53 protein-coding genes and 4 pseudogenes (1 of these 57 only partly in view) are annotated in these 54,621 nt (G+C 73.0%); 37 read left to right on the top strand and 20 right to left on the bottom strand.

The window, feature by feature from the left end; all coding sequences use genetic code 11:
* Window positions 1–937, top strand: partial view of an aminotransferase gene (locus MMR14E_RS01695; protein ID WP_331312540.1) — the 3' portion only. 533 nt of this gene lie to the left of the window's left edge; only the last 937 of its 1,470 coding nucleotides appear in the window; the start codon falls outside the window, past its left edge; it ends in the stop codon at window positions 935–937.
* 135 nt (window positions 938–1,072) lie between these two features.
* Window positions 1,073–1,464: pseudogene (locus MMR14E_RS01690) on the top strand (aspartate aminotransferase family protein); the annotation flags it as partial.
* Between the two features lie 60 nt (window positions 1,465–1,524).
* On the opposite strand, the gene MMR14E_RS01685 reads toward MMR14E_RS01690, so the two are convergent.
* Together MMR14E_RS01685 and MMR14E_RS01680 are read right to left on the bottom strand one after the other, a co-directional pair.
* Window positions 1,525–2,847 (bottom strand): HlyC/CorC family transporter, encoded by a 1,323-nt coding sequence (locus MMR14E_RS01685; RefSeq protein ID WP_331312539.1) that lies wholly within the window; start codon window positions 2,845–2,847, stop codon window positions 1,525–1,527.
* 60 nt (window positions 2,848–2,907) lie between these two features.
* On the bottom strand, window positions 2,908–3,729 hold the full coding sequence (locus MMR14E_RS01680) for a hypothetical protein (protein ID WP_331312538.1): 822 nt from the start codon (window positions 3,727–3,729) through the stop codon (window positions 2,908–2,910).
* 105 nt (window positions 3,730–3,834) lie between these two features.
* Here MMR14E_RS01680 and MMR14E_RS01675 point away from each other — a divergent pair, with 105 nt between their 5' ends.
* From MMR14E_RS01675 to MMR14E_RS01640, 8 genes and pseudogenes are all read left to right on the top strand, one after another.
* Complete coding sequence (locus tag MMR14E_RS01675; RefSeq protein ID WP_331312537.1) at window positions 3,835–4,128, top strand: hypothetical protein; 294 nt, start codon at window positions 3,835–3,837, stop codon at window positions 4,126–4,128.
* Between the two features lie 362 nt (window positions 4,129–4,490).
* Window positions 4,491–4,889 carry a DUF3775 domain-containing protein gene (locus MMR14E_RS01670; protein WP_331312536.1) on the top strand — a complete coding sequence of 133 codons (399 nt, stop codon included), beginning with the start codon at window positions 4,491–4,493 and terminating at the stop codon, window positions 4,887–4,889.
* A 24-nt stretch (window positions 4,890–4,913) separates the two neighbouring features.
* A complete protein-coding gene (locus MMR14E_RS01665; protein ID WP_331312535.1) occupies window positions 4,914–6,209 on the top strand; it encodes an App1 family protein in 1,296 nt (431 codons plus the stop codon).
* A 124-nt stretch (window positions 6,210–6,333) separates the two neighbouring features.
* Window positions 6,334–7,446, top strand: coding sequence for an alpha/beta hydrolase (locus MMR14E_RS01660; protein ID WP_331312534.1), 1,113 nt, complete (start codon window positions 6,334–6,336; stop codon window positions 7,444–7,446).
* Window positions 7,447–7,595: 149 nt separating this feature from the next.
* Window positions 7,596–7,853 (top strand): hypothetical protein, encoded by a 258-nt coding sequence (locus tag MMR14E_RS01655; RefSeq protein WP_020093648.1) that lies wholly within the window; start codon window positions 7,596–7,598, stop codon window positions 7,851–7,853.
* Window positions 7,854–7,908: 55 nt separating this feature from the next.
* A pseudogene (locus tag MMR14E_RS01650) lies at window positions 7,909–8,693 on the top strand (MFS transporter).
* Window positions 8,694–8,758: 65 nt separating this feature from the next.
* Entirely contained in the window at window positions 8,759–10,954 is a 2,196-nt protein-coding gene (locus MMR14E_RS01645) for a primosomal protein N' (protein ID WP_331312532.1), read from the top strand.
* Window positions 10,955–11,131: 177 nt separating this feature from the next.
* On the top strand, window positions 11,132–11,494 hold the full coding sequence (locus MMR14E_RS01640; RefSeq protein WP_331312531.1) for an STAS/SEC14 domain-containing protein: 363 nt from the start codon (window positions 11,132–11,134) through the stop codon (window positions 11,492–11,494).
* A 6-nt stretch (window positions 11,495–11,500) separates the two neighbouring features.
* On the opposite strand, the gene MMR14E_RS01635 is transcribed toward MMR14E_RS01640, so the two are convergent.
* From MMR14E_RS01635 to MMR14E_RS01610, 6 genes are all read right to left on the bottom strand, one after another.
* A complete protein-coding gene (locus tag MMR14E_RS01635; RefSeq protein WP_331312530.1) occupies window positions 11,501–11,890 on the bottom strand; it encodes a hypothetical protein in 390 nt (129 codons plus the stop codon).
* A 508-nt stretch (window positions 11,891–12,398) separates the two neighbouring features.
* A complete protein-coding gene (locus MMR14E_RS01630; protein WP_020093643.1) occupies window positions 12,399–12,605 on the bottom strand; it encodes a Trm112 family protein in 207 nt (68 codons plus the stop codon).
* A gap of 12 nt (window positions 12,606–12,617) precedes the next feature.
* Complete coding sequence (locus MMR14E_RS01625; protein ID WP_331312529.1) at window positions 12,618–13,283, bottom strand: LON peptidase substrate-binding domain-containing protein; 666 nt, start codon at window positions 13,281–13,283, stop codon at window positions 12,618–12,620.
* 49 nt (window positions 13,284–13,332) lie between these two features.
* Window positions 13,333–14,247, bottom strand: coding sequence for a thioredoxin (gene trxA, locus MMR14E_RS01620; RefSeq protein WP_331312528.1), 915 nt, complete (start codon window positions 14,245–14,247; stop codon window positions 13,333–13,335).
* A gap of 82 nt (window positions 14,248–14,329) precedes the next feature.
* Window positions 14,330–14,797: a hypothetical protein gene (locus MMR14E_RS01615; protein ID WP_331312527.1), complete on the bottom strand. Its 468-nt coding sequence runs from the start codon at window positions 14,795–14,797 to the stop codon at window positions 14,330–14,332.
* Between the two features lie 163 nt (window positions 14,798–14,960).
* Window positions 14,961–15,938 carry a glutathione S-transferase family protein gene (locus MMR14E_RS01610; RefSeq protein ID WP_331312526.1) on the bottom strand — a complete coding sequence of 326 codons (978 nt, stop codon included), beginning with the start codon at window positions 15,936–15,938 and terminating at the stop codon, window positions 14,961–14,963.
* Between the two features lie 264 nt (window positions 15,939–16,202).
* Between MMR14E_RS01610 and MMR14E_RS01605 the strand changes: the two genes are divergently transcribed.
* Window positions 16,203–16,427, top strand: a complete 225-nt coding sequence (locus MMR14E_RS01605) for a hypothetical protein (RefSeq protein ID WP_042671783.1) — start codon at window positions 16,203–16,205, stop codon at window positions 16,425–16,427.
* Here the strand turns inward: MMR14E_RS01605 and MMR14E_RS01600 are convergent.
* Entirely contained in the window at window positions 16,421–17,389 is a 969-nt protein-coding gene (locus tag MMR14E_RS01600) for an alginate O-acetyltransferase AlgX-related protein (protein ID WP_331312525.1), read from the bottom strand. The genes MMR14E_RS01605 and MMR14E_RS01600 overlap by 7 nt on opposite strands.
* A 260-nt stretch (window positions 17,390–17,649) precedes the next feature.
* Here MMR14E_RS01600 and MMR14E_RS01595 point away from each other — a divergent pair, with 260 nt between their 5' ends.
* The 5 genes from MMR14E_RS01595 to MMR14E_RS01575 all read left to right on the top strand — a co-directional run bounded on the left by MMR14E_RS01595 (window position 17,650) and on the right by MMR14E_RS01575 (window position 21,862).
* A complete protein-coding gene (locus MMR14E_RS01595; protein ID WP_331312572.1) occupies window positions 17,650–18,672 on the top strand; it encodes an SPL family radical SAM protein in 1,023 nt (340 codons plus the stop codon).
* 25 nt (window positions 18,673–18,697) lie between these two features.
* Entirely contained in the window at window positions 18,698–19,216 is a 519-nt protein-coding gene (locus MMR14E_RS01590; RefSeq protein WP_331312524.1) for a 2'-5' RNA ligase family protein, read from the top strand.
* A 31-nt stretch (window positions 19,217–19,247) separates the two neighbouring features.
* The gene (locus MMR14E_RS01585) at window positions 19,248–20,006 is read left to right on the top strand and encodes a phosphatase PAP2 family protein (protein WP_012317831.1); all 759 of its coding nucleotides are present in this window, start codon (window positions 19,248–19,250) and stop codon (window positions 20,004–20,006) included.
* A gap of 102 nt (window positions 20,007–20,108) precedes the next feature.
* Window positions 20,109–20,477, top strand: coding sequence for a PilZ domain-containing protein (locus MMR14E_RS01580; RefSeq protein WP_331312523.1), 369 nt, complete (start codon window positions 20,109–20,111; stop codon window positions 20,475–20,477).
* Window positions 20,478–20,563: 86 nt separating this feature from the next.
* Window positions 20,564–21,862 (top strand): Gfo/Idh/MocA family oxidoreductase, encoded by a 1,299-nt coding sequence (locus tag MMR14E_RS01575; protein ID WP_331312522.1) that lies wholly within the window; start codon window positions 20,564–20,566, stop codon window positions 21,860–21,862.
* 25 nt (window positions 21,863–21,887) lie between these two features.
* Here the strand turns inward: MMR14E_RS01575 and flgH are convergent, their stop codons facing one another.
* The 4 genes from flgH to flgF are packed head-to-tail and all read right to left on the bottom strand — an operon-like array spanning window position 21,888 to window position 25,379.
* Window positions 21,888–22,637, bottom strand: coding sequence for a flagellar basal body L-ring protein FlgH (gene flgH, locus MMR14E_RS01570; RefSeq protein ID WP_331312521.1), 750 nt, complete (start codon window positions 22,635–22,637; stop codon window positions 21,888–21,890).
* Window positions 22,638–22,673: 36 nt separating this feature from the next.
* Window positions 22,674–23,798 (bottom strand): flagellar basal body P-ring formation chaperone FlgA, encoded by a 1,125-nt coding sequence (gene flgA, locus MMR14E_RS01565; RefSeq protein WP_331312520.1) that lies wholly within the window; start codon window positions 23,796–23,798, stop codon window positions 22,674–22,676.
* Between the two features lie 35 nt (window positions 23,799–23,833).
* The gene (gene flgG, locus MMR14E_RS01560) at window positions 23,834–24,625 is read right to left on the bottom strand and encodes a flagellar basal-body rod protein FlgG (RefSeq protein ID WP_331312519.1); all 792 of its coding nucleotides are present in this window, start codon (window positions 24,623–24,625) and stop codon (window positions 23,834–23,836) included.
* A 13-nt stretch (window positions 24,626–24,638) separates the two neighbouring features.
* The gene (flgF, locus tag MMR14E_RS01555; RefSeq protein WP_331312518.1) at window positions 24,639–25,379 is read right to left on the bottom strand and encodes a flagellar basal-body rod protein FlgF; all 741 of its coding nucleotides are present in this window, start codon (window positions 25,377–25,379) and stop codon (window positions 24,639–24,641) included.
* A 255-nt stretch (window positions 25,380–25,634) separates the two neighbouring features.
* Between flgF and fliL the strand changes: the two genes are divergently transcribed.
* The 7 genes and pseudogenes from fliL to MMR14E_RS01515 form a co-directional block, all read left to right on the top strand.
* Window positions 25,635–26,195 (top strand): flagellar basal body-associated protein FliL, encoded by a 561-nt coding sequence (fliL, locus tag MMR14E_RS01550; RefSeq protein WP_331312517.1) that lies wholly within the window; start codon window positions 25,635–25,637, stop codon window positions 26,193–26,195.
* A gap of 64 nt (window positions 26,196–26,259) precedes the next feature.
* Entirely contained in the window at window positions 26,260–27,477 is a 1,218-nt protein-coding gene (gene fliM, locus MMR14E_RS01545) for a flagellar motor switch protein FliM (RefSeq protein ID WP_331312571.1), read from the top strand.
* Between the two features lie 19 nt (window positions 27,478–27,496).
* Window positions 27,497–27,931, top strand: a complete 435-nt coding sequence (locus MMR14E_RS01540; RefSeq protein WP_331312516.1) for a DUF6468 domain-containing protein — start codon at window positions 27,497–27,499, stop codon at window positions 27,929–27,931.
* 100 nt (window positions 27,932–28,031) lie between these two features.
* Window positions 28,032–29,669 carry an ABC transporter ATP-binding protein gene (locus MMR14E_RS01530; RefSeq protein WP_331312515.1) on the top strand — a complete coding sequence of 546 codons (1,638 nt, stop codon included), beginning with the start codon at window positions 28,032–28,034 and terminating at the stop codon, window positions 29,667–29,669.
* A gap of 2 nt (window positions 29,670–29,671) precedes the next feature.
* Window positions 29,672–30,979 carry a phosphopentomutase gene (locus MMR14E_RS01525; protein ID WP_331312514.1) on the top strand — a complete coding sequence of 436 codons (1,308 nt, stop codon included), beginning with the start codon at window positions 29,672–29,674 and terminating at the stop codon, window positions 30,977–30,979.
* A gap of 12 nt (window positions 30,980–30,991) precedes the next feature.
* The gene (locus MMR14E_RS01520) at window positions 30,992–31,183 is read left to right on the top strand and encodes a DUF1192 domain-containing protein (protein ID WP_012317818.1); all 192 of its coding nucleotides are present in this window, start codon (window positions 30,992–30,994) and stop codon (window positions 31,181–31,183) included.
* A gap of 3 nt (window positions 31,184–31,186) precedes the next feature.
* Window positions 31,187–31,771 (top strand): annotated as a pseudogene (locus MMR14E_RS01515) (leucine-rich repeat domain-containing protein); the annotation flags it as partial.
* Here MMR14E_RS01515 and MMR14E_RS01510 read toward each other — a convergent pair.
* Complete coding sequence (locus MMR14E_RS01510; protein WP_331312513.1) at window positions 31,769–32,368, bottom strand: cysteine hydrolase family protein; 600 nt, start codon at window positions 32,366–32,368, stop codon at window positions 31,769–31,771. The pseudogene MMR14E_RS01515 and the gene MMR14E_RS01510 sit on opposite strands and share 3 nt — an antisense overlap.
* Before the next feature lie 171 nt (window positions 32,369–32,539).
* On the opposite strand from MMR14E_RS01510, the gene MMR14E_RS01505 reads away from it, so the two are divergent.
* The 3 genes from MMR14E_RS01505 (at window position 32,540) to MMR14E_RS01495 (ending at window position 35,927) form a co-directional block, all read left to right on the top strand.
* Window positions 32,540–33,487, top strand: a complete 948-nt coding sequence (locus MMR14E_RS01505; RefSeq protein WP_331312512.1) for a lytic transglycosylase domain-containing protein — start codon at window positions 32,540–32,542, stop codon at window positions 33,485–33,487.
* An 83-nt stretch (window positions 33,488–33,570) separates the two neighbouring features.
* Window positions 33,571–34,473, top strand: a complete 903-nt coding sequence (locus MMR14E_RS01500; RefSeq protein WP_012317814.1) for an alpha/beta hydrolase — start codon at window positions 33,571–33,573, stop codon at window positions 34,471–34,473.
* A 128-nt stretch (window positions 34,474–34,601) separates the two neighbouring features.
* Complete coding sequence (locus MMR14E_RS01495; RefSeq protein ID WP_331312509.1) at window positions 34,602–35,927, top strand: O-antigen ligase; 1,326 nt, start codon at window positions 34,602–34,604, stop codon at window positions 35,925–35,927.
* 361 nt (window positions 35,928–36,288) lie between these two features.
* Here MMR14E_RS01495 and MMR14E_RS01490 read toward each other — a convergent pair whose 3' ends face one another.
* Together MMR14E_RS01490 and MMR14E_RS01485 are read right to left on the bottom strand one after the other, a co-directional pair.
* Entirely contained in the window at window positions 36,289–38,046 is a 1,758-nt protein-coding gene (locus tag MMR14E_RS01490; protein ID WP_419539279.1) for a pyrroloquinoline quinone-dependent dehydrogenase, read from the bottom strand.
* A gap of 59 nt (window positions 38,047–38,105) precedes the next feature.
* A complete protein-coding gene (locus MMR14E_RS01485) occupies window positions 38,106–38,639 on the bottom strand; it encodes an ankyrin repeat domain-containing protein (protein ID WP_331312508.1) in 534 nt (177 codons plus the stop codon).
* Between the two features lie 134 nt (window positions 38,640–38,773).
* Here MMR14E_RS01485 and MMR14E_RS01480 point away from each other — a divergent pair, with 134 nt between their 5' ends.
* Window positions 38,774–38,992, top strand: coding sequence for a hypothetical protein (locus MMR14E_RS01480; protein WP_331312507.1), 219 nt, complete (start codon window positions 38,774–38,776; stop codon window positions 38,990–38,992).
* A gap of 16 nt (window positions 38,993–39,008) precedes the next feature.
* Here MMR14E_RS01480 and uvrB read toward each other — a convergent pair whose 3' ends face one another.
* Window positions 39,009–41,681, bottom strand: a complete 2,673-nt coding sequence (uvrB, locus tag MMR14E_RS01475; RefSeq protein ID WP_331312569.1) for an excinuclease ABC subunit UvrB — start codon at window positions 41,679–41,681, stop codon at window positions 39,009–39,011.
* Between the two features lie 604 nt (window positions 41,682–42,285).
* Between uvrB and MMR14E_RS01470 the strand changes: the two genes are divergently transcribed.
* The 7 genes from MMR14E_RS01470 (at window position 42,286) to MMR14E_RS01440 (ending at window position 48,110) form a co-directional block, all read left to right on the top strand.
* Window positions 42,286–42,903, top strand: coding sequence for a hypothetical protein (locus tag MMR14E_RS01470; RefSeq protein WP_331312506.1), 618 nt, complete (start codon window positions 42,286–42,288; stop codon window positions 42,901–42,903).
* A complete protein-coding gene (locus tag MMR14E_RS01465) occupies window positions 42,890–43,279 on the top strand; it encodes a transcriptional regulator (protein ID WP_331312504.1) in 390 nt (129 codons plus the stop codon). The genes MMR14E_RS01470 and MMR14E_RS01465 overlap by 14 nt, the downstream gene beginning before the upstream one ends.
* A gap of 76 nt (window positions 43,280–43,355) precedes the next feature.
* Window positions 43,356–44,078: a di-trans,poly-cis-decaprenylcistransferase gene (locus MMR14E_RS01460; RefSeq protein ID WP_331312503.1), complete on the top strand. Its 723-nt coding sequence runs from the start codon at window positions 43,356–43,358 to the stop codon at window positions 44,076–44,078.
* A gap of 43 nt (window positions 44,079–44,121) precedes the next feature.
* Window positions 44,122–45,345, top strand: coding sequence for a bifunctional phosphopantothenoylcysteine decarboxylase/phosphopantothenate--cysteine ligase CoaBC (coaBC, locus tag MMR14E_RS01455; RefSeq protein WP_331312501.1), 1,224 nt, complete (start codon window positions 44,122–44,124; stop codon window positions 45,343–45,345).
* Between the two features lie 322 nt (window positions 45,346–45,667).
* The gene (locus tag MMR14E_RS01450) at window positions 45,668–46,084 is read left to right on the top strand and encodes an FKBP-type peptidyl-prolyl cis-trans isomerase (protein ID WP_331312500.1); all 417 of its coding nucleotides are present in this window, start codon (window positions 45,668–45,670) and stop codon (window positions 46,082–46,084) included.
* Window positions 46,085–46,120: 36 nt separating this feature from the next.
* On the top strand, window positions 46,121–47,491 hold the full coding sequence (locus MMR14E_RS01445) for a Wadjet anti-phage system protein JetA family protein (protein ID WP_331312499.1): 1,371 nt from the start codon (window positions 46,121–46,123) through the stop codon (window positions 47,489–47,491).
* Complete coding sequence (locus MMR14E_RS01440) at window positions 47,484–48,110, top strand: DUF4194 domain-containing protein (RefSeq protein WP_331312498.1); 627 nt, start codon at window positions 47,484–47,486, stop codon at window positions 48,108–48,110. The genes MMR14E_RS01445 and MMR14E_RS01440 overlap by 8 nt, the downstream gene beginning before the upstream one ends.
* 169 nt (window positions 48,111–48,279) lie before the next feature.
* Here the strand turns inward: MMR14E_RS01440 and MMR14E_RS01435 are convergent, their stop codons facing one another.
* Window positions 48,280–49,956: a methyl-accepting chemotaxis protein gene (locus MMR14E_RS01435; protein ID WP_331312497.1), complete on the bottom strand. Its 1,677-nt coding sequence runs from the start codon at window positions 49,954–49,956 to the stop codon at window positions 48,280–48,282.
* A gap of 175 nt (window positions 49,957–50,131) precedes the next feature.
* Between MMR14E_RS01435 and MMR14E_RS01430 the strand changes: the two are divergent.
* Window positions 50,132–50,305: pseudogene (locus MMR14E_RS01430) on the top strand (ATP-binding protein); the annotation flags it as partial.
* Between the two features lie 782 nt (window positions 50,306–51,087).
* Here the strand turns inward: MMR14E_RS01430 and MMR14E_RS01425 are convergent.
* A complete protein-coding gene (locus tag MMR14E_RS01425; RefSeq protein ID WP_331312568.1) occupies window positions 51,088–51,693 on the bottom strand; it encodes a methyl-accepting chemotaxis protein in 606 nt (201 codons plus the stop codon).
* On the opposite strand from MMR14E_RS01425, the gene MMR14E_RS01420 reads away from it, so the two are divergent.
* Window positions 51,590–52,675 (top strand): SbcC/MukB-like Walker B domain-containing protein, encoded by a 1,086-nt coding sequence (locus tag MMR14E_RS01420; RefSeq protein WP_331312567.1) that lies wholly within the window; start codon window positions 51,590–51,592, stop codon window positions 52,673–52,675. The two genes, MMR14E_RS01425 and MMR14E_RS01420, sit on opposite strands and share 104 nt — an antisense overlap.
* Before the next feature lie 70 nt (window positions 52,676–52,745).
* On the opposite strand, the gene MMR14E_RS01415 is transcribed toward MMR14E_RS01420, so the two are convergent.
* Window positions 52,746–52,961 carry a hypothetical protein gene (locus MMR14E_RS01415; protein ID WP_012317798.1) on the bottom strand — a complete coding sequence of 72 codons (216 nt, stop codon included), beginning with the start codon at window positions 52,959–52,961 and terminating at the stop codon, window positions 52,746–52,748.
* Window positions 52,962–53,377: 416 nt separating this feature from the next.
* Here MMR14E_RS01415 and MMR14E_RS01410 point away from each other — a divergent pair, with 416 nt between their 5' ends.
* Entirely contained in the window at window positions 53,378–54,508 is a 1,131-nt protein-coding gene (locus tag MMR14E_RS01410) for a S1C family serine protease (protein ID WP_331312496.1), read from the top strand.
* The last annotated feature ends 113 nt before the right edge of the window (window positions 54,509–54,621 follow it).

The raw sequence follows: 54,621 nt of genomic DNA, 5'->3' as shown, positions 1-54,621 counted from the left end.
CTCGCCCGCGCACCACTACCGGGGCGCCGAGCCGGGCGAGAGCGAGGAGGCCTACTCGGCGCGCCTCGCCGCCGAGCTGGAGGAGACGATCCTGCGCGAGGGCCCGGACACGGTGGCGGCCTTCATCGCCGAGCCGGTGATGGGCGCGGGCGGCGCGATCGTGCCGCCGCGGGGGTACTTCGCCGCCATCCAGGCGGTGCTGGCGAAGTACGACGTCCGCTTCATCGCCGACGAGGTGATCTGCGGCTTCGGCCGGCTCGGCACGTGGTTCGGCAGCGAGGCGGTGGGCGCCCGGCCCGATTCGATCTCCTTCGCCAAGGCCCTGACCTCGGCCTACATGCCGCTCGGCGGCGTGAGCATCGACGCGCCGCTCTACGAGGCGCTGATCGGCCAGAGCGAGAAGATCGGCACGTTCGGCCACGGCACCACCTATTCCGGGCATCCGGTGGCCGCCGCGGTGGCGCTGAAGGCGATCGAGATCTACCGCCGCGACCGGGTGATCGAGGGGGCGGCCGAGAAGGCGCCGCAGTTCCAGCGCCGGCTGGCGGCCCTGGCCGGGCACGACATCGTGGGCGAGGCCGGCGGGCTCGGGCTGATCGGCGGCCTGGAGATCGTCGCCGACAAGACCACCAAGCGTCAGTACGACCCGAAGAAGGGCGTGGCCGCCCGCTGCGTCGCCTTCGCGCAGGGCGAGGGGCTGATCGTGCGGGCGCTCGCCGGGGACCGCGTCGCCGTCTGCCCGCCGCTGATCATCGCGCCGGACGAGATCGACGCCCTGTTCGACCGGCTCGGCCGGGCGCTGGACCGGACCCGCGACTGGATCCGCGCCGAGTACGCTCTTGCGGTCTACGCCCTCAGGAAGCTGTTCCGGCCCCATCTGCGCGATGGCCGGATCGGACGCGCCCGCATCCGCCGCGCATTCCGCGGGATGTTCTGACGCGGACCCCAGATCGGCAGCCGTCCGGACAGGCTTGCATGCCCGCTTTGGCCCGCGAGGGCCGCCCCTGCGGGCACAATCAAGGGGGACCACCCGATGAGCGAGACGATCGACAAGACGGACACGACGTCGTTTCACTATTCCGGGCATCCGGTGGCCGCCGCGGTGGCGCTGAAGGCGATCGAGATCTACCGCCGCGACCGGGTGATCGAGGGGGCGGCCGAGAAGGCGCCGCAGTTCCAGCGCCGGCCGGCGGGCTCGGGCTGATCGGCGGCCTGGAGATCGTCGCCGACAAGACCACCAAGCGTCAGTACGACCCGAAGAAGGGCGTGGCCGCCCGCTGCGTCGCCTTCGCGCAGGGCGAGGGGCTGATCGTGCGGGCGCTCGCCGGGGACCGCGTCGCCGTCTGCCCGCCGCTGATCATCGCGCCGGACGAGATCGACGCCCTGTTCGACCGGCTCGGCCGGGCGCTGGACCGGACCCGCGACTGGATCCGCGCCGAGGGGCTGGAGGCGATGCCGGGCTGAGGACCTCCGCGCGCGGCGCGGGCGGGGGCAGACCCCGCCCGCGCCGGTCGCCCGCCGCCGTCACACCGCGTCGCGCTGCGCGTCCGGCAGCGCGGCGGCCTGGATCCCCGCCGCGGTCAGCGGCGTGATGCGCAGCGTGGTGATGCGGTTCTTGGCCTTCCGCAGCACCTGGAAGCGGAAGCCGTGGAAGTTGAAGGCCGTCCCCTGGTCCGGGATGGTCCGGGCCTCGTGGATGACGAGGCCGGCGATGGTGGTCGCCTCCTCGTCGGGCAGGTTCCAGTCCATGGCCCGGTTCAGGTCGCGGATCGGCACGCCGCCGTCCACGTTCACCGACCCGTCCCCCTGCGGCCGCACGCCCGAGACCGTGACGTCGTGCTCGTCGGCGATCTCGCCGACGATCTCCTCGAGGATGTCCTCCAGCGTCACCAGCCCCATCACCTCGCCGTACTCGTCGACCACCAGGGCGAAGTGGGTCTTCTTGGTCAGGAAGGCCTTGAGCTGGGCGCGCAGCGACGTCGTGCCCGGCACGAACCACGTCTCGAGCGCCAGCGCCTCGACCTTGAGCCCGGAGGCGTCGCCTCCGGCGGCATCGAGCGCCCGCAGCAGGTCCTTGGCGTGGAGCACGCCGACGATGTTCTCGGGCGTGCCGCGCCACAGCGGCATGCGGGTGTAGGGCGAGGACAGCACCGCGCGGACGATGTCCTCGGAGGGCTGGTCGGCGTCGATCGCCCGCATCTTGGTGCGGTGGACCATCACGTCGGAGACCGACAGGTCCGAGAGGTCGAGCAGGCCGCCCAGCATGTCGCGCTCGGCCTTGGCGACGCCGCCCTCGCGGTGCATCAGCGCCACCTGCCCGCGCAACTCCTCGGCGGCGGTGAGGATCGACTGGTGCTCGCCGATGGTGACGCCGAACGGCTTCAGCATCACCCGCACCACCTGCTCGATGGCGAGTGCCAGCGGGCCCATGAGCGCCACCGCGAAGGCCACGGGCCGTGCGGTGAGCAGCGCCGCCTTGTCGGGCTTCGAGATCGCCAGCGTCTTCGGCAGCACCTCGGCGAAGACGATGACCAGCACCGACATGCCGACGGTCGCGTAGATCACGCCGCTCTTGCCGAACAGCGCGGTGAGCACGCTGGTGGTGAAGGCCGAGGCGCCGATCGCCACGATGTTGTAGCCGATCAGCATCGCGCCGATGAAGCGCTCGCGGATCGCCAGGATGCGATTGACGATCGCGGCGCGCGGGTCGCCCGCCTGCTCGAGGGCGTGCATCCGGGCCCGCGAGGCGGCCGTGAAGGCGGTCTCCGCGCCCGCGAAGAAGGCCGAGAGCAGCAACGAGATCGCCACGATGCTCGCGGCGAACCACAGGTCGATATGGGTTTCCATCGGGTCCGTCAGGCACGCCTCGAGCGGCTTGTCGGCCGCCCATATAGCGCCTCCCGCGACTTATTGCGCGCCGATCTGGCGCACCGTCCACGTCGCCCAGTAGACGGGTCGCCCGTAGAGGCTCGACGTGTCGCGCCCGGAGGCGGTCGGGGCCAGCCGGTCGAGCCAGGTCAGGAAGCCCGCCTTGTTCGGGTAGATCGCCGGCGTGTCGAGGTTGCCCTCGGCGTCGGTCATCCAGAAATGCGCGCTCCGGTCGTACCGGCCGCTGCCGTCGCCCCCCGAGCGCAGCCCCAGATAGGCGGCGGAGCGGCCCGCCTCCACCGGATCGGCGTAGAGCTTGAGGGCGCCGATCCCGTCGAGGTTCAGGTCGGCCGTGTACTGCAGGCAGATATCCGCCACCGGGCCGCCGGGGGCATTGGCCGGCCGCTGGCACGTGTAGGAGACCGCCCAGCGCTGCATGCCCTTGGCCCGGGCCACCCGCACCAGGGTTCCGGGCGGGAGCGGTCCGGCGATCTTGCGCGCCGTCGACCAGACCTTCGGCCCCGACAGGTCCTGCGCGGTGCGGAGGAACAGCCCGGTGCGGCGCTTCTCGGGGGCGAGGCCGCAATCCTCGGGCAGCACGTCGGTGTAGATGTAGTGATAGGTGCGGTCGACGACGCTGATCGAGCCGGCCAGTCCGTGGGTCTCGAAGGCCGGCGCCGTGCAGGCCGACGTGACCGGCTTGCCCGCCTCGTCGATCACCGCGGCCGGGACGGGCGGATCGCTGCGCCGGCCGCGGCCCGCGCCGGCCTCGAACGGCGTCCAGGCCAGCCCGTAGCCGTCGGCGGTGCGGGTCCGGATCTCGAAGGTCTGGAAGTCGAGGGTGCGCGCCTCGATCTGCACGCGGCGCCGGACGTCGGCCGGACCCGTCGCGGGCGCGTCCTGCTCCGCCTGCCGGCGCCGACCGGCAGGTCGACCCAGAACCGGTCGGCCGAGGGCGGCAGCGTCGTGACCAGGGCCTCGACGGTGCGGCCGGTGCGCAGGGCGCCGCCGTCGCGGCTGTCCGTGGCGCGCCGCTCCGGGCAGGGCTCGTCCCGGCGGGACGCCACCGGGGTCTGGCCCTGGAACACGGCCTGGAGTGGGCCGGGCGCCTCGGAGCGGGCGAGCCGCAGGATCTGCACGCCGCGCACGAAGGCGCAGGGCGCCGGCGCGATCAGGACGCCCTCGGCCTCCGAGCCCTCGCGGCAGATCTCGAGCGCGCCGCCCCCGGTCAGGAAGCAGCTCGGCGCGCTGCCCTCGTAGCCCGCGGGCCGGGCCTCGGCGGAGCGCGTCCCGACGAGCGCGGATCCGGCCAGGGCCCAGAGCGCCGCGATGGCCGCGCGGCGCCGGGCCGAGCACCGGGACGCGGCGTCGCGTGCAGGGGGAATGACGGTATCGGCAGGCGATGTCGTGGCAGTCTTTGCAGAAATCACGTCTATCGCCGATGTCGACCCGGATGTCGAAAAAGTCTCGCAGCCTCTAACTCACGGTCGCTGAGCCGGAAAGTGGCGCGGACCACGCAACCCGCCTTCGGTGGGGACGGGGCGAACCCGGGGCCCGCTCGCCCGTTGTCGCGGCTTGAGGGCCCCGCTGGCCCGACCCTTTCAGCGCCCGGAGATCAGCGCATGGACATCGCCGTCGAAACCGTCACCGACATCGTCACGCGGCTGCGCGCCATCGAGGTGAAGGAGGGCGACACCGACCCGGATTCGGGCTCGAACCCGATCGACGACGGCGCCACCGACGTCCTGGTCTCCGGCACCGACGACGCCACGGAATCCGAGGTCCGGGGCCTGATCGCCGGGCTCGACGACGATTCCCGGGCCGAGCTGCTCGCCCTCCTCTACGTCGGGCGCGGCGACATGGAGCCGGAGGAGTGGAGCGAGGCTGTCCGCTTCGCCCGCGAGCGCGAGGCCGCCGGCGAGGGCGCCGCGCGGGAACTGCTGGGCTCTCCCGACGCCGGCGACCTCCTGGAGGAAGGCCTCGACGCGATGGGGCTCAGCCCCGAACTGCCGCAGGCCTGAGCGCCCGGACGGGGGCCGGTCGCCATGGCCTCGCGCGCGCGCAGGGGTGCCACGAAGGCGCTGCGGGTCCTCACGCGGCCGGTCCGCCGCGCGCAGGGCCATGGCGGCAAGGGCCGCGGCGGGCTCGTGGTCGAGCCCTACCGCGGCTACGGGTCACGGGACGAGGTGTTCCTGATCGGCCGCGTCTTCCGGCAGTCGCCCGGGATTCCCGGCGAGGATCCCGAATCCCTGCGGGCGCAGTGGCGCGACCTGCGCCGCCGCATCGCCCGGCGGACGATCGCCGGCGCGGCCGTCACCGCCCGGTTCGGCGACGACACCGTGCGGGTCGAGACCGACCGGGACGGCTATTTCCGCGTGCACCTTCACCCGCGCACGCCCCCGGCCGAGACGGGTGACTGGCACGCGGTCGATCTCCTCCTCGACGCCGATCCGCCGATCCCCGCCGAGGGCGCGGTGTTCATCCCGCCCGACCGCTGCCGCTGCGTCGTTGTCAGCGACATCGACGACACGGTCATGCGCACCGGCGTCGCCAACAAGCTCAAGATGCTCTGGCGCCTGTTCGTGGAGGATGCCGAGAGCCGGGTCGCCTTCCCGGGCGTCACCGCACTCTACCGCGCCCTCCACGCGGGCGTCGGCGGCGACGAGGGCAACCCGATGCTCTACGTCTCCCGCGCCCCCTGGGGCCTCTACGAGATGCTGTCGGAGTTCTTCCAGCGCCACGGCATCCCGGCGGGGCCGGTGCTGTTCCTGCGGGAATGGGGCCTGTCCTGGACCCACCCGCTGCCGCGCCGGGCCACCGACCACAAGCAGGCGCTGATCCGGCACATGCTCGCGCTCTACGGCGACCTGCCCTTCGTGCTGATCGGCGACAGCGGTCAGCACGACCCGGAGGTCTACGCGCAGATCGTCGAGGAGAATCCCGGGCGGGTGCTGGCGGTCTACATCCGCAACGTGTCCCGCGGCGCCGCGCGGGTCGAGGAGATCGTCCGGCTCGCCGGCGCCGTCGCCCGGGCCGGATCGAGCCTCGTGCTCGCCGCCGACAGCGTCGCCATGGCCGAGCACGCGGCCGCCATCGGGCTGATCGCCCCCGGGGCGGTGGCCGGCGTGGCGGACGAGCACGCGGCGGCGGCCGAGACCGGGCCGCGTCGCGAGACCGCCCGGATCACGCCGGAGCCGTCGGGCGTCGCCGACTCGGCCGCGGACCCGATCGGGCCGGAGGCGATCTCGGAGGCGCTCTCGGGCGACGGCGCCGTGCCGGCGTCTCCGGCTCGACNGGTCGAGCCGGAGACGCCGGCCGCGCTCCCGCGGCTCGGCGCGTGACCGCGCGGCCGCGATCGTCAGCCGAGCGGCTGGCGCGGCCTGCCGACTCCGATAGGTGTCGGCCGAGCGCGGCCGGCACCCGCCGAGGCGGGTCGCGGAACGGGCTGCCGCGAGAGGAATTGAGATGCGCCTGAGCCTGTCCGCGCTGCTGATGATCGCCTGGGGCACCCAGGCCGCCCTCGGGCAGGCCGCGCCCGCGGAGCGGGCCGTGCCGCGCTTCGCCCAGCTGGAGGCCGAGATGGGCGCGGCCAACGCCGCCCCGGGGCCGCGGACGGTGCCGGCCAAGGTCGTGCCGGTCCCCGACACGACGAGCCCGCAATTCCGCACCGCGGTGGCGGCGCCCTACCGGGTGCCGGCCTGGAACGCGAACCCGCCGGACGCCGCGGCCTGGAAGGCGCTGGTCGACAAGCTCGCCGCCGCCGGAGCCGCCACCCTTCCGGCGCTCCGCGAGAAGCTCGGCGTCACCAGCGAGGCCGCGGTGATCGGCGGCGTGAAGGTCTTCGTGATCCAGCCCCGGCACATCCCCGAGGCCAACCGCGACCGGCTGCTCCTGCATATCCACGGGGGCGGCTACGTCTACAATCCCGGCGAGGCCGGAACGCTGGAGGCGATCCTGATGGCCGGCCTCGGCGGCTACAAGGTCATCTCGGTGGATTACAGGATGCCGCCGGAGGCGCCCTACCCCGCCGCCATGGACGACGCGACCGCCGTGTGGCGGGCCATGCTGTCCATGCAGAAGCCGCGGAACATGGCGGTGTTCGGCACCTCCACGGGCGGCGGCATGACCCTGGCCCTGATGCTCCGCGCCAAGGCCGAGGGGCTGGCGCTGCCCGCGGCGATCGGCCTCGGGACGCCCTGGTCGGACATGACCGAGACCGGCGACAGCTACAGGACCAACGAGTGGCTCGACAACGTGCTCGTCAGCTACTCGGGCTACCTGACGCCGGCCGCCAAGCTCTACGCCGCCGGCCGCGACCTGAAGGACCCGCAGCTCTCGCCGATCTACGGCGACTTCGCCGGCCTGCCGCCCGCGATCCTGGTCACTGGCACCCGCGACCTGTTCCTGTCGAACACGGTGCGCACCCACCGGAAGCTGCGCGCCGCCGGGATCGAGGCGTCGCTGCAGGTGTTCGAGGGCATGTCCCACGCCCAGTACCTGTTCACGCCGGACTCGCCCGAGACCCGGGAGGTCTTCGGAGAGATGGCGCACTTCTTCGACGATCATCTGGGTCGCTGAGGCGCGACGGCGCGGGCTCGCGCGGAGCTCGTGCTCACGAAATGGTGCAATGCAGCATCTCGGTTGAGAGGGTTCACATCCGGCCCGCGATGCCTAGGTTCGGCCCCTCGCAGCCGGTCCACGCTCCTCGAGCCTCCTGGAGGCCATCCGTGCAAACTTACACCCTCGCCATCGCCGACGGCGTCCTGTTCGCCTGCCTGCCCGACGAGGCCGACATCTCGGCCGCGATCACCGACGCGACCGCGACCAATTACGGGTTCGGCCTCAGCCTCGACATCGTCCGCGGGGCGACCCTGACCGACGCGGCCCGTCCCGAGGACGAGGTCGTGTGGCAGGAAGGGCCGGACAGCGAGCTGCTCGACGCGCAGGGGCGGCGCTACCGCTACGCCGTGCGACGGCCCTGCTGACGAGAGCCCGGCGCGGACCTGACACCGGGACGCCCGCCGGTGCTACGCTCCGCCGATGGAGCGGCGGGCGACAGGGGCGGGACGGTGGGGCGGGCTCGCCCGGTTCCTCGTCCTCTACGCGGCGCTCTACGGCGCCTACGGGGTGCTGTCGCCGGTCCTGCCGGGCGTCCTCGCCGCGCGCGGCCTGACGCCCGGCGAGATCGGCCTCCTCCTCGCCGCCGCGGGCGCCCTGCGTCTCGCGGTCGGGCCCCTGGCGAGACCGGGGCGCCGTGGCACGGCTTCGCCGCCCTGGTGGCCCTGCCGCGCTTCCGCCGCACGGTGCTGGTCGCCGCCCTGGTGTTCGGCGCGCACGCGATGCACGACGGCTTCGCCATCATCCTGTGGCGGTCCGCCGGGATCGCGGCGACCACCGCCGGCCTGCTCTGGTCGGTCTCGGTGGCCGCGGAGGTCCTGGTCTTCCTGCTGGTCGGACCGCCCCTGCTGGCGCGGATCGGCCCGGCGGCCGGCGTCGCGGTGGCGGCCTGCGCGGGCGCCCTGCGCTGGGCGGTGCTGGCATCCACGACCGCGCTTCCCTGGCTCGCCGCCGCCGAGTCCCTGCACGGGCTGAGCTTCGCCCTCCTGCACCTCGCCTGCCTGGGGCTCATCGAGGCGTCGACGCCGGCCGATCTCCGGACGACCGCGCTGGCGCTCTACGGGACGCTGGGCCTCGGCCTGTCGGGGGTCGCCGCGACGCTGGCCTCCGGGGCGCTCTACGGGGCGTTCGGCGCATCGGCGTTCTGGGCGATGGCGGCGCTGAGCCTCGCGGCCCTGCCGCTCGTGCCGGCGCTGCGGGATCGCTGAAGCGGCGGGTTCTTTTCCCGTGCCTATGGTACGGACCCGGAACGGACCCGCCCGAAAAGCCCCGCATGCCCGCCGTCGCCGAGATCCTGATCCCGCTCGCCCTCGATACGCCCTACAGCTACGTGGCGCCGGCCGGGCTCGACCTCGCCCCGGGCGACGTGGTGCAGGTGCCCCTCGGCCCGCGCGAGATCGTCGGGGTGGTCTGGGGCGTCACCGAGACGCCCGGCGGCTCGAACCTGCGGCCGGTGACCGGCCGCCTGCCCTACCCGCCCCTGTCGGAGCCGCTGCGCAGCCTCGTCGACTGGATCGCCCGCTACACGCTGGCGCCGAAGGGCTCGGCGCTCGCCATGGTCCTGCGGCTGCCCGACGAGGCGGCCGCCGGCGAGACCGCCCGCGTCGCCGTGCGCCTCACCGACAAGCCCCCGTCCCGGCCGACCCCGGCCCGCACCAAGGTTCTCGCCGCGGCGGCCGACGGCGCCCTGCGCGGCAAGAGCGCGCTCGCCAAGGAGGCCGGCGTCTCGCTCTCGGTGGTCGACGNCGACGGGCTGATCGACGACGGCGTCCTCGAGACCGTCGCGGTCGAGCCGGAGCCGGTCGCGCCGCGGCCCGACCCGGACTTCCCGCGGGCGCCGCTCTCGCCCGCCCAGGCCGAGGCGGTGGCGGCCCTCGTCGCGCCCTTCCCGTGGGACCGGGCGCAGCCGCGGGAATCCGACGATCTCCGCCCGGTCCTGCTGGAGGGCGTCACCGGCTCGGGCAAGACGGAGGTCTATTTCGAGGCGGTGGCGGCCTGCGTCCGGGCCGGGCGGCAGGCCCTGATCCTGATGCCCGAGATCGCCCTGACGGCGCAGTTCCTCGAGCGGTTCGCCGCCCGGTTCGGGGTCCGGCCGGCGGCGTGGCATTCCGGGATCGGCGGCAAGCGGCGCGAGCGCCTGCGCGCCGCCGTGGCCGAGGGCGAGGCGCTCGTGGTGGTCGGCGCGCGCTCGGCCCTGTTCCTGCCCTTCGCGCGGCTCGGCCTGATCGTGGTCGATGAGGAGCACGAGACGGCCTACAAGCAGGAGGACGGCGTCCATTACCACGCCCGCGACATGGCGGTGGTGCGCGGGCGCCTCGAGGGCTGCCCGGTCGTCCTGACCTCGGCGACGCCCGCGATCGAGACCCGCGTCAACGCCGCCAGGGGACGCTACCGGCACGTCCTGCTCCCCGAGCGCTTCGGCGGCCGGCGCCTGCCCGACATCGCCGCCATCGACATGCGCCTCGACCAGCCCGAGCGCGGCCGCTTCCTGAGCCCGCCGCTGGTCAACGCCGTGAAGGCCACCCTGGAGCGCGGCGAGCAGGCGCTGCTGTTCCTCAACCGCCGGGGCTATGCGCCGCTGACCCTCTGCCGCGCCTGCGGACACCGCTACCAGTGCAAGAACTGCTCGACCTGGCTCGTGGAGCACCGGTTCCGTCGGGCGCTGGTCTGCCACCAGTGCGGCTACGCCGAGCGCCGGCCGGAAGCCTGCACCGAGTGCGGGACGTTCGACAACCTCACCGCGTGCGGGCCCGGCGTCGAGCGGATCGCCGAGGAGGCGGCCGAGATGTTCCCGGACCGGCGCATCGTCGTCCTGTCGAGCGATTTCCCCGGCGGCGCCGAGCGCCTGCGCCAGGAACTCGAGGCGGTGGCGGCCGGCGAATGCGACGTGGTGATCGGCACGCAGCTCGTGGCCAAGGGTCACAACTTCCCGTTCCTGACCCTGGTCGGCGTCCTCGACGCCGATATCGGCTTGACCTCGGGCGACCCGCGGGCGGCGGAGCGCACCTTCCAGCTGCTCCAGCAGGTCACCGGACGCGCCGGACGCGGCGAGAAGCCCGGGCGCGCCCTGGTCCAGACCTACCAGCCGGACCACCCGGTGATCGCGGCGCTCCTCTCGGGCGACGCCGAGCGCTTCTACGCGGAGGAGATCCAGGCCCGCGAGGCGGCGGGCCTGCCGCCGTTCGGGCGGCTCGCGGCCCTGATCGTCTCGGCGAGCGAGCGCGAGGTCGCGGAGGCGCACGGGCAGGCGCTGGCCCGCGCGGCGGAGCCGCCGGAGGGCGTGATGGTGCTCGGGCCCGCCGAGGCGCCCCTCGCCCTGGTGCGCGGCCGCTACCGGTTCCGGCTGCTCGTGAAGACCGAGCGCAACGTCGATCTCCAGGCCTACCTGCGCGCCTGGATCGCCCGCGGCCCGAAGGTGCGGGGCAATGTCCGGGTCGCCATCGATGTCGACCCGCAGAGCTTTTTGTAGGAGACTTCGCGGCCCTCCCGGTCTCGCGAACGCCGGTTCGCCGTCGGGAGGCACGTCAGAGCGAGGGTCCGGAGCCATACCGGTTCGTCCCGCGATCGGGTATGGCTCAGGTCACGGGCGGCGGACCCTGGTCGGAGACCGGCTACGGGACGCGTGCGGTTCCCGGAGGAGCGATCAGTGCTGACCTATACCAAGACGCCGGATTCGAATGTCGCCGAGATCGTGGTCGACGGGAAGATCACCGACGAGGAGATGAACGCGGCGATGACCGCGATGAAGGCCGACCTCGACAAGGGCGGCAAGATCAAGCTGCTCGAGGATATCCGCGCCTTCGAGGGCATGGAGCCGGCGGCCTTCTTCAAGGACCCGCGCTTCGGCATCTCGATGATGAAGAGCATCAGCCACGTCGCCCTGGTGACGGACGCGCCCTGGCTGAAGGCGCTGGCCGAGACCTTCAACTTCGTGTCGCCGACCCAGATCAAGGTGTTCGAGCGCGCCCGCATCGACGAGGCGCGCAACTGGCTCGCCGCGGCGGCCTGAGCGACCTCAGTCGGCCTGCGCGGTGCGGGTGTCGCTGCGCCGCGCGGTCCAGTGGCCGGAGCACAGGGACGAGACCTTCCAGGTGCCGGCGCCGCTGCCGGCCTGGAGCCGGCCGGTGCCGGTGCCGCTCGCCGTCCCGTTGCTGACGGTGATGCCGACGCTGCCGTCGGGCCGCACGTGGCCGTTGACCTGCGCCCCGGCGCTGCCGGAAATGAGCTGCACCTGCCCCTCGCGGATCGCGAGCGCGTAGGTGTAGCGGGCGCTGCACAGGCCGCTCTCCGTCACCAGCTCCACCGACCACCGACCGTTATGCGTGCTCGGCCCCGCGCTGGCGGGCAGGCACATCGGGAGGAGAAGGCCGGCGGCGAGGGCCGCGACCGCGGTCAGCTTGGTCATGCGATGCAATCTTTCAGCGAAGCGGACACCGCCGGAAGCGGCGTGCACGGTCAGAATCATCGATCGAGGATGACTCGACGCTGAACGATGGAAGCGGCAAGAGTATGGCCGCCTCCCGCCTGTTCAAGATAGATTACGGTCGAGAGTCCCCCGGCCAATAGTCAAGCTCGTTGCGGACGATGCTGTGGACTGATCTGCTGACCAGGGCATCGAAGTCTCGACGCTGCGCGGAGAAGTCGGGTCGGGGCTGCAGGCTGACCGGGACGCGAACGCGGACGCCGAGGATCGCCGGACGCGCCGGGGCGGCCCCCGAGACTGTCGCGACCCCTGCCGCGTCGGGAGAGACGCGGGTGGCTCGGGTCGGCTGCCGAGGACCTGCCACCGGACCGTCGGGGCGGCGCCGGATTCCGGTCCGCCGGCGAGGTGCCGGCGGGATGCCAGAGCGCCCGCATCTGACGTCATGATAAGCCGCCCCGCCGCGCGGGACGGCCGGAGCGATTCGTGACGCTCAGTCGGTGAGTGGCCGGGCTTCCTCGGGCAGCATGATCGGGATCCCGTCGCGGATCGGGTAGGCGAGCTTCGCAGAGCGGCTGATCAGCTCCTGCCGGGCCGAATCGTATTCCAGGGTGCCCTTGGTCAGCGGGCAGACCAGGATCTCCAGGAGCTTCGGGTCGACGCGGGTCGCCTCGACGGGGGCGGTGAGATCGTTGGACATCGGTGGGGCAACCTATTGCATCGGCGACTCGGGACTCGAGCCGCGAACCAGTTCCATCTGCGTGACCGCGATCAGGATCTCGGCCCGGGTCTTCAGGTCGGGAGCTTCCAGCATCGCCTGCTTCTCGCGCACGCCGAACGGGCTCATCATGCACAGGGCGTTGACCAGCGCCTCGTCGGGCGCCTCGTCGATCCCGGCCCAGTCCACCTTGAGGTCGTTCGACTCCACGAAATCGCGCAGCGCCTTGAGGACGCCCTCGCGGTCGACCTGCTCCTCGCCCGCCCGCGGCTCGAAGTCCACCGCGAACGCGTCGTAGGAGACGTGGCAGCGGCGATAGGGGCCGATCGAGGCCAGCTCGCTCTCGACCCGGAACCGGGTGACGCCGGTGAGCGAGATCAGGTACCGGCCGTCGCCGGTCTCGGCGTACTGGGTGACCCGGCCCGCGCAGCCGACGCGGTAGAGCTTCGGATTCGATCCGCCGGACCCTTCCGGGTCGGGCTGGATCATCCCGATGATCCGGTCCGTCCGCATGGCATCGTCGACCATCGCGAGGTAGCGCGGCTCGAAGATGTTCAGCGGCATCTGCCCCCGCGGCAGCAGCAGCGCGCCGGAGAGCGGGAAGACCGGGATCACGGCCGGGCAGTCCGCGGGGCCCTTGTAGCTCGCATGGGTGCTCATGGCGCCTCCCAGAGGGGCCGATCGGTGGGCCGTGACGCGGGCCGGTGCCTCACGAGAACAGAAGTGCCGAGAGCTTGCGCCGGCCGCGAATCGTATCGGGGTCCATGACGCCCCAGGCCTCGAAGAACTGCAGCAGCTGCTTGCGCGCGCCGTCCTCGTTCCAGTCCTTGTCGCGCTTGCGCAACTCGATCAGGTGATCGACCGCCTGGCCGCGCTCGCCCCGGGCGGCGAGCCCGAGCGCGAGATCGAACCGCGCCTGATGGGCATCCGGGTTGGCCTCGACCTCCCGCTGCAGGCCCGCCAGATCGCCCAGCGACGCGGCCTGCTCGGCGAGTTCGAGGGCGGCGCGGATGCCGACGAGCGCCGGGTCGCCGGCCTTCGCCTCCGGGACCATCGCCAGCACGCGCTTGGCGTTCTCGATCTCGCCCGCGTCCAGCTGCATCTTGGCGAGGCCGGCCAGCGCGGTGACGTTGTCGGGCTGCTGCTCCAGCACGGCCGCGTAGATCTCGGCGGCGCCGGCGAGGTCGCCTTCCTGGATCAGGGCGGCCGCGTCGGCGAGGGCCGCCTCCAGCGGGTCCTGCTGCGGGCCGGCCACGCGCGCGATCAGCTCCTTGATCTGGCTCTCCGGGACCGCGCCCATGAAGCCGTCGACCGGCTGGCCCTTCTGGAAGACGATGACCGCCGGGATCGACTGGATGCCGAGCTGACCGGCGATCGAGGGATGCTCGTCGATGTTCATCTTCGCCAGGACGACCGCGCCCGCGGCCTCCCGGACGACCTTCTCCAGGACCGGCGTGAGCTGCTTGCAGGGCCCGCACCAGGGCGCCCAGAAGTCGACCAGGACCGGCCGGTTCATCGACTCGGCGATGACATCCTGACGGAAGCTCGCGGTGGTCGTGTCCTTGATGAGGGAGCCGGTGTCGCCGGCCTGGGCACCGCCCGCGGCGAGGGTGTCGTTGAGCATCGGTCTGGCTTCGGAACCTTTTTCGTGGAGCCCCTTAAATGGGGCTTCTGCCCCGGTCTGACCAGCCCAGAGGCCGGGATCCTCAGCGCGGCGGCGCGGCGGCCGGCGCGCCCGCCGCCGCCTTGGCGGCGGTCACGAACGTGCCGGCGAAGGGACGCCCGTCGGCGGTGCTGGCCTCGCAGGTGATCGCGGTGCGCCCGGGTTCCGGGGTCGAGAAGCGGCAGGCGCCGATCGCGAGGATCGGGGCGCCGTCCTTGCCCGTGGTGACGACGTTGATCGGCTGCAGCGGATCGGTCTCCTCGGTGGCCTCCTGCTGGGCGCCGTTGCCGCTGAAGCTGAGGGTCTGACCGTCGGAGGTCGTGAAGTCGAAGCTCGTGCGGTTGCGGCTCACCGCGTTCGTCAGGACGCTGCTGCAGGTTCCGCTCAGGTCCTGCGTGCCGATGACGAGCTTCTCGCAGGTCCCGTCCAGCCGCAGCGCCGCCTGGGCGCGGGCCGCGGAGGGCAGGCTGACGAGGGCGCAGAGCAGCGCGAGGCGCAGGCTTTTGGTCATGGCGTGTCGGGCTTCCTCCGGTTGAGAGCCGAACTAGGCGCGCCGCGAACGCCGTCGAGGGTCGCGGCCCGAGAACGGCGCGCCGGCGGGGCGGGTGTTTCCGGGAAGCGCGGGCGCTCCGCCGCCCGGCGGGCGCAGCGGGGATGGTGGGCGGAGCGGCCCGCTAGCCCGCGAACCGCAGGGCCCGGTCGTTCGGCGCGGCGAAGTCGAGCTCCGGCCCGAGGGGCACGATCCCCGTCGGATTGATGGTCGGATGGCTCTCGTAATAGTGCCGCTTGATATGCGTGAGGTTCACGGTCGGCGCGACGCCGGGCAGGGCGTAGAGGTCGCGCAGGTAGTTCGACAGGTTCGGATAGTCTGCGACCCGGCGCTTGTTGCACTTGAAGTGCCCGACATAGACCGCGTCGAACCGCACCAGCGTCGTGAACAGCCGGATGTCGGCCTCGGTCAGCCGGTCCCCGCAGAGGTAGCGGCTCCGGTCGAGGCGCGCCTCCAGGGCGTCGAGTTCCGCGAACAGGTCCTCGAAGGCCTGGGCGTAGGCCTCCTGCTTCGTCGCGAAGCCCGCCTTGTAGACGCCGTTGTTCACCCGGTCGTAGACGCGGGCGTTCACGACGTCGATCTCGGCGCTCAGGTCCCGCGGGTAGAGGTCGGGGCCGGTGCCCCCGAAGGCGTCGTTCAGCATCCGCAGGATCTCGGCGGACTCGTTCGACACGATGGTGGCGCGCTCCCGGTCCCAGAGGATCGGGACGGTGACCCGGCCGCTGTAGGACGGGTCCGCCGCCAGGTAGACCTCGTAGAGGCGCCGGGCGCCGTGGATCGGGTCCGGCGTCGCGCCCGGCGTGTCGCCGAAGACCCAGCCCTCCGCGCCCATGTGCGGGTCGACCACCGACACGGAGATCGCCTCCTCCAGACCCTTCAGGGCGCGGCCGATCAGCGTGCGGTGCGCCCAGGGGCAGGCCAGGGACACGTAGAGGTGGTAGCGTCCCGGCGCGCCGCGGAAGCCGCCGACGCCGGAGGGGCCGGGCGACCCGTCGGCGGTGACCCAGTTGCGGAACGCCGAGGCCTTGCGCTCGAAGCGGCCGCCCGTCGCGGCGGTGTCGTACCACTGGTCGCGCCAGATGCCGTCCACGAGGAGGCCCATCGTCGTCTCCGCTTGCCTGAGCGATCCCACCGAGATGGGCCTCGCGCCGCCGGTGTGAAGACGCGCGCGGAACGCGCCTCGCCGACCCGGGGTCGCGCCGTCCCCGGACCGGTTCCCGCGCGCCCGCGAACGTCACGCAAGGCAGGCTTGCGCCCGCCCGTCTGTTGCGGTGCAGCAAACTCGGCCATCACTCGCGTCACCCACCCGTCGCCGTGCGCGTGTCGCAGCTGCCCGACCCGGTGGGAGATCGATGGAGGTGAAGTGATGTCGTTCGCGCTGGTGCCCGTCGCCGAGGCGGCCCTGTTCACGTTCGGGTGCCTGGTGATCCACGCCCTCCGGCGCCACGCCGACGTGGTCACCGCGACGCTCGCGTGCCTCGCGACGCTCCTCGTCCTGATGATCGGCATCGCCTGCGCGCCGGAATCCTTCGCGAAGTACCAGGCGGCGAGCGTCGCCGACTTCGCCCGCCTGGATCAGGCGATCTACTGAGGCGTCGCCCCGCGGCCGACGGCGTCGAGGCCGCCGGCCCGGAGCTTCGCGAGGCGGCCGCCGGTCCCGCGCTGGCCGGCGACGGCCACGTCGAAATCGTCCTTCGGGAGCTTGGCGAGGAAGCGCTCGGCGAGCTCGAACAGCAGGATGTCGGCGCGGACGCGCTCGATATAGGCCCAGTCGAGGCTCGACGACCAGACGAAGTGCACCTCGCTGAAGCTCTCGGCGAGGAGACCCGTCAGCAGGAACGGGTCGAAATGGGCGCAGGAATCGCCGAACAGGACGAGCCGGCGCGGATCGGCCGCCGGTGACGCGTTCCGGTAGACGACATGCGCGCCGACATGCACCTCCCGGTCGCGTCCCTCCGCCTCGTAGGCGGCGAGCAGCGGCCCGGTCTCCACCCGCGTCGCGTCGCGCTGCAGCATGAACCGCTCGAGGCGCTCGCGCGGCCGCTCGGGCAGCTTCTCGCCGAGATCCATGAGCTGGTCCGAGACGATGCCCGGTCGCGCGCCGATATCGGCCGGCGGGACCGCCCCGAGCGCCCGCATGATCGCGCGGTAGGCCAGCAGGCAGCCCTGCGCCGTCCAGTGGGTGTCGGTGCGCAGGTAGAGCGGCACCGGCCCGTTCCGGGCTGCGCGGAGCGGCGCCAGGAGATCGAGATAGGCCGGGTCCCGGGCGAGGCTCCGGGCCAGCCGCCGGGTCGAGGCCTTGCCGGGCGCGTAGCGCAGGCCGTCGGTCTTGTCGTCGTAGACCGACAGCTTCTCGGGCACGACCACGTGGAGGCAGCGGATGCCGAGGCTCTCCGCTCGCCGCGCGCGGGCCTTGATCAGGCGTGTCCAGCCGCGCAGCAGCAGCCAGTGCCGCAGGCCGCCGCGATACCGGTCCATGACCCGGTTGGTCCCCCCGGTGAGGAATAACCAGCCGTCGCGGCCGACATGTACGCTCTCCCTGCCTGCAGCCATGACGGTGCTTTAGCCGCACCGCGACCGGCCGACTAGGCCGGACCCGGTACCGGGGCCGCGCGTTCGACAGGCATGCCGTCCTCGCCCGCCCCGGCCGTCCAGACCCGCGATCGCCCCGAGCGCCCGGACCCCGGAAGCGCAGGTGCGCGGCGTGCCGGGTGCGCCGGAGCGCGAGCTGTCCCGCGAGGCGCTTGGCAGCATCTGGCACTTCACCGGCCNCCCGCCCGGCGCGCCTGTGGCGCCCGCGCCGCGTGCTGGTGATGCCGGCCGCCCTGGAGCATGCGCACGGTCAGGCCATGCTGGCCCGCGCCGAGGCGCTGGGCCTGCCGGTCGAGCGGCTGCCGTCAAATCGCCTGCCGAGCCCGCGGGAGCCGAATCCCCGCCGGGCCTACGCGGCCGCCAAGGCGACCCTCGCGCTCACGGTGGCGCCGCCGACCAAGCTGCGGCTGCAGCCGATCCCGCCCTCGGCCGACTGGCGCTTCGACCTCGCCGAGGGTTGCCCGGCCCACTGCCAGTACTGCTACCTCGCGGGCTCGCTGTCCGGGCCGCCGGTGACCCGCGCCTACGCCAATCTCGGGGCGATCCTCGGCAACCTCGCGGACTACGCGGGGCGCGGCGCGGTGACGTCGGCCTCCGCCGACCGGGCGCAGGAGGGGACCACCTTCGAGGCGTCCTGCTACACCGATCCCCTCGGCATCGAGCACCTCACCGGCTCGCTCTCGGCGGCGATCCGGCATTTCGGCGCCTGGGACGCGCCGGTGCAGCTGCGCTTCACCACCAAGTTCGCGGCGGTCGGACCGCTGCTCGACCTGCCGCACAACCGGCGCACGCGCATCCGCTTCTCGGTCAATCCGCGGGCGGCCGCGCATTACGAGGGCGGCACCGATCCCCTCGACGCGCGGCTCGCCGCCCTGGCGGCGGCGGCGCGGGCCGGCTACCCGGTCGGCCTGACCGTCGCGCCGATCCTGCCCGTCCCGGGCTGGGAGGAGGCCTATGCCGGCCTGATCCGCGCCGCCGGCGACGCGCTGGCCGGCGTGCCCGATCTCGACCTCACCGCCGAACTCATCACTCACCGGTTCACGCCGGCCTCGAAGGCGGTGCTGCGCGGGTGGTATCCCGGCTCGGACCTGCCGCTGGACGAGGCGGAGCGCGTGGAGAAGCGCACCAAGTTCGGCTCGGTGAAGCACGTCTTCCCGAAGCCCCTCATGCAGGCGATGCGCGCCCATCTCACCGCGTGCCTCGCCCGCGACCTGCCGGCGGCGCGCGTCCTGTACTGGACCTGAGCCCCCGGGGCGCCATCTGGCCCCGATGACCGACGCGGACCCCCTGATCCTGACGCTCGCCTTCGACGAACCGACTTTCGCGCGGTTCGACGGCGAGCGGCGCCGCCACTTCCCCGAAGCCCTGAACCGCATCCCGGCGCACGCGACGCTGTTCCACCATCTGCCCGGCGACCGGGAGCGGGGCGTGATCGAGGCGATCACCGCCCTCGCCCGCACGGTGCCGCCGCCGGAGGTCGCCGTGACCGGCCTGCGCTTCACCGGCCGCGGCGTCGCCTACGCGCTCGACTCCGACGCGCTGGCGCGCTTCCGGGCCCGTCTGGCTCGTGAATTCGACGCCCACCTCACCGCCCAGGACCGGCAGGGCTGGCGCCCGCACGTCACGGTGCAGAACAAGGTGTCGCCGGACCGGGCCCGGGCGCTGCACGCCGACCTGTCGGCGGGGTTCGCGCCGTTCCGCTTCACCGCGCCCGCGACCCTGCTCTGGCGCTACCGCGGCGGCCCCTGGGACGCCGTCGCCCGCCTGCCCTTCGGAGAGAATGCCTGATGGATGTCGACGCGCGCCGGGGGACCGCGGCATGAGGGCGCCGGGCAACCTGCGGCAGAACCGACTGATCGAGCCCGCCCTGGCGGTGTGGCTGCGGCTGCGCCTGAACGAGGTCGGTCCCCTCGTCGCCCTGCTCTGCCTGAGCATCCTCGGCTACGGGTTCTTCTACCTCGCCCACGAGGTCGGCGAGGGCTCCACCGCGGCCCTCGACCGGCGGATCCTGCTGGCCCTGCGCAACCCCGCCGATCTCGCCGACCCGATCGGGCCGCCCTGGCTCGAGGAGTCGATGCGCGACATCACCGGGCTCGGCAGCGTCTTCACGGTGCTGTTCCTGACCTGCGCGGTGGCGGCCTATCTCGGCGTGTCCGGGCGCCGGCGCATCGGCCTCTACGTCCTCGCCGCGGTGGGCAGCGGCGAACTGGTCTCGACGGTGCTGAAGATCTTCTACCACCGGCCGCGGCCGGACCTCGTGCCCCACGGCATGGAGGTGTTCACGGCGAGCTTCCCGAGCGGCCACGCCACCATGTCGGCGATCGCCTACCTGACCCTGGCGACCCTCATCGCCCGGGTCGAGCGCAACCGCCGCGCCAAGGCGCTGGTCCTGGCGCTCGGGGTGAGCGTGACGCTGCTGGTCGGCATCAGCCGCATCTATCTCGGCGTGCACTGGCCGAGCGACGTCCTGGCCGGATGGTGCATCGGCGCGGCCTGGGCCTCCCTGTGCTGGTTCGTCGCCCTGCAGTTGCAGCGCCGCGGCGAGGTCGAGGCGCCCGACCCGCCGCCGCCCGCCTGAGCGCGGCGTTAAGGTAAACGGGTGGTTAAAGTGGACGGGCGGGGTCCGTCCGGGCCGGATGCCGGTTGTCCCCGCAACCGAAACCATGAGGATCGCGCGATCGTGGTCGAGCGCCGCCGCACTGCCCGACGCCGCGTCTGCCTGGGTGGGCGGCTGCGCGTCGCGGCCTTCCTGCCGGAGATCGACTGCACGGTCCGCGACGTGTCCCTCGACGGGGCGCGGATCCGGCTGCCCGCGGAGGCCGTGCTCCCCGATCGCGTCGAGCTGTCCATCCCCTGCCGCCGCGAGACCCGCCGCGCCTACGTGGCCTGGCGCGCGGGCGAGTCGGTCGGCCTCGGCTTCGCCGAGACCCGCGCCGCGACGGAGCCCGAGGCGGTCGCCCGCCGGCTCGCCGCCAGCGAGGCGGAGGTGGCGCGTCTGCGCGCCGCGCTTCTCGACGGAAACAGCCCGGATCCGGGTCGCGTTCACTGAGGGCGCGGCTCCGCCACCCGGCGGCTCCGGCGCAAACGGCGGCGCCCCGGACGCCGCGTTCCCGATCCGGCGACACGGCGAGGCCCATGGCGGACGACACCCGGCTCTCACGACGCACTCTCCTCGCGGCCGGAGGCGCCCTGGCCGGCGCCGCAGTGGGCGGCGGCGCGCAGGCCGCCCCGCCGGCGCCCGCTGTCCCGGCCGATACCGGCGCCGTGCAGGGCGGGAAGATCATGTTCCCGAACTGGCGCGGGCCCGGCGACAGGCCGCCCGCCCCGACCCCGGCGCCGCAGCCGCCGGGCCAGCGCGTCGGCTACTGCGTCGTCGGCCTCGGGCGCCTGAGCCTCGACGAGATCCTCCCCGCGTTCGGCGAGAGCAAGCGCGCCCGCCTCGCCGCCGTGATGTCGGGCTCGCCCGACAAGGCGAAGCTCGTGGCGCGGCAGTACGGGCTGCCGGACGACGCCGTCTACGGCTACGACGCGTGGGATCGCCTGAAGGCCAACCCCGACGTCCAGGCGGTCTACATCGTCACACCGAACGGCGTGCACCGGGACAACGTCGTGGCGGCCGCCGCGGCCGGCAAGCAGGTGCTCTGCGAGAAGCCGATGGCGGTGACCTCGGACGAGTGCCGCGAGATGATCGCGGCCTGCGCGAAGGCGGGCGTCAAGCTGATGATCGCCTACCGGTGCCAGTACGAGCCCTACAACCGGGCCGTGATCAAGCTCGCCCGCTCGGGCGAGTTCGGCCGGCCCCGGCTGATCCAGGCCTTCAACGGCCAGACCACCGGGCTGCCGGAGCAGTGGCGCCTGCGGAAGGCGCTGGCGGGCGGCGGCTCGCTGCCGGATATCGGGCTCTACTGCCTGAACACCGCCCGCGCGGTTCTCGGCGAGGAGCCGAACCTGATCCAGGCCCAGATCCACGCGCCGCCGGACGATCCCAAGTACCGCGAGGTCGAGGAGACGGCGAGCTTCACCCTTCACTTCCCGTCCGGCGTGATCGCCCAGTGCCTGTCGAGCTACGGGGTCTACGAGGCGCGGAGCCTGACCCTGCACACCGGGACCGCGTCGGTCGATCTCCAGAACGCCTTCGCCTACCAGGGCCAGCGTCTCTATATCGGCCACCGCGACGGCAGGAACGCCGCCCGGGACGAGAAGGTCCTGAGCCCGAAGAACCAGTTCGCCCTGGAGCTGGATCATTTCGCGCGGTGCATCCAGGAGAACCTGCGGCCCCGCACGCCGGGCGAGGAGGGACTGCAGGATCAGGTCCTGATGGAGGCGATCTACGAGGCCGCCCGGACCGGCGCACCGGTCAAGGTCGGGCCGCCCCCCGGCGCCGGTTCGGGCCTCGACGTGACGCGCGGGCCGGAGCCGGAGGAGCCGGCTTGAGGGGCCTCGGACGGGAAGAGGCGCCTCAGAACGGCAGCAGGATGTCGACGATCTGCTGGCCGTAGCGCGGCTGCTGCACGTCGGTGATCTGGCCCCGGCCGCCGTAGGCGATGCGGGCCTGGGCGATCTTGGCCGAGTCGATGGTGTTGTCGGATTCGATGTCCTCCGGCCGCACCACGCCGGCGACGATCATCTCACGCACCTCGAAGTTGACCCGGATCTCCTGCTTGCCCTCGACCACGAGGTTGCCGTTGGGCAGGACCTGGGTCACCACCGCGGCGACGTTCGTCGTCACCGACTCGGTGCGCTGGACCGAGCCGGCCCCGTCATTGGCGGTGGCCGAGGTGGCGGCGAGCAGCGCGGTGCTGCCCACCCCGAAGGATTTGCCGACCGCGTTGTTCTCCAGGCCGAGGGCGTTGGGCAGGCCGAAGCTCTCGGTGTTGGCGCGTGAGCGCTTGGTCTCGTTGCTGATGTTCGCCTGATCGGTGACCTTGACCTTCACGGTCAGGATGTCGCCGAGCTTGGCTGCGCGCTGGTCCTTGAAGAAGGCGCGGGAGCCCGTGCGCCACAGCGAGTTGGGCGCGTACGAGACCGGCTGCACGTCCGGCATCGGCATCCGCACCGGCTTGTAGCCCGGCTGCGCGGTCGGGTCCTCGATCGCCGACAGCGCCGGGGTCGCGCCGACCTGCGAGAGGCGGTCGGCGGTGTTGCAGGCCCCGAGCGCGCCGGCGATCAGGGCGGCGGCGAGCGGGTTCAGGACAGTGCGACGGGCCATCGGGCAATCACTCTTCGACGCGTGCAGGGCGGGCGGTCAGCGCAGGGAGGCGGTCGCCTGGACGGAGGCGGCGCCGGCGGCCTGCTGAGCCGCGGGGCTGGGGCTCACCGAGACCCGGCCGGGGCCGATCACGGTGGCCTGCAGGATCTTCTTGGAGGCGACGTTGACGACGTTGACGACGGCGCCCATGCGGCCGGAATCGTTCGACAGGCCGCGCATCGACAGGCTGATGCTCGGCGTCTCGTACACGATGGTCACGTTCTCGCCGCGCGCGACCAGCTCGGGCGGGGCCGTGTCGGTGACCCGCAGCACCGTGCCGGCCGTCAGCGTGTTCTGGGCGACCTCGCCGAGAATCGCGGTCGCGCTCCCCTGCGCGTCGGGGGCGACGGACTCGCGCGGGCGCCGCTCCAGGGCGACGTCGCCCTCCCTGACCGGCTCGCCGCGATTGAGGTTCCGGGTGAGCACCGCCACCTCGCGCAGCTCGATGACCACACCGGAGACGCGCAGGGAGGCCTGCCGCTCGCCGAGGCTGACGAGGCCCGCGACGCGGCGCGTCCGCGGATCGTAGGTCACGTCCAGGGCCGCGGCCTGCCCTTCGAGGTCCACCGGGGCCAGCAGGGTCGGGCCGTCGCCGTCGAAGCGGACCGCGATGCTGGGGGCGTGGAGCCCGTAGCCGGTCTCGAGGCCGCGCTTGAGCGCCGCCTCGATCTCCGGCGGGCCGAGGCGGCGGGCGGCGCGCTGCACGGCGATCTGCAGCCGCCCGCCGGTTTCCAGGCCGTTCAGGCCCAGGGCGGCGGCCGCGTCCAGGATGCGCCGGGTCTGGATCGTCCCGGTGGCGCCGAGGGCGGGCGCGCCCAGGAGCTCGGGGGCGCCCTCGACGAGATCGGCCAGCGTCAGGACGTCGCCGCGGGCGGTGACGTCGCCGCGCAGCCGCAGGCCCTCCGCCCGCGCCATGGCGGGGATGGCCAGGGCGCCGAGGAGCGCGAAAGTCAGGAAGGCCAGCACCGCGCGCAGGATGACGGCGCCGCCGAGGGGCATCACCCGCGGCGGCACGCGCCGCACGATCGGGCTGATGTCGTCCCCGTCCCCCGCGGCGACGCGGGGCAGGTCGAGGGTCCCGAAGTCGGGATCGAGCGGGTCGGGGTGCATGCCGGCATACATGGTCAGGGGCCTGAAGCGGGGTGCGGGTCGCGCGGTTAGCTGCGGAACATCTGCGTGGTGGTGGAGAGCATCTGGTCGGCGGCGGTGACGACCTTCGAGTTCATCTCGTAGGCGCGCTGCGCGGCGATGAGGGACGAGATCTCCGTGACGGCGTTCACGTTCGCCTCCTCCAGGTAGCTCTGCTGGAGGTTGCCGAAGCCGTCGGCCCCCGGCAGGCCGCTGATCGCCTGTCCGGAGGCGGCGGTCTCGACGAACAGGTTGTCGCCGATCGACTCGAGGCCGACCTTGTTGACGAAGCGCGAGAGCTGGAACTGGCCCAGCGCCTGCGGCGCCGTCTGACCCGGGATGTTCGCCTGCACGGCGCCCGTGGCGCTGATCGTCACGGACGTCGCGTTCTGCGGCACCGTGATCGCCGGATCGAGCAGGTAGCCGTCGCGGGTGACGAGCTGGCCCTGGGCCGAGAGGTCGAAGGAGCCGTCGCGGGAATAGGCGGTGCGGCCGTCCGGCAGCGTCACCCGGAAGAACCCCTCGCCGCGGATCGCGACGTCGTAGTCCTTCTCGGTCGAGGAGAGCGTGCCCTGCGACATCACGCGGGCCGTCGAGGTGGTCTTCACGCCCGAGCCGAGGCTGAGGCCGGCCGGGAGCTGGGTGTTCTGCTGCGAAGTCGAGGTACCGGCCCGGCGCAGGTTCTGGTAGAGCAGATCCTGGAAGTGCACCTGCTGGCGCTTGTAGCCGGTGGTGCGCAGGTTCGCGATGTTGTTGGAGATGACCTGGACGTTGAGTTCCTGGGCCGCCATGCCGGTGGCGGCGGAGTAGAGGGCGCGCATCGGTCAGGCCTCCTCAGGCGACGTCGGCGAGGCGGCGGATCGCCGTGCCCCGCAGGTCGTCGAGGCGCGAGATCATGCTCGACACCATGGCGTAGGACCGGTTCACGTCCATGAGCCGGGTCATCTCGATGACCGGGCGGACATTGGAGCGCTCCAGCGATTCGGGTTCGAGACGCCCGTCGATCCCGGCGGGGCGCGCGGGCTCCGGCGAGGCGTAGAGGTTGGTCCCCTCGTTGGTCAGCCGCTGCGGGTTGGCGAAGGTGACGAGCTTGATCCGCCCGCGGATCCCGAGATTGGTCGAGACGGTGCCGTCGGGGCCGATGGCGAGGCCGGTCTCCTGCGGGTTGATGCTGATCGGCCCGCCCTCGCCCACGACCTTGTAGCCGTCGCTGGTGACGAGCGTGCCCTGCGCGTCGAGCTCGAAGGCGCCGTTGCGCGTGTAGCGCTCGCCCTGGGGCGACTGCACGGCGATGAAGGCCGAGCCCTTGACCGCCACGTTGAGCGGGTTGCCGGTCTGCTCGATCGGGCCCTGCCCGAGATCGAGGGTGGTCCCCTGGTCGATCACGTAGGACAGGCGCCGGTCGGGCCGGGCGAACGAGTCCGCGCTCGCCACCGGCATGAGGTACTCCTCGAAGCGGGTGTTCCGCGCCTTGAAGCCCGTGGTCGAGACGTTCGCCATGTTGTTGGCGATCACGTCCAGCTCGCGCTGGAGCGCCATCTGGCTCGACACGCCGACGAAGAGGGCATTCTGCATCGTGGACTCTGGGACTCGCGGGCCGCGGAGGCGGCAACGATCCATTCAGCATCCGCTGTGCCAAAACCCGCTGCGGCGAATTTTATCGGTGTGGCAGAGACTTGGTTAGCCGCGCTCGGAGGTCCCGGCCGCGCCGGGCCTGCGCCGCGGCAAACCTGACCCGGCAGGAATTGCCTCCTTAACGGCGCGTTAACCGTGATGCTCCGATATCGCCGTGTACCTGGCGCGCGGTCTACCGCGAGAGAGCATTATTCCATGGCCAAGAAGCCGAAGAAGGCCTCCGCCGAGGAAGGCGAGGCCGGAGCCGACGGCGCCCCGAAGGGCAAGAAGAAGCTCATGATCATGGTGGCCGTCGCCGTTCTGGTGCTGGCGGCGGGCGGCGGTGCGGGCGCCTACCTGATGATGGGCGGCGGCGGCCACGGCGACGGCAAGGAAGCCGCGCAGGGCGGCGGCCACGGCGGGGGACACGGCGACGCCAAGGGCGCCGGCCCGGACGGCAAGAAGCCCGTGGTCTTCGTCGACGTGCGCGAGATGCTCCTCAACCTCTCCCCCGAGCTGCCGCAGGACAAGGCCAAGTACGCGAAGGTCCGGATCTCCCTCGAGCTGAAGGACGCCAAGGTCGAGGAAGAGGTGAAGCCCCTGATGCCGCGGGTCGAGGACGCGCTGCAGGTCTACATGCGCGAGCTTCGCGCGAGCGACATCACCAACTCGGTGGGCCTGTTCCGGCTGCGGGAGGAGCTGCTGCGCCGGATCAACATCGCCCTCTACCCCGCCAAGGTCGACGCGGTGCTGTTCAAGGACGTGATCGTCCAGTGAGCGTGCCCGCGACCCAGTCGATCCCCTCGCGCGCCGCGCCGCGCCGGGCCCCGAGCGAGCACGCCTGATGGAACCCGAGGACGAACTCCCCGAGGACGACTGGTCGGCGGCCCTCCTGGAACAGGGGGCCGAGGGCGGCGACACGTCGCTGGCCGAGGAGTGGGGCGCGGCGCTCGCCGAGCAGGGCACCACGCGCAACGCGGGCGACGTCGCCGCCGAATGGGCGACGATGATCGAGGACGGGGAGAGCGACAACCTCCCCGAACTCGCCGGCAACGACCGGGTGCTCAACCAGGACGAGATCGACGGCGTCCTCGGCTTCTCCATGCGCGAGCTCTCGGCCTCCGGGGCCGGGGGCGTGCAGGCCATCGTCGATTCGGGCGTCGTCCAGTACGAACGCCTGCCGATGCTGGAGATCGTCTTCGACCGGATGATCCGGTTGCTGTCGACCTCCCTGCGCAACCTGTTCCAGGACAACGTCGAGGTGACCCTCGACAACATCACCTCGGTGCGCTTCGGCGACTACCTCAACGCGATCCCGCTGCCGACGCTGCTCGGCGTGTTCCGGGCCGAGCAGTGGGAGAATTCCGGCCTCGTCACGGTCGATTCGAACCTCGCCTACGCGACCTTCGACCTGCTGCTCGGCGGCAAGCGCGGCGGCTCGTCGAGCCGCCTCGACGGGCGGCCCTTCACCGCGATCGAGATGACGCTGGTGCGCCGCCTCGTGGAGATCGTGCTGGGCGACCTGGAGCTCTCGTTCCAGCCGCTCTCGCCCGTGAGCTTCGGCATCGACCGGATCGAGACCAACCCGCGCTTCGCCACCATCACGCGCCCGGGCAACGCCGCGATCCTGATCAGCCTCCGCCTCGACGTCGACGGGCGCGGCGGCATGCTGCAGATCCTGTTCCCCTACGCGACGATCGAGCCGATCCGGGAACTGCTCACCCAGAGCTTCATGGGCGAGAAGCTCGGCCGCGACCACGTCTGGGAGGGCCATCTCGCCACCGAGATCTGGCAGGCCGACGTGACCATGGACGCGGTGCTGCACGAGATGATGCTGCCGCTGAAGCAGGTCATGAGCCTGAAGGTCGGCGAGACGCTGATGTTCGAGGCCAAGCCCTCGGACCTCATCACCGTGCGCTGCGGCGACTGGGCGCTCACGCAGGGGCGGATCGGCCGGGTCGACGGCCACATCGCCGTCCAGGTCACACGGCCGCTGCGCCGCTCGCGCACGACGATCCAGGCCTACGAGGCCTCGATGAACAACCGCTCGGACAATTAGTGCCGATGAGGGTCCGGTCATGAGTCTCTTCGTCACCCTCGCGGCCGACATCCTGGTCGCCGTCCTGCTGGCGGCGACCATCGTCACGTCCCTCAGGCTCTCGCGCCGCATCGGCCAGATGAAGGGCGACGAGGCCGCCCTCCGCCAGACCATCGGGGACCTGATGGTCGCGACCGGCACGGCCGAGCGGGCCATCGCGGGCCTGCGGGCGGCGATCGACGAGGGCGACCGTACCCTGAACGCGAGCCTGGAGACCGCCACGGTCCGCGCCGACGAGCTGCGGCTGCAGGTCGAGGCCGGCGAGGGCGTGATCGCCCGCATCGGCGCCATCGTGGCGCAGATGCGGGCCGTGCCGGTCCGGCCCGAGCCCGCGCCGGAGCCGAGGCCCGCGCCTCNGGCGCGCAGCTCAGCCGCCAGCCGCACCGCCTCGTTCGTTCCCGGTACCGCGACGTAGGCGATGCGCAGGCCGGGACTCGCGCATTTGGACAGCGTCGCGATGTGCCAAGTGAGGTCGCTCGCCTCCGCCGCGAGGCCGGGCGCGCTATAAGGGGCACATGTCAGAGGCCGATCCCCAGCCGCTCCTCGCCGTCGAGGACCTCTCCGTGGCGTTCCGCGCGCGGGAGGGCGAGACCGTGGCGGTCGACGGCGTCTCCTTCACCATCCGCCGCGGCGAGACCGTCGCGCTCGTGGGCGAATCGGGGTCGGGCAAGTCGGTGACCGCGCTGGCGATCCTGCGCCTCCTCGACCCCGCGGCCCGCCAGGACGGCCGGATCCTGTTTGCGGGCCGCGACCTCGCGCGGCTGCCCGAGCGGGCGATGCGGGACGTGCGCGGCGCCGACATCACCATGGTGTTCCAGGAGCCGATGACCTCGCTGAACCCGCTCCACACGATCGAGCGGCAGATCGGCGAGGTGCTCGGCCTGCACCGCGGCCTCACCGGCAAGGCGGCCCGCCGGCGGATCCTGGAGCTTCTGGAACTCGTGGGCCTGCGCGACGCCGAACGGCGCATGGGCGCCTACCCGCACGAGCTCTCCGGCGGCCAGCGCCAGCGCGTGATGATCGCCATGGCCCTCGCCTGCGAGCCGGACCTCCTGGTCGCCGACGAGCCGACCACGGCCCTCGACGTGACCGTCCAGGCGCAGATCCTGGCGCTGCTCGCCGACCTGCAGAAGCGCCTCGGCATGGCGATGCTGTTCATCACCCACGATCTCGGCATCGTCGAGCGGATCGCCGACCGCGTCTGCGTGATGCTGAAGGGCAAGATCGTGGAGGCCGGCGCGACCGCGGCCGTCTTCGCCGACCCGCAGCACGCGTACACCCGCCGCCTGATCGCCTCCGAGCCGAAGGGCCGGGCCAACCCCGTCCCGGCCGACGCCGCGCCGCTCCTCGAGGCCGGGCCCCTGAAGGTCTGGTTCCCGCTGAAGTCGGGTCTGCTCCGGCGCGTCACCGGCCACGTCAGGGCCGTGGACGGCGTCTCCCTGCGGGTCCGGACCGGCGAGACCATCGGGGTCGTCGGCGAGTCCGGCTCGGGCAAGACCACCCTCGGCCTCGCCCTGCTGCGGCTCACGGGCTCGGAGGGCCCGATCGTCTTCCTCGGCAAGGCGATCGACGGCTTTGGCGTGGCGCAGATGCGCCCGCTGCGGAAGGACATGCAGGTGGTCTTCCAGGATCCCTACGGGTCCCTGTCGCCGCGCATGTCGGTGGCCGACATCGTCGCCGAGGGACTGGTGGTCCAGGGCACGGCGCGCTCCCGGGCCGAGCGCCGGGCCGTGGTCGCCAAGGCGCTCACCGATGTCGGGCTCGATCCGGCCGCCATGGACCGCTACCCGCACGAGTTCTCCGGCGGCCAGCGCCAGCGCGTCGCCATCGCGCGGGCGATGGTGCTCAATCCCCGCTTCGTCGTCCTCGACGAGCCGACCTCGGCCCTCGACCGCTCGGTCCAGGCGCAGATCGTGACCCTGCTGCGCGACCTCCAGCGCGAGCGCGGCCTCGCCTACCTGTTCATCAGCCACGACCTGAAGGTGGTGCGGGCGCTCGCCAACTACGTGATCGTCATGCAGAACGGCCGCGTGGTCGAGGAGGGCGCGGCGGAGACGATCTTCGCCGATCCCCAGACGCCCTACACCCGCGCCCTGTTCAAGGCCGCCTTCGCGCTCGAGAGCGACGCGCCCGCCGAGCTGGAGTCCGCCTGACCGTGGCGCGCGCCCTCATCATCGTCCTCGATTCCGTGGGCGTCGGCGGGGCCCCGGACGCGGACCGATACGGCGATGCCGGGTCCGACACGCTGGGGCACATCGCCGAGCGCTGCGCGGCGGGAAGCGGCGACCGGGCGGGGCTGCGCGCCGGCCCCCTGCGGCTGCCCCACCTCGCCGACAGGGCGACGACCCGGTCCTGGTCGAGATCGACCGGCCGCCTCACGGGGCCGCGGCGGCCGAGCGGATCACCGCCCGGGCGGCCCGCTCCTCGCCGAGGATCGTCTCCGCGATGGCGCCGGCCCGCACGGGCAGGATCGACAGCAGCGTCTCGGTCAGCCCGTGGCGCCTACGGCCACGCGGTGGAGCGGGCCGCCGGCAAGGACACGCCCTCCGGCCACTGGGAGATCGCCGGGCTGCCTCTGACCGAGCCCTGGGGGCATTTCCCCGAGACCCGGCCGGCTTTCCCGCCGGAGCTGGTCCGCGCGCTCGTCGCCGAGGGCGGCCTCCCGGGCATCCTGGGCGACTGCCACGCGCCCGGGGTCGCGATCATCGACGCGCTGGGCGCCGAGCATCTCCGGACCGGCCGGCCGATCTGCTACACCTCGGCCGACAGCGTGTTCCAGATCGCCGCCCACGAGGAGGCGTTCGGGCTGGAGCGGCTCTACGACCTGTGCCGCGCGGCGCGCCGCCTGTGCGACCCCTACCGCGTCTGCCGGGTGATCGCCCGGCCGTTCGTGGGGACACCGGAGACGGGCTTCCGCCGGACCGGCAACCGCAAGGATCTCGCCGTCGCCCCGCCCGGGCGCACGCTGCTCGACCGCGCCGAGGCGGCCGGCCGCGCCGTGGTGAGCGTCGGCAAGATCGGCGACATCTTCGCCCACCGCGCCACCGGCCGCGAGATCAGGCCGGGCCCGAACGCGGCCTGCGTGACCGCGGGGCTCGACGCGCTGGCGACGCTCCCGGAGGGCGGCCTGATCTTCGTCAACCTCGTCGATTTCGACACCGAGCACGGCCACCGGCGCGACGTGCCGGGCTACGCCGCGGAGCTGGAGGCGTTCGACGCCCGCCTCCCCGAGATCCGGGCGGCGCTGGCGCCGGGCGACCTCGCGGTCATCACGGCGGACCACGGCAACGATCCGACCTGGACCGGGACCGACCACACCCGCGAGCAGGTGCCGGTGCTGGCCTTCGGTCCCGGCGTGGCCGGCCGGCCGATCGGGCAGCGGGAGACCTTCGCGGATATCGGCGCCACCGTGGCGGCCCATCTCGGCCTCGCCTGGGACGGGGCCGGAACACCGTTCCTTTAGGGAGGACACGACGTGCGGGACGACGACGACCGGCCGCGCAAGGCCGTTGCCCACGAGATCGGGCAGCCCCTCGACACGCTCTCGCTCGGGGATCTCGACGAGCGCGTCGCGCTCCTGCGCGCCGAGATCGCCCGGCTCGAGGCGGCGCGGGCCGCCAAGCAGGCGGCGCAGGGCGCGGCCGACGCCTTCTTCAAGCGGGGCTGAGGCTTGGACCGGAGCGAAACCCTCGCCGCCCTGCGGCGCGGCGATCTCGGCGGCGCGCGCGAGCTGCGGCTGCCCGACGGGCTCGCAGCGGTGCCGGACGAGGTCTTCGCCCTCGCCGACACGCTGGAGGTGCTGGATCTCGGCCGGGGCAGCCTCGCCGACCTGCCGGACGATCTCGGCCGCCTCCACCGCCTGCGCGTGCTGTTCTGCTCCGGCAACCCGTTCCCGCGGCTCCCGCCGGTCCTCGGCACCTGCCCGGCGCTCAGCCAGCTGGGCTTCCGCGGCTGCGGCATCCGCGAGGTGCCGGCGGAATCGCTGCCGCGCGATCTGCGCTGGCTGACGCTGACCGACAACGCGATCGCGGAGCTGCCCGCCGCCCTCGGCGAGCGGCCGCGCCTGCAGAAGCTGATGCTGGCCGGCAACCGGCTCACCGCGCTGCCCGACAGCCTGTCGGGGGCGGGCGACCTCGAGCTGATCCGGCTCGCCTGCAACCGTCTCGCCGCGCTCCCGCCCTGGCTCGCGCGCCTGCCCCGCCTGGCCTGGATCGCCTACGCCGGCAACCCCGCCGAGCCGGCGACNGCTGCCTCAGTCGGGAATATCGCCCTGCCCGCGCGCGACCACCGCGAACAGGTCGCCGAGGGCCGCGAGGCTCGCGGCCTGGAGCTGGGCCGCCGGCACCACGCCGCCGTCCGGACCGGGCAGGTCCCGCGTCGCCGTGGCGGCCGCCACGACGGTGGGGCGGAACCCGAGGTTGAAGGCGCTCCGGGCGGTGGAGTTGACGCACATATGCGTCATGAATCCCGCCAGGACGACGTCCTTCACGCCGGCCTGCTCGAGCCGCGCCTGGAGGTCGGTGCCCACGAAGGAGCTGGGATAGGCCTTGGTGACGACCGGCTCGTCGCCCTGCGGCGCCACCTCCGGGCTGATCTGGCCGATCGGGGCGGTCACGTCGTAGGGCGAGCCCGGCCCGGCATCGTGGCGGACGTGGATCACCGGGATCCCGGCCTCGCGCGCCCGTCGCAGCAGCGCCGCCGCCTCGCGGAGCGCGGGCTCGACGCCGTCGAGCCGCATCACGCCCTCCCGGTAGGTCTGCTGCAGGTCGATCATCACGAGCGCCGAGCTTCTGAGCGGGGCCGGCGCGGGGCTCAGGCCGGACAGGCCGCGCAGGGTTGTCAGATCGGACATCGGCGGTTCCTCCCGTGGGGCCGCGTCGGGGGCGGCTCTCTGAGCCCGGGACGCTACGACGGCGCGGCCCGGTCGCGCCAGTGTGCAAAGGTGCAACGCTCGCGCGCCGGGGCCGGATGATCCCCCAGGAAGGTTGGCCGCGCGGATTGATCCGCCCCCGCGCGTCGCTACATGCGCGGCGTGACCGCCCCGCCCCTGCGCCTCGGCGCGCTGCTCCTCGCCCTCGCATGCGCGCATCCGGCCGCGGCCGCCCCGTCCGAGGGGGCGACCGAGACCGTCGAGCAGGCCCTGTGCCGCCTCATCGACGACTCGGCCAGGGCCCGCGGCCTGCCGGTGCCGTTCCTGACCCGCCTGATCTGGCGCGAGAGCAGCTTCCGCGTCGGGGTGGTGAGTCCGGCCGGCGCGCAGGGCGTCGCACAGTTCATGCCCGGGACGGCCCGGGAGCGCGGCCTCCTCGACCCGTTCGACCCCGAGCAGGCGATCCCGCACGCGGCGCACCTGCTCGCCGACCTGAAGACGCAGTTCGGCAACCTCGGGCTCGCCGCCGCGGCCTACAACGGCGGCGCCGCGCGGGTCAGCAAGTGGCTCGCCGGCGACGGCGGCCTGCCCGCCGAGACCCGGGCCTACGTGGCCGCGATCACCGGCCAGCCGGTGGACGACTGGCGGACCGGCCCCGGCAAGGCGATCGAATTCCCGGAGGGCGGCGCGCCCGCCAAGTCCGACGGCAAGTCCAACAGCAAGCCCGAGGCAAAGGATCCGAAGGACGCCAAGCCGGAGGCGCCGCAGACCTGCCTGCAGGTCACCGCCAGCCTGCGCGTCCCGTCGCGCGGCGACCGCTTCGCCCTCGGCCTCAACGAGGGGCCGGCCGCCCCCTGGGGCATCCAGCTGGCCGGCAACTTCTCCAAGGCGCTGGCACTCCAGAGCTTCAACCGCGCGCGGAGCGCCTACGCGGGGGTGATCGGCGAGGTGCGGCCGATGATCATCGGCACGCGCCTGCGCAACCGCGGGACCCGCGCCTTCTACCGGATCCGCATCCCGGCGCAGAGCCGGCAGGCGGCCGATGACCTGTGCGGCCGCATCCGCAAGGTCGGCGGCGCCTGCATCGTGCTGCGGACCTGATTTTTCGTGATCCGCCCCGAGACCGTCATCAATCCGCCCCGAGGGCGGTGCGGTATGATCGGATCGGGACAACCGGATGGGATATGACACGTCTCCTCACCGCGCTCGCGAGCCTGCTCTGCCTCGGGCTCGCCGCGTTCGGCTTCACCGCCGCCTCGCCGCTCGCGCTGTTCGACGCGATCGGCCCGCGCGATCCGGGGGGGCGGCTCGCCGCGAAGGACCAGCCCTTCGGCGAGGGGCCGCGACGGCGGCTCGACGTCTACGTTCCCACCGCGGGCGCCGAGAACGCGCCGGTCCTGGTGTTCTTCTACGGCGGCTCCTGGCAGAGCGGCGCCAAGGACGACTACGCCTTCGTCGGTCACGCCCTCGCGGCGCAGGGCTTCGTCACGGTGCTGCCCGATTACCGCCTCTACCCGGAGGCGCCGTTCCCCGGCTTCCTCGAGGACGGCGCCGAGGCCATCGCGTGGGTGCGCGACAACATCGCCGGCTACGGCGGCGACCCGCGCCGCATCGTGCTCGCCGGCCACTCGGCGGGCGCCTACAACGCCGTGATGCTCGGTCTCGACCCGCGCTACGTGATCGCCGCCGGCGTCGATCCCAAGGTGATCAAGGCCGTCGCCGGGCTGTCCGGCCCCTACGACTTCCTGCCGTTCGACCAGGACACCACCGTCAAGGTGTTCGGCAAGGCCCCCGATCCGGAGGCCACGCAGCCCGTCGCCTTCGCGGGCCCGCTCTCGCCCCCGGCCTTCCTGGCGACCGGCGACGCCGACACGGTGGTGAAGCCGCGGCACACGGTCAGCCTCGCCGCCAAGCTGCGGGCCGAGCACGTCCCGGTCCAGGAACGCCTCTACCCGGGCCTCGACCACAAGGACACGCTGCTGGCGCTGTCCGTCACCTTCCGCTCGAAGGCGCCGGAACTCGCCGAGATGGCGTCCTTCCTGATGCGGCAATCCGCCGGCCGCTCGCAGTACACGATGCGGCGCTGACCGCTTAAGGGCGCGCGTCAAGGTTATCGCGCGATCGTCGGGCAGAACGGTCCGATTTCGCGTCGCCCGGCACCCGCGGCCCGCTAGAATGGTCCTGGCCGCGCGGCGCGGCCTCGCGGTGGGACGGCATGGCTTCTGCGGACGCGGCGATCGGGATCCCGGCCGACGGGCGGCAGCGCGGCGTCGCGGGCCGCGACGTGCCGGACGTGCTGCGCGTGCTCCTGAACGGGGCCGTCTTCGTCCTGCTCTGGAACCACGTCTGGCTGAAGGACCTGTCCGACCGGTCGATGCTCGCGGCCTCCGAGGACGGCAGCCTGCTGACGCAGATCCTGTTCCTGAGCGCCGGCGCCGCCATGGCGGCGGCGATCCACCGGATCGGCGTCCGCCATCTCCGTCCCCTGGTGACGCGGCCGCTCGTGCTGTGCGCGGTCTGGCTCGGGGCGACGGCGCTGCTCTCCATCGAACCGAGCCTGTCGCTGCGCCGGCTCGCGCTCTTCGCCATCGCCGCGATGCTCTCGGCGGGCGTGTTGATCGTGGCCCGCTCGCCCCGGCAACTGGCCCTGACCATGGCCGGGTCCGCCCTGGTCATCGTGCTCGCCTCCTACCTCGCGGTCGCCTTCGTGCCGAACCTCGCGATCCACTCGGCCTTCGACGTCAATTCCGATCCGAGCCACCCGGGCCTCTGGCGCGGGATCTTCCCGCAGAAGAACGAGGCCGGCGCCGCCATGGTGATCCTGGTCATCGTGGGCCTCTACGTCGCCACCGTGGCGAGCCGCGTCCTCGGCTGGGCGATCGTGCTCCTGGCGGCCGGGTTCCTGGTGGCGAGCGGCTCCAAGACCGCGATCCTGCTCCTGCCGGTAATCCTCGCCGTGACCGGCCTGTGCCAGGTCCTGACCGGCGGGGTCCTGCGCCGCCTGCTGCTCCTCGGTCCGGTGATCGGGTTCTCGCTGATCTCCATCGGCTCGGTGCTCGCGCCGCCGATCCAGGAGGCGGTGGGCTCGCTGCTCACCGACGCGACCTTCACGGGTCGCAGCGAGATCTGGCAGTTCGCCATCGACAACATCATGATCCGGCCCTGGCGCGGCTGGGGGATCGGCGCCTTCTGGATGACCGAGCGGACCATGTATGCCGGCTCCGAGGAGCTGACCTGGGTCAACACCGTCGACCACGCCCACAACGCCTATCTCGACACCGCGCTGATCGGCGGCCTGCCGTTCCTCGCCCTGACCGTGGTGGCCTTCGTGCTCGCCCCGGTGCGCGACCTGCAGCGCGTGGCCGGCGGCACGCGCCTCGACGCGGAGACCCTGCTGTTCCTGAGGCTGTGGTTCCTCGGGCTGGTCTCGGCCTCCTTCGAGACGGTGCTCTACAACGGCAACAACGCCACCTGCTGCATGTTCATGATGGCGGTGTTCGGCCTGCGCCTGCGCACCCGCTACGCCGTCGCGGCGGGCTGAAGCGGCCCGGGCGCCCGGACATCACGCGCCGGCCGCGGAAGGCCGCACGACGTGCGTGCGCGCGTCCCGATGTGCCTCGGCGAAAACCGCTTCTCCCGTCCGCGCGGCTTCTGTCCGATAGCGGACGGCAACAACTTGTCCGCGAAACTGTTGGTCGGCATTCGCGCGGAGATTCTGCATGCCGGGCAGGGTTCGTTACGCTTGGACCGACGTGACGTTCGCGCTGGGCGTGAGCGCCCTGTGCGCGCTGTCCCTCTTCGTGGCCCACTAGCCGAGGGGTCGCGCCGGGGCGTTCCGTCGCGCCGCAGCGTCGAGAGGCCGGCGCGCCGCGGCGTCCATCCGCGCCGTGTGCCGGCCGCGGTCAGTCGGGCAGCGCGAAGACCAGCAATGCATCGCCGGTGCCGAAGCCCGACGCCTTGGTGAAGGAGGCGCCGCCTGCCGCCACGGCGACGTACTGCTTGCCGTCCAGCGCGTAGGTCATCGCCGGCCCGCTGATGCCGGCCCCGCACTGGAAGCGCCACAGCATCCGGCCGTCCCGCGCGTCGTGGGCGTCGAGATGACCGTCCTCCTCGCCCGAGAAGACGAGGCCGCCGGCGGTCGCCAGCGTGCCCCCGGACAGGCGGCTCGCGCCGCGCACCGACCACGCGATCCGTCCGCCCTCCGCGAGGTCGACGGCGGTGAGCGTGCTGAAGGACGGCTCGCCCCTGGCCTCCCCGGTCTCCGTGTAGCGGATTTCCGGACGCCCGGCGGCGGCCGGCACGGTCTTCACCGTGTAGGTCGTGGCGCCGTGGCGGACCTGCACGTAGGCGCGGGTCCCGTCATAGGCGGTGGGCGGCCACGAGACCGCGCCGAGGGGGCCGGGCGCCACCACCGTGCCCTGCGGGGTCGGCGGCGCGAACAGGTTCTTCTGCTCGAGGAGCGGGGCCGAGCGCGCGAGCAGCTTTCCCGTGGCGCGGTCGTGGACGTAGATCCAGCCGGTCTTGCTCGCCGAGGCCACCGCCCTGACGCCGCCCGGCATGTCCAGCAGGAAGGGCGGCGCGGCGACGTCGTAGCCCCACTCGTCGTGCGGCACCTGCTGGTAGTACCAGCGCAGCGTGCCGGTCTTCACGTCGAGGGCGACGAGGCACATCGTGTAGAGATTGTCGCCCGGGCGCGACAGGCCGAAATTCTGCGGGGCCGGGTTGCCGGTGCCGAGGAAGATCAGGCCGAGATCGGGATCGTAGGCGGGCGTCATCCAGAGGGAGCCGCCGCCCACCCGCCAGGCGTCGCGGTTGGCCGGGGCCGCCGCCTTCTCGGCGGCGATGTCGCGGTGGAGCGGCGTGCCGTCGGCGGTCTTCTCCACGAAGGCGCCCTCCCAGCCCTCCGAGGGTGTGACGTACCAGCGCCAGCGCTCGTCCCCGGTCCTCGCGTCGTAGGCCGCGAGCCACCCGCGCCGCCCGTATCCGCCCTCGATGCCGACCACCGCGCCGCCGTCGAGGCCGCCCGCCTCGTCCGCGATGTGGAGCCCGTAGCCCGCACCGGTGACGCCGACGATGACGAGCCCGTCGGCGACGAGCGGCGGCATCTTGAAGCCGAGGCGGCTCGAGCCCTGGACGGACTTGCCGCCGAGGGTCGCGGCGAGGCCCGATGCGGTCTCCGTCTCGCCCTCCTCCGGGCGCACCGCCTCCTTCTCCCAGACGATCTTGCCGGTCCTGGCGTCCAGGGCGATCAGCTGCCCGTCCATGGTCGCCTCGTAGACGAGCCCCCCCGACACCGCGACCCCGCGGTTGGAGGGCGGCCCGAAGATCTTCTCGGTGCGCGGCCTGTGGGTGTAGGTCCAGAGAGGCTTGCCGGTCCGGGCGTCGAGGGCCGCGACGTTGTTCTGCGTCGTGGAGACGTAGAGGGTGCCGTCCACCATCACCGGCTGGGCCTGGAAGTAGCCGGTGACCCCGGTCTGGAAGATCCAGGCGGGACGCAGCCGGCCGACCGTGTCGCGGTTGACCTGAGTCAGCTCGGAGAAGTTGCGGTTGCTCGGGTCGTGCCCGAAGGCCGGCCAGGGCGTCTCGGCGGCGGAGGCCGTCCCGAGGGTGGCGGTTCCGGCAAGGCAGGCCAGCAGGGCGGCCCCGATCCATCGCGACAAGGTTGTGCTCCCGTGTGCGGCGACTGTCGCGCCCGAACAGGTGTTCTCGCGACGCGGCCTCACGCCTGCCGCCGGGGCGCCCCGTCGAGCTGCGCCGGCGTGGCCTGGGCGCCCATCGCCCGGGCCATGTCGGCGGCGCTCTGGCCGGAGGCGTCGCGGCGATCCGGGTCGGCGCCGTGCTGGAGGAGCAGGTCGACCATCTCGGTGCGGTCGAACATGGCCGCGGTCATCAGGGCCGTCCGGGTGCCGTCGCCGGTTCCGTCCACCGCGGCCCCGTGCCGGAGCAGGAGCTGCGCGACGGCGAGGTCGTTCTGGAAGGCCGCGCCGGCGAGCGGCGTCTGGCCGCGGTCGTTGGCGAGCTCCGGGTCGCCGCCGGCCTCCAGGATCACCCGGGCGGCCTCCGCCTGACCGTTATAGGCGGCGAGCATCAGCAGGCTGTCGCCCTTGTCGTTGCGCAGGTTCGCCGGCAGCCCCTGTCCGAACAGGTCGGCAAGCTCCTCGGCGTGGCCCATCCGCGCGTACTGGAAGACCCGGGCCGCGAAGGCCAGCGTCGCGTCGTCGAGGATCGGGGGCGTGTTCGTCTCTGAGGCCATCGCGTGCTCGTCTCTCATCGCGGCTGATCTGGGCCGCTGCGGCATCGCCGTCCAGCGGCGGCCGGAACAGTTTCGGCGCGCGGCTCGTTCCAGCCGCCTATCCGGGCGCGGCCCGGCGTCTCCGGAGCGCGACGATGCCCCGACCGTTTGAGCCCTACGCCGACGCGCTGCGCACCGCCCGCGAGATCGTGCGCGAGCGGGCGGGGGCCGTCGTCGAGGCGGCGGTCCGCGCCGATTCCCAGGCCTTCGACGAGGCCTGCAACGTCCTCGTGGTCCGCATCGCGGAGGCGATCGTCGAGGCCGGCGAGGCCGGGCGGGGGCACGGCCTCGGCCGGGGCAGCGAGGCCGCCTGAGGTCCCGGCGGCCGGGTCAGCCCCGCCGCCGGCCACCGCCGCCCTTGTACTTCGGCTTCTGGCCGCCGAGCCCCTGCGTCGAGCGCGGCTTCGGCCGCTCCTGCCAGACCGGCGCCGCGCCGCCCACCGGCAGCTCCCGGTCCGTCCCCGGGCCCATATGGTCGAGGTCGGGCTCGACGATGCGGCTGCTCCCCGCACGGCGCGGCGGCTTCCGGCCGAACTTGCCGGCCTCGCGCTCCACGTCGCCCTGCCGGGCCATCGGGTCGTCCGAGACCAGCAGCTCGGTCGCCTGGAGCCGCTTCAGCTCGTCGCGCAGCCGCGCCGCCTCCTCGAAGTCGAGGTCGGCGGCGGCCGACCGCATGCGCTTCTCGAGGTCCGCCATAACGGCCTTGAGGTTATGGCCGACCGTGATGGCGTCCTTCGCCAGCCCGGTATCGACCTGGACGTGGTCGCGCTCGAACACGCTGCTCAGGATGTCGGCGATGCCGCGCTTCACGCTCTGCGGCGTGATCCCGTGCTCCGCGTTGTAGGCGAGCTGCTTGGCGCGGCGGCGCTCGGTCTCGGCCATCGCCCGCTCCATCGAGCCGGTGATGCTGTCGGCGTACAGGATGCAGCGCGCGTCGGCGTTGCGGGCGGCGCGGCCGATCGTCTGGATCAGCGAGGTCTCCGAGCGGAGGAAGCCCTCCTTGTCGGCGTCGAGGATCGCCACCAGGGCGCATTCCGGGATGTCGAGGCCCTCGCGCAGCAGGTTGATGCCGATCAGCACGTCGAAGGCGCCGAGCCGCAGGTCGCGGATGATCTCGATCCGCTCCAGCGTGTCGATGTCGGAGTGCATGTAGCGCACCCGCACGCTGTTCTCGTGCAGGTACTCGGTGAGATCCTCGGCCATGCGCTTGGTCAGCGTGGTCACGAGCGTCCGGTAGCCGGCCTGCGCGACTTCCCGGACCTCGCCCAGCAGATCGTCGACCTGGCTGCGGGCCGGGCGCACCTCGATTACCGGGTCGACGAGGCCGGTCGGGCGGATGACCTGCTCGGCGAAGACGCCGCCGGTCTGCTCCATCTCCCACTTGCCGGGCGTCGCCGAGACGTGGACCGTCATCGGCCGCATGGCGTCCCACTCCTCGAAGCGCAGCGGGCGGTTGTCGAGGCAGGAGGGCAGCCGGAATCCGTACTCGGCGAGCGTCGCCTTGCGGCGGAAGTCGCCCCGGTACATGCCGCCGATCTGCGGCACGGTGACGTGGCTCTCGTCGGTGAACACGAGGGCGTTGTCGGGCAGGTACTCGAACAGGGTTGGCGGCGGCTCGCCCGGCTTCCGGCCGGTCAGGTAGCGGGAATAGTTCTCGATGCCGTTGCAGGCGCCGGTGGCCTCGATCATCTCGATGTCGAAGGTGCAGCGCTGGTCGATGCGCTGCGCCTCGATCAGGCGGCCCATCTTGGTGAGCTCCTCGATCCGGCCCTTCAGCTCGTGCTTGATGCCCTTGATCGCCTGCTGCAGCGTCGGGCGCGGCGTGACGTAGTGCGAGTTGGCGTAGACCTTCACGAACTTCAGTTCGGAGATGGTCTTGCCGGTGAGCGGGTCGAACTCGACGATGCTCTCGACCTCGTCGCCGAACAGGCCGATCCGCCAGCCGCGATCCTCCAGGTGGGCCGGCCACAGCTCGATCGAATCGCCCCGCACCCGGAAGGTGCCGCGGGCGAAGTCGGACTGGATCCGCTTGTACTGCAGGGCCACGAGGTCGGCGATGAGCTGGCGCTGCTCGATCCGCTCCCCGAGCGAGACCGTGAACGACATCGCCGTGTAGGTCTCGACCGAGCCGATGCCGTAGATGCACGAGACCGAGGCGACGATGATGACGTCGTCCCGCTCCAGCAGGGCGCGGGTCGCCGCGTGGCGCATCCGGTCGATCTGCTCGTTGATCGACGATTCCTTCTCGATGAACGTGTCGGAGCGCGGGACGTAGGCCTCGGGCTGGTAGTAGTCGTAGTAGGAGACGAAGTACTCGACCGCGTTGTCGGGGAAGAAGGCCTTGAACTCCCCGTAGAGCTGCGCGGCCAGCGTCTTGTTCGGCGCGAGGATCAGCGCCGGACGCTGCGTCTCCTCGATGATCTTGGCCATCGTGAAGGTCTTGCCCGACCCGGTGACGCCGAGCAGCACCTGATCGCGCTCCAGCGCCTGCACGCCGCCGACGAGCTCGGCGATGGCCCGGGGCTGGTCGCCGGCCGGCGTGAAGTCGGATTTGAGCGTGAACCGGACGCCGCCCTCGGATTTCTGCGGCCGCTCCGGGCGGTGGGGCGTCCAGGTCTTGCCGTCCTTGAACAGCGGGTTGCCCTCGGTGAGCAGCCGCTCCAGCGCCGAGACCGTCGCCGAGGCGCCGCCGTCGCCGCCGGGATCGGGCAGGTCGGCGCCCTCCGGTACCGGTCCGTCCTCGGGCGGCGTCAGGCCGAGCGCCTGCGCGAGGCGCGGGTCGACATCGGCCGCGTCGCCGAGCGCGTAGCCGGCCTCCGCGGCGTCGGCATCGTCGTAGGAGGTCAGCACCGTCACGGCGAGGATCTTGAGCCCCGCGCCCCGGCCGCGGACCGCCGCCCGCATGGTCTGCGGGTAGGCGTGGACGGTGAGGAAGGTGGCGCCGGAGCCCGAGGCCGAGCGCACGCCCTCCTCGACGGTGTTGCCGATGTCGTGGAGCTTCAGGTCGAGGAAGACCTTGAGGCCGCGGCCCGCCAGCCGCTCGGCGAGCGCGAGGCCGCCCGGAGCGGCCGCAGAAATCCGGGCCGCCCGTCTTGCCGCCCGCTTTGCCGCCCGCCTTGCGGCCGGGCCGCGCGGGCGCCTCGGGGGGCGGCTCGACGGCGGCCGGGCGATTCCGGTTGAGCGCCGGGTTCAGGAGCTCCGCCAGATAGGTGTCCAGCGGCTTCAGCTCGGGCTTCGACGCCTTGGCGGACGTGGCCGCGACGGAGGCGGCGCGCGGTTTCTTCGGTGCGGGCATGGGAACAATATGGGCCCGGACCGGGCGCTGAGGAACCCTGCGCGGGTGCGGTTTGACGGCTTTCGTCCGCTGCCGGCCGCGCGGCGGACCGGCTGAGGACCGGCGGCGGAGCGCCGCGCCATTCCACTAAAGGCGGTGTGGCGAATACAACCGATCGGTAGAATTCACCCGGGAGCGAACTCGACCGCGGTCCCGGATGCTGAGAAGATCGGCATGCGCACGCGGAAATCGGCTTGCGGTGGGCCGACCCCGTCGATACTTTGCGGTGCAAAGTGGGGTGCACGGCATGCTGCGGCCGGGGGCTTGAGGCACATGCAGGACCTGGACAAGGCGCTGGCCGACATCGTGGCCATCCGCTCGCAGATCGCCCGCGATACGGCGTTCCGCGGCTTGGGCGCCGCGACGGTCGCCGGCACCGGCGGCCTCGCGCTCGCCTGCGCGGCTGGGCAGGCCCTGTGGCTCGGCGATCCCGCGGCGCGGCCGGCCCTGTTCTTCGGCCTCTGGATCGCGGCGGCCCTGGCGGCCTTCGCGATGATCGGGGTCGAGGCGGTCCGGCGGAGCCGGCGCCTTCATTCCGGCCTCGCGGACGCGATGGTGTGGAACGCCATCGAGGTGTTCCTGCCGGCCGCGGGCGCCGGGGCCTGCCTCGCCCTGGTCATCGCCCGCTTCGCCCCCGGCGAGGTCTGGATGCTGCCGGGCCTCTGGCAGGTGCTGGTCGGCCTCGGCCTGTTCGCCTCGGCGCGGATCCTGCCCCGGGCGGTCCAGGGCGTCGGGGCCTGGTACCTGCTCGCCGGACTCGCCGTGCTGGCGGTCTCGGCCGAGACGCGGGCCCTGTCGCCCTGGACGATGGGCCTGCCCTTCTTGATCGGCCAAGCGTGGCTGGCCGCGATCATCCATCACGGGGCCCGGGCCTTCGATGACGACCGCTGACCGTTCCGAGGGGCGCTTCTCCTACGAGGGGCTCGACAGGATCATCCATGAGCGGGCCCGCCTGAGCGTGCTGACGTCCCTGGTGGCGCACCCGAAGGGGCTCCCCTTCCCGGATCTCAAGCGTCTGTGCGGGCTCACCGACGGTAACCTGAGCCGCCACCTCGCCGTGCTGAGCGAGGCGGACCTCGTGAGCCTCGAGAAGCGCTTCGCGCAGAGCCGGTCGCAGACGATCTGTCGCCTTACCCCGGTCGGGCGCAGGCGCTTCATCGGCTATCTCGGCGTGCTGGAGCAGGTGGTGCGCGACGCCGCGGATGCGGCCGAGCGCGGCCCCGAATCCGGTGTCCGCGGCCTCGATCCGGCCACGAAAACGGCGTGAGACCGCCCGTCCCGCCGGGAATGTTAACCCCGTTTCGATAGACCTCTGCGCCACGCCCATGCCGGGAGACTTTACGATGCAAAGCGAAGCGGTGCCGGGAGCCCTGCACGCCGCGATCATCATGGACGGCAACGGGCGCTGGGCGACGCAGCGCGGCCTGCCGCGGCTGGCCGGCCACCACCGGGGCGTCGAGGCGATCCGCCGCACCGCCGAGGCCTGCCCGGATCACGGCATCGGCACGCTCACGCTCTACGCCTTCTCGGCGGACAACTGGCAGCGGCCGGCCGAGGAGGTCGGCGGCCTCATGCGGCTGCTGCGCTCGTACCTGCGCAACGAGACCCAGCGCCTCGCCCGCACCGGCACCCGCCTCAGCGTCGTCGGCCGGCGCGACCGTCTGCCAGACGGCATCCCCCAGGCGATCGCGGCCGCGGAGGCCGCCACGGCGGCGGGAACCCGGCTGCACCTGCGGATCTGCGTCGACTACTCGGCCCGCGACGCGATCATCGCGGCGGCGCAGCGCCTCGCCGGCGAGGAGCCGACGCGCGAGAGCTTCGGCAATCTGGTCGCCGGCCCGATGCACGGCTCCCCGGTCGACGTCGACCTGCTGATCCGCACCGGCGGCGAGCGGCGTCTCTCCGACTTCATGCTGTGGGAGGCGGCCTACGCCGAGCTGCTCTTCACCGAGCGGATGTGGCCCGATTTCGGGCCCGACGACCTCGCCGAGGCCGTGGCCGAGTTCGGCCGCCGCGAGCGCCGGTTCGGCGGCCTGAAGGCGCCGGCGGTCCCGGCGGCGGCCTGACGCCGCTTGACGCGCGCGCGCCGGCGCGCAGAGGGTCGGCGGCATGACCGAGACCCTCGCCCATCGCCGCGTCCTCCTCGTCATCGGCGGCGGCATCGCGGCCTACAAGGCCCTCGACCTGATCCGGCGGCTGCGCGAGCGGGGCGCCAGCGTCTGCCCGGTGCTGACCGCGGGGGCGCAGGAATTCGTGACGCCGCTGGCGGCGGCCGCGCTCGCGGGTGAGCGGGCGCACACCGACCTGTTCGACCGCGCCTCCGAGGCCGAGATCGGCCACATCAAGCTCGCCCGTCAGGCGGACGCCGTGGTGGTGGCGCCCGCCACCGCCAACCTGATGGCCCGCATGGCCGGCGGCCACGCGACCGACCTCGCGACCACGGTCCTGCTGGCCACGACCCTGCCGATCCTGATCGCGCCGGCCATGAACGTCCAGATGTGGGCGCACCCCGCCACCCGCCGGAACCGCGCGATCCTGGAGGGCGACGGCGTCCGGATCGTCGGCCCGAACGCGGGCCGGATGGCCGAGCCGGAATCCGGGCCCGGGCGCATGGCCGAGCCCAACGAGATCGCCGACGCGCTGGAGCGGATGCTGGGCGCCCCCGCCGGGGACGGGCCCCTGGCCGGCCGGCGGGTGCTCGTGACCTCGGGACCGACCCACGAGCCGATCGACCCGGTCCGCTACATCGCCAACCGCTCCTCGGGCCGCCAGGGCCACGCCATCGCGGCCGCGGCCGCCGCGGCCGGCGCCGCCGTGACCCTGGTCTCCGGGCCGGTGGCGCTCCCCGACCCGCCGGGCGTCGCCGTCGTGCGGGTCGAGACAGCCCGGCAGATGCTGGCCGCCGTCGAGGCGGCGCTGCCGGCCGACATCGCGGTCTTCGCCGCCGCGGTCGCCGACTGGCGCCCGGAGCAGGAGGCCGGCAGCAAGAAGATCAAGAAGGACGGCACCGGGCCGGCGCCGATGCCGCTGGTCGAGAATCCCGACATCCTCGCCACGGTGGCGCGCCTCCCGGCGGGGCGCCCGCCCCTGGTGGTCGGGTTCGCCGCCGAGACCGACACGATCGTCGAGCACGCCCGGGCGAAGATCGCCCGGAAGGGCTGCGACCTGATCGTGGCCAACGACGTGTCGGCCGAGGGCGGCGTCATGGGCGGCGTCGACAACACGGTGCACCTGATCGGTCGGGACGGCGCGGTCGAGACCTGGCCGCGCCTCGGCAAGGACGAGGTCGCCCGGCGGCTCGTGGCCCATCTCGCGGGGCTCCTGGCCGGCTGACGCGGCCCCGCACCCGGTTCCGCGCGGATGTTCACGGGCGGCCCGAGGCGTTCCGAGCGCGGACGTCGGCGCGCACAGGGAAGTCAGACGTCGTCTCTGCCGACCGGGAGCGGGCGATGGCGGGGCTCGCGACGGCCCGGCCGCCGCCCCGTCGGCCCAGGCCGCGCACCTGAGCGCCGAGGTCGGCCGCTTCCGCGACGGCCTCCGCGCCGCCTGAGCGCGACCCGGGGGGCGCCATCCGTCTCCCTGGCCTGGACGGGTCCGAGGCGATAGAAGGCCTCCCGACGGCCGGCGCGCACGGCGCCGGCTCCAGGGAGAAACCATGCCTCGCCTGTCCCCCATCTTCGGAGCCGCGTTGATCGCCATGACCACAGCCGCCAATGCCGAGACCGTGACCACCCCGTCGGGCCTCAAGTACCAGGACGAGGTCGTCGGCACCGGGCCCGAGCCGAAGGCCGGCCAGACGGTCACCGTCCAGTACACCGGCTGGCTCGACGAGGGCGGCAAGAAGGGCAAGAAGTTCGACTCGTCCCGCGACCGCAACCAGCCCTTCAGCTTCCCCCTCGGCGCCGGCCAGGTGATCAAGGGCTGGGACGAGGGCGTCGCCACCATGAAGACCGGCGGCAAGCGCACCCTGATCATCCCGCCGCAGCTCGGCTACGGCGCCCGCGGCGCCGGCGGCGTGATCCCGCCGAACGCCACGCTGATCTTCGACGTCGAGCTCCTCGGCGCGAAGTAAGCGGCACGGCTGCGCGACGGCGAGAGTTTCGAGACGATGCTGTTCGCGCAGCTGTCCGACGAGCTGTTCAAGCCGCTGGCCTCGCCGAGCCGCGGCTTCAACGCCGCCCTGCTCCTGCACCTGCACCGGCGCGTCCTCGGGGCCGAGCCGGTGCGCAAGGCCGAGCTCCTGGCCGAGATCGGCGACTTCGCCGCCGGCTGGAGCGACCCCGAGGTCAGCGGCGACGAGCCGATCTCGGCCGACCCGACCGAGCGCCGCACGGCGCTCTACCGGCGCCTCCTCGACACCGGCTGGCTGATCGAGCGCCGCGAGCGCTACGTCCCGGTCGCCGAGTTCGACCCCGAGGCCCGCCTCCTGCTGGAGGAGCTGTCGCGGCTGGAACGGGGCGAGACCCGCTCCTACGGCGGCGCCGTCCTGGAGGTGCTGGGCGGGCTCGAGAGCGCCCTGTCGGACCCGGCGAACCGCTCCGAGGCGCTGTCCAACGCCGCGCGGGCCGCCGCCGCCTTCCTGTCGCACGTGCGCGGCCTCGCGGCCGGCATGCGCAAGGTCGAGGAGCGCATCCTGCGCGAGCCCGACCGCGCCAAGACCTTCCGGCTGTTCTTCGAGGATTTCGTCGAGCGCCACCTGATCAGCGACTACCGGACGCTGCACACCCGCTTCAACCCGTTCCGCTTCCGCGCCAGCGTGGTGCGCGAGGCCGGGCGGGCGCTGCGCGACGCCCTCACGGTCCGGGCGCTGGCCGAGGGCCTGATCCGCGAGGGGCGCGGCGCCGATCTCGACGCGGCGCAGAAGGCCGTCCGGGCGGATCTCGCGCAGATCCTCGCCGTGTTCGAGGGCCTCGACAACCACCTCGACGCCGTCGACGCCGTGGTGGCGCGCCTGGAGCGCCGGATCGCCTCCGCGCTGCACGTGATGGACCGCCCGGACCCGAGCGGGGTCGAGCGCGTCGCCGCGCTGCTGCGCGCCGTCGGCGGCGCGGAGATCGCCCCCGAGGTGCCGGGCGACGTCTCGCTGCTGCGGCCGCCGATCGGGCACGCGCATCTCCAGGCGCCGCGCGCCCGCAGGTCGGCCATCGACATGGAGCCCCTGCCCGACATCGAGGACGACCCCGTGGTCGACGCCTTCGCGGCCGCCAAGGCGGAGTTCCGCCGCCGCACCACCGTGACCCCCGAGAGCATGAGCGCCTTCGTGGAGGCCCGTCTCGGCAAGGCGGTGCGGCTGCGCGGGTCGCAGATCGTGATCGCGGGCGTCGACGACTTCATCGTGTTCCAGCGCCTGCGCGAGATCGACGTGCTGTTCGACGCCAAGCTCGGCGCGCGCTACGCCCTGACCCGCCTGCCCGAGCGGGTGGTCAACGGCTGGCTGGACTGCCCGGATTTCCTGCTGGAGCGCCGTCCCCGTGCTTGAGGGCTTCCGCGCGATCATCGACGGCGACGAGCCGCCGCCCCCCGGCGCCCGGGCGCCGGACGCCGAGGAGCTGTGCCGCGCCCTCCAGGTGCTGCTGAAGGGGCAGGTGATCTACGCCGAGACCCAGAACATCGGCCGCTCCTACGAGCTCGCCCGGCACTACGCGCCGTTCTTCACCGACTACTTCGCCTGCCTCGGCTACGCGCTGACGGTCTCGCACCGCGACCAGATGGTCTCGCTGAGCCCGGCCGCCGACGCCCCGCGCCACGACATCGTCTCGGAGCGCCTGCGCAAGGACGAGACCCTGGTGCTGCTGGCGCTCCGGCTCCTCTACGAGGAGGGCCTGCGCGACCACCGGGCCGGCACGGACGGGGTCGTCGACTGCACCACCGACGAGATCGTCGAGAAGATCCGCGCCGTGGCGCGCAACGAGCCCCCCGAGGAGGGCCGGCTCGCCGACATCCTCCGCCTCTACGCCAAGCGCGGCGGCCTGCGCCTCGGCGAGCGTGACCGCGTCGAGCGGGTCACGCCGCTGTCGCTTCTGCCGGGCCTGACGGTCCTGGCCTCCGACGCCTGGATGGAGCGCCTGCGCGCGTGGTCTGAGGCCGGCGAGGCCTGAGGCCGTCGTCCGGTCGACCAGCCCGGCGCCGTCTCTGCGAGCGAAGCGAAGCGATCCAGCAGGCGCCACGATTGCCGGCGTCGCGCTGCCCTGGGTCACTTCGCTGCGCTCGCGATGACGGGGTGAGATACGTCAACCGCGACGTGCGGCCGGAAGCACGTGACCGCGCTCAGGCCGCCCGGACCGTCGCCAGGAAGTGCTCGACCTCGCTGCCGAGATGGGCCGCCTGGCGGGCCATCTCGGAGGCCGAGGCCAGGACCTGCGCGGCGGCCGCGCCGGTCTCCTCGGCGGCGCCCGCGACACCGCTGACATTGGCGGTCACCGACTCGGTCCCGGTCGCCGCCTCGGCGACGTTGCGGACGATCTCCTGAGTGGCCGCGCCCTGCTCCTCCACCGCCGCCGCGATGGAGTTGGCCATGCCGCTGATCTCGCGGATGCGGCCGGCGATGCCGTCGATGGCCTGGACGGCCTGGCCGGTCGAGCCCTGGATCTGGGCGATCTGGGCCGAGATCTCGGCCGTGGCCTTGGCGGTCTGGTCGGCCAGCGCCTTCACCTCGGTGGCGACGACCGCGAAGCCGCGGCCGGCGACGCCGGCCCGGGCCGCCTCGATCGTGGCGTTGAGAGCCAGCAGGTTGGTCTGGCTGGCGATCGCCGAGATCAGGTCGACCACCTCGCCGACCCGGCGCGCGCCGGTGCTCAGGGCCTGGACGAGGTCGGCCGTGGCGGCCGCCTCCCGGACGGCGGCCTGCGCCAGGTCCGCCGAGGAACCGACCTGGCGGCCGATCTCGTTGACCGAGGAGCCGAGTTCCTCGGCCGCCGCCGCGACCGTGGTGACGTTGGAGGAGGCCTCCTCGGCGGCCGCCGCCGCGCTGGTGGACTGGCCGGCCGTCTGCGTCGCCGTCGCGGTGAGGCTCTGGGCCGTGGACTGGAGCTGCGTCGCCGCCGACGTCACCGAGCCGACGATGCCGCCGATGGCGGATTCGAACCGGTCGGCGAGCTCGCGCGTCGCCTGCCGGCGCTGCGCCTCGGCGCCGGCCCGGGCCTGCGCGGTCTCGGCCTCGAGGGCGCGGGCGTGCAGCAGGTTCTCCCGGAACACCGCGACGGTCGCCGACATGGCGCCGATCTCGTCCCGCCGCGCCGCGTAGGGGATCTCGGCCTGGGTGTCGCCGTCGGCGAGCCGCCGCATGGACAGCGTCATCCCGGCGAGCGGCCGCGACACGCCCGTGAAGGCGTACAGCATGGCGCCGAGCGCGATGACGAGGCTGACGAGCAGGCTCACGACGGTGGTCCGGACCGCGTCGGCCTGGCTGTCGCGGGCCGCGCGGCCGGCCGCCTCGCCGTTCCGGATGTTCAGGTCGGCGAGGGCGCGGGTCGCGCTGGAGGCCGCGAGGTAGTTGGCGTTCATCGGCCCGCGGAAGTAGGCGAGCGCCTGATCGTGCTGGTCGGTCGGGAAGGCGCGCAGGCGGGTCCAGTCGGCCTGCTGCACCGCCAGCTTGGCGAGCAGGTCGTCGTAGATCGCCTGCTCCTCCTTCGACGCCACCAGGCCGCGGTAGGCCTCGGCCTTCGCCTGGCGGTTCCGCATCATCTCGTCGGCGTTCTTCAGGCTGGTCTCGCGCTCGGCGTCGGTATCCGCCGTCACGTAGCGGAACTGCCACAGTCGCGAGCGCATCACGAGGGCGTTGACCGCCTGGGCCTCGTTGATCGACGGCACGGCGTTGTCGACCAGCTCCGCGAGCCGCTGGTCGACCGCCTGCATCTTGTAGAGGGTCACGCCGCCCTGAACCATCGCCGCCAGGAGCAGGAGGGCGAAGAGGCCGCTGAGTTTCGCTTTGAGACTGAGGCGCATCGGTATTTCCGGTCGTGCGGACGAGACCGGAACGGCATGAACATCTTCTGCTAACAGTGTCATAACCTGTGGTCGAATCGGGCTTCAGGGCTGCGCGTGTGTCGGCTTGCATACGCGGCCGAGTCCGGCCAACTGGGCCGAACATCCCTCGCCACAGACCCGACCCACCGACACCGTGTACGTCCTCACCGACATCGCCATCTCGAACTGGTACCTGATCCGCCGCGAGCAGATCCGCCTGCGCGGCGCCGCGGCGCTGGTCGGGCCGACGGGGGCCGGGAAGTCGACGATCTTCGACGCGGTCGGCACGGTGCTGGCCGGCAACAACGCCAGCCGCCTCGCCCTCAACGCCTCGGCCTCCGGCCGCAGCGCCCGCACCGTGCGGGACTACTGCCTGGGCTGGATCAGCGACCCGGCGGAGGGCGGCCGCCCGACGCGGGAATCCTGCGAGACCGTGCTGGTGCTGGTCTTCGAGAACCCGGATTCCGGCCGCGTGGTCTCGGTCGGCCTCGCCCTGGCGGCCCGGGCCGCCGAGCCGAAGGAGACCGTGCTGTCGCGCTTCATCGCGGTCGGGCACCGGTTCGAGGTCTCCGACTACGCGCGCACCGCCCCCGGCGGCACCTACACGGCGCCCTGGAGCGAGATCGCCGCGGACCTGCGCGGCCGCGCGGCGAGCTTCACCGAGTACCGCACCTCCGGCGAGCGCTTCACGTCCGACGTGCTGGCGACCCTGCGCGAGGGCGCGCCGGCGCCGGAACCGCGCCACTTCCTGCGCAGCTTCGCCAACGCGGTGGCGTTCAAGCCGATCTTCGACACCAGCGCTTTCGTGCGCGCCTTCGTGCTCGAGCCGGAGCCCCTCGATGTGGAGCGCGTGCGCCACTCCATCGCCAACTGGCGGCGCCTCCGGGAGACCATCGCCGAGCTGGAGACCCGGCTCACGCGCCTCCGGCGCCTGCGCGATCGCTACGAGGCCTGGGGCGAGGCGGTCCTCGCCGCCGCGACGCACGAGCTGCGGGCGGCCAGCGCCGAGCTGCGCCGCCGCAGCCTCGACCTCATCGCTGTCCGGAGCCGCCTCCGGGAGGGCGCCGACACCCTGCGCATCGCCCGCGAGCGCGTCGCGGCGAGCCGCGGCTACGTCCGCGAGATCGACGGCGAGATCGCCGAGAAGAAGGCGCTGGCCGCCGCGAGTGCCGCCGAGGGGCGCCTCGCGGCCTCGACGCTCGGCCTGTCCATGCTGGAACGCGACCGCAAGGAGCTGGTCGGCCGGATCGGCGACCTCGTCGCCCTCGTCGGGCAGATGGCCAAGCTCCAGCCGGTCGCCCCGATCCTGCGCCAGAGCTGCCCGCAGGCGGCCCGCCTCGCCGAGGCCTGCGCCCGGGCGGGCCTGCGCCGGGAATCCTCCCCCGAGGAGATCCTGCGCCCCGACGGGCCGCTGGCCGAGCTGACCGACGGGCTGGCGCGCCTGCCCGACTTCGACGAGGCCCTCGAGCGCGCCGCCGAGGACGCGGCGCTCAAGNGACAGATGGACTTGCCTCGAGAAAGTGGAGCCACCACCGAGAAGCTGCGCCCGCTCGCCCCGGCCGCGGCCGCCTCGATGGCCGCGTTCAGCGCCAGCAGGTGCGTGCGCTCCGAGATGTCGTTGACCGTCTCGATGATGTCGCCGATCGTCTGGGTCTTCTCCGACAGGCTGACGATGTTGCCCGCCACCGCCTCCGCCTGCTCGCGGATCGCGTCCATGGCCTTGGCGGTGTCGGACACCGCGCGCAGACCCTGGCGCGAGGTCTGCGCGGTCGCCTGGCGGGTGGAGAACCCCCTCGCCTCGGGCGACGCCCCGGCGATCGACGGCTTCGCCTGGGTGCGGCGGGAATACGAGGCGGTCGAGGGGCACGAGCTGCGCCGCTACCGGGCGCAGGCCGAGCGGGCCGAGTCCGAGATGCGCCGCCTGATGACCGAGGACCTGCTGACGCGCCTCGCCGACCGGTTCGAGCGGGTCCATGCCCGGCTCGCGGCCCTGAACGAGCGGCTCTCGGCCCGCAGCTTCACCGGCCAGACCTACGCGTTCGAGGCGGCGGTGGACCGCCGCTACGCCGCCGTCCACGCGCTGGCCACCGAGACCGCCCGCTCGCCCGAGGCCGCGCAGGCGCTGCTCGCCGGCGAGGCCGAGGGGCCGATGGCCGCCGCGCTCGAGGAGATCACCGCGCTGATCGCCGGCGCGGAGGACGCGGCGCGGCTCGCCGATTACCGCAACTACTTCGTCTACGAGATCGGCATGCGCGACCGGGCGGGCAACCGCACGACGATGTCGGCCCGGGCGCTGCGCGGCTCCGGCGGCGAGGCGCAGGCGCCGTTCTACGTGGCGATCGCCGCGTCGCTCGCCAGCGCCTACTATCCCGGCGACCGGCCGGGCGACGAGAATCCGGGCTTGGGCCTGTGCCTGCTCGACGAGGCGTTCTCGAAGCTCGACGTGCGCAACAGCCAGGCGCTGGTCGACCTCTACCGCGCCTGGGGGCTGCAGCTCCTGATCGCCGCCCCCGAGGACAAGCGCACGACGCTGACCGAGGTGATGGACACGATCGTGACGGTCTACAAGAGCCCGGATCTCACCTCGGTCCGGATCGAGGCCGAGCACCCCCTCGAGGCGGCCCGGCGGGCGCTGCACGCGATCAACCCCGACCAGGTCGGGATCGAGGGCTTCCGCCAGTCGGACGCCGCGGAGTGAGCCCGCGGGGTACCGGAGCGGGGCTTCGCGCCGCCGTCCCCGGTATCCCCGTTCTCCGGGTGATCGATCGTCAGTTCAGGTAGGTGCGGATCCAGTTCGGCGAGAGGATCTCGCCCTCTTCGGTGATGATCCAGGGCTGCTTGGCCGGGTCGGCCAGGGCGCCGGCCGCGGCGGCGATCGCCTCCCGCAGGGTCTGGTAGCGCTCGGGCTGCGCGAGCGGGGCGCTCGCCGGGGCCGTGCGCCAGATCGTCAGATCCGCGGGCCGTTCCAGAGCTTCGGTTTCCATGGGTACTCGTCCTTCCGAACCGTTTTGGACCGTTCAGACCGCCGCCGCCGGGCTCTGCCGAGGGGCTGCGGCGATCGATGGTCTGCGCGTCAATGCAAGCATCTCTGCGGCAGCTTTGCGATCAATTCGGGCGGTTCTCGAAACCAGCGTCCGGTGCCGAGGCACGAGTCCGGGCGCGTTTCGGTGTTCCGTGTCCGTATTGAGCGCGACTGAGCTGCTCTGGACTTGCGAGAATTGTGGCTCCCGAATGATGACCATTCCGTTAGCCAGTCTGCGCCGGTCGCCGACGTGCGCCAGAACACGTCGTGGGCCCGTCGGCGGCGGCGCACCTCTGTGTTGACGCCCCGATCCTGAACGCGCACTTAAGGCTCCGCCCGCCGCGGGCCCGCCCGCGCGCTTCACTGTCGGAGCCACCCGTGCCGGATCGTACCGTGCGCATCGTCCTCGCCGCGGTCCTGGTCCTGCTGGCGCTCTACGTCGCCCAGCCCTACCTGCAGCCGCTGCTCTACGCGGCCGACACGCCCCGGGCGATCACGGCCCGCGGCGATCTGGCACCGGCCGAGGCCTCGACGGTCGCGCTGTTCGAGCGCGCGAGCCCGTCCGTCGTTCACGTTTTCGCGCAGGGCGCCGCGCAGAACCGCGACCTGCTCGATCTCGACGATCAGGGCGGCGAGCAGGGCGGGACGCAGACCGGCACCGGCTTCGTCTGGGACGGGGCCGGCCACATCGTCACCAACACCCACGTCGTGCAGAACGCCGCGCAGAGCGGCGGCTCGGTCTCGGTCCGGATGAGCGACGGCGAGGTCGTGCCCGCGACCCTCGTCGGGATGGCGCCGTCCTACGACCTCGCGGTGCTGCAGCTCGGGCGCGTGCGCCACATGCCGCCGCCGCTGGCGATCGGCACCTCGGCCGATCTCAAGGTCGGTCAGTCGGCCTTCGCGATCGGCAACCCGTTCGGCCTCGACCACACGCTGACGACCGGCGTCATCAGCGCCGTGCGGCGGCGCATGCCGACGAGCGAGGGCCGGGAGCTGTCCGGCGTGATCCAGACGGACGCGGCGATCAACCCCGGCAATTCCGGCGGCCCGCTCCTCGATTCCGCGGGCCGGCTGATCGGCGTCAACACCGCCATCGTGTCGCCCTCCGGCGCCAGCGCGGGGATCGGCTTCGCGATCCCCGTCGACGTGGTGAACCGGATCGTGCCGGAGCTGATCAAGGCCGGCCGGGTGCGCAATCCCGGCATCGGCATCATCGCCGCGCAGGAGGCGGCCACGGCGCGGCTCGGCATCGACGGCGTGGTGATCGTGCGCGTGCTGCCCGGCTCCCCGGCCGCGCAGGCCGGGCTGCGCGGCGTCGACCCGCAGACCGGCGACCTCGGCGACGTGATCGTCGAGGCCAACGATCGCCCGGTCCACCGCCTCGCGGACCTGACCGCGGCCATCGAGGAGGCCGGCCTCGGCGCCGGCGTGACCCTCAAGGTCGAGCGCGACGGCCGGATCCGGCAAGTCCGCGTCACCACCGCCGAGGTCGCGGAGAACCGGCGATGACGCGCGCCACCCTCTTCCTCCTGGCCCTGGTCCTCCTCAGCGGCGCCGCGGGGGCCGGCGAGGCGCCCACGCGCGCCCGCCTCTGCCCGGAGAACCTCCCCGAGGGCGCGCGC

The sequence above is a fragment of the Methylobacterium mesophilicum genome (genome assembly GCF_036441335.1).
GTDB lineage: Bacteria > Pseudomonadota > Alphaproteobacteria > Rhizobiales > Beijerinckiaceae > Methylobacterium > Methylobacterium mesophilicum_B.
The sequence above is the reverse complement of the archived record's forward strand: the minus strand, read 5'-3'. Positions and strand labels throughout refer to the sequence as shown.

Excerpts from the sequence above, each read along its gene's own strand:
- MMR14E_RS01685 (WP_331312539.1), bottom strand. The coding sequence starts at position 2,847 with ATGGAAACCCATATCGACCTGTGGTTCGCCGCGAGCATCGTGGCGATC.
- MMR14E_RS01670 (WP_331312536.1), top strand. The coding sequence starts at position 4,491 with ATGGACATCGCCGTCGAAACCGTCACCGACATCGTCACGCGGCTGCGC.
- MMR14E_RS01660 (WP_331312534.1), top strand. The coding sequence starts at position 6,334 with ATGCGCCTGAGCCTGTCCGCGCTGCTGATGATCGCCTGGGGCACCCAG.
- MMR14E_RS01635 (WP_331312530.1), bottom strand. The coding sequence starts at position 11,890 with ATGACCAAGCTGACCGCGGTCGCGGCCCTCGCCGCCGGCCTTCTCCTC.
- MMR14E_RS01630 (WP_020093643.1), bottom strand. The coding sequence starts at position 12,605 with ATGTCCAACGATCTCACCGCCCCCGTCGAGGCGACCCGCGTCGACCCG.
- MMR14E_RS01625 (WP_331312529.1), bottom strand. The coding sequence starts at position 13,283 with ATGAGCACCCATGCGAGCTACAAGGGCCCCGCGGACTGCCCGGCCGTG.
- trxA (WP_331312528.1), bottom strand. The coding sequence starts at position 14,247 with ATGCTCAACGACACCCTCGCCGCGGGCGGTGCCCAGGCCGGCGACACC.
- MMR14E_RS01615 (WP_331312527.1), bottom strand. The coding sequence starts at position 14,797 with ATGACCAAAAGCCTGCGCCTCGCGCTGCTCTGCGCCCTCGTCAGCCTG.
- MMR14E_RS01610 (WP_331312526.1), bottom strand. The coding sequence starts at position 15,938 with ATGGGCCTCCTCGTGGACGGCATCTGGCGCGACCAGTGGTACGACACC.
- MMR14E_RS01605 (WP_042671783.1), top strand. The coding sequence starts at position 16,203 with ATGTCGTTCGCGCTGGTGCCCGTCGCCGAGGCGGCCCTGTTCACGTTC.
- MMR14E_RS01600 (WP_331312525.1), bottom strand. The coding sequence starts at position 17,389 with ATGGCTGCAGGCAGGGAGAGCGTACATGTCGGCCGCGACGGCTGGTTA.
- MMR14E_RS01595 (WP_331312572.1), top strand. The coding sequence starts at position 17,650 with ATGCCGGCCGCCCTGGAGCATGCGCACGGTCAGGCCATGCTGGCCCGC.
- MMR14E_RS01590 (WP_331312524.1), top strand. The coding sequence starts at position 18,698 with ATGACCGACGCGGACCCCCTGATCCTGACGCTCGCCTTCGACGAACCG.
- MMR14E_RS01585 (WP_012317831.1), top strand. The coding sequence starts at position 19,248 with ATGAGGGCGCCGGGCAACCTGCGGCAGAACCGACTGATCGAGCCCGCC.
- MMR14E_RS01575 (WP_331312522.1), top strand. The coding sequence starts at position 20,564 with ATGGCGGACGACACCCGGCTCTCACGACGCACTCTCCTCGCGGCCGGA.
- flgH (WP_331312521.1), bottom strand. The coding sequence starts at position 22,637 with ATGGCCCGTCGCACTGTCCTGAACCCGCTCGCCGCCGCCCTGATCGCC.
- flgA (WP_331312520.1), bottom strand. The coding sequence starts at position 23,798 with ATGTATGCCGGCATGCACCCCGACCCGCTCGATCCCGACTTCGGGACC.
- flgG (WP_331312519.1), bottom strand. The coding sequence starts at position 24,625 with ATGCGCGCCCTCTACTCCGCCGCCACCGGCATGGCGGCCCAGGAACTC.
- flgF (WP_331312518.1), bottom strand. The coding sequence starts at position 25,379 with ATGCAGAATGCCCTCTTCGTCGGCGTGTCGAGCCAGATGGCGCTCCAG.
- fliL (WP_331312517.1), top strand. The coding sequence starts at position 25,635 with ATGGCCAAGAAGCCGAAGAAGGCCTCCGCCGAGGAAGGCGAGGCCGGA.
- MMR14E_RS01530 (WP_331312515.1), top strand. The coding sequence starts at position 28,032 with ATGTCAGAGGCCGATCCCCAGCCGCTCCTCGCCGTCGAGGACCTCTCC.
- MMR14E_RS01510 (WP_331312513.1), bottom strand. The coding sequence starts at position 32,368 with ATGTCCGATCTGACAACCCTGCGCGGCCTGTCCGGCCTGAGCCCCGCG.
- MMR14E_RS01505 (WP_331312512.1), top strand. The coding sequence starts at position 32,540 with ATGCGCGGCGTGACCGCCCCGCCCCTGCGCCTCGGCGCGCTGCTCCTC.
- MMR14E_RS01500 (WP_012317814.1), top strand. The coding sequence starts at position 33,571 with ATGACACGTCTCCTCACCGCGCTCGCGAGCCTGCTCTGCCTCGGGCTC.
- MMR14E_RS01495 (WP_331312509.1), top strand. The coding sequence starts at position 34,602 with ATGGCTTCTGCGGACGCGGCGATCGGGATCCCGGCCGACGGGCGGCAG.
- MMR14E_RS01485 (WP_331312508.1), bottom strand. The coding sequence starts at position 38,639 with ATGGCCTCAGAGACGAACACGCCCCCGATCCTCGACGACGCGACGCTG.
- MMR14E_RS01480 (WP_331312507.1), top strand. The coding sequence starts at position 38,774 with ATGCCCCGACCGTTTGAGCCCTACGCCGACGCGCTGCGCACCGCCCGC.
- MMR14E_RS01470 (WP_331312506.1), top strand. The coding sequence starts at position 42,286 with ATGCAGGACCTGGACAAGGCGCTGGCCGACATCGTGGCCATCCGCTCG.
- MMR14E_RS01465 (WP_331312504.1), top strand. The coding sequence starts at position 42,890 with ATGACGACCGCTGACCGTTCCGAGGGGCGCTTCTCCTACGAGGGGCTC.
- MMR14E_RS01460 (WP_331312503.1), top strand. The coding sequence starts at position 43,356 with ATGCAAAGCGAAGCGGTGCCGGGAGCCCTGCACGCCGCGATCATCATG.
- coaBC (WP_331312501.1), top strand. The coding sequence starts at position 44,122 with ATGACCGAGACCCTCGCCCATCGCCGCGTCCTCCTCGTCATCGGCGGC.
- MMR14E_RS01450 (WP_331312500.1), top strand. The coding sequence starts at position 45,668 with ATGCCTCGCCTGTCCCCCATCTTCGGAGCCGCGTTGATCGCCATGACC.
- MMR14E_RS01445 (WP_331312499.1), top strand. The coding sequence starts at position 46,121 with ATGCTGTTCGCGCAGCTGTCCGACGAGCTGTTCAAGCCGCTGGCCTCG.
- MMR14E_RS01435 (WP_331312497.1), bottom strand. The coding sequence starts at position 49,956 with ATGCGCCTCAGTCTCAAAGCGAAACTCAGCGGCCTCTTCGCCCTCCTG.
- MMR14E_RS01420 (WP_331312567.1), top strand. The coding sequence starts at position 51,590 with ATGTCGTTGACCGTCTCGATGATGTCGCCGATCGTCTGGGTCTTCTCC.
- MMR14E_RS01415 (WP_012317798.1), bottom strand. The coding sequence starts at position 52,961 with ATGGAAACCGAAGCTCTGGAACGGCCCGCGGATCTGACGATCTGGCGC.